Source organism: Kitasatospora sp. NPDC004615 (assembly GCF_042873545.1).
Taxonomy (GTDB): Bacteria; Actinomycetota; Actinomycetes; order Streptomycetales; family Streptomycetaceae; genus Kitasatospora.
The window spans coordinates 450,755-497,521 of the sequence record NZ_JBIALQ010000006.1; the positions used below are offsets into that span (position 1 = coordinate 450,755).

44 protein-coding genes, 1 pseudogene and 2 riboswitches (1 of these 47 running past the window's edge) are annotated in these 46,767 nt (G+C 71.5%); of the genes and pseudogenes, 22 read left to right on the forward strand and 23 right to left on the reverse strand.

Annotated elements, in window-relative coordinates; translation table 11 throughout:
• The 7 genes and pseudogenes from ACFYS8_RS23160 to cobU form a co-directional block, all read right to left on the reverse strand.
• On the reverse strand, positions 1-288 hold the 5' portion of the coding sequence (locus tag ACFYS8_RS23160; protein ID WP_387643584.1) for a DUF4240 domain-containing protein. 228 nt of this gene lie to the left of the window's left edge; 288 of the gene's 516 nt are visible here — the first part of the coding sequence; the start codon lies at positions 286-288; the stop codon falls past the left edge of the window.
• Between the two features lie 141 nt (positions 289-429).
• Complete coding sequence (gene sucB, locus ACFYS8_RS23165) at positions 430-2,256, reverse strand: 2-oxoglutarate dehydrogenase, E2 component, dihydrolipoamide succinyltransferase (RefSeq protein WP_387643586.1); 1,827 nt, start codon at positions 2,254-2,256, stop codon at positions 430-432.
• Positions 2,257-2,314: 58 nt separating this feature from the next.
• Positions 2,315-3,703, reverse strand: a complete 1,389-nt coding sequence (gene lpdA, locus ACFYS8_RS23170; protein WP_387643588.1) for a dihydrolipoyl dehydrogenase — start codon at positions 3,701-3,703, stop codon at positions 2,315-2,317.
• Between the two features lie 387 nt (positions 3,704-4,090).
• The gene (locus tag ACFYS8_RS23175; protein ID WP_387643590.1) at positions 4,091-5,587 is read right to left on the reverse strand and encodes a leucyl aminopeptidase; all 1,497 of its coding nucleotides are present in this window, start codon (positions 5,585-5,587) and stop codon (positions 4,091-4,093) included.
• Positions 5,588-5,799: 212 nt separating this feature from the next.
• Positions 5,800-6,555: an adenosylcobinamide-GDP ribazoletransferase gene (locus ACFYS8_RS23180; RefSeq protein WP_387643858.1), complete on the reverse strand. Its 756-nt coding sequence runs from the start codon at positions 6,553-6,555 to the stop codon at positions 5,800-5,802.
• Positions 6,556-6,695: 140 nt separating this feature from the next.
• Positions 6,696-7,814 carry a nicotinate-nucleotide--dimethylbenzimidazole phosphoribosyltransferase gene (locus ACFYS8_RS23185; RefSeq protein WP_387643592.1) on the reverse strand — a complete coding sequence of 373 codons (1,119 nt, stop codon included), beginning with the start codon at positions 7,812-7,814 and terminating at the stop codon, positions 6,696-6,698.
• A gap of 11 nt (positions 7,815-7,825) precedes the next feature.
• Positions 7,826-8,374: pseudogene (cobU, locus tag ACFYS8_RS23190) on the reverse strand (bifunctional adenosylcobinamide kinase/adenosylcobinamide-phosphate guanylyltransferase); the annotation flags it as partial.
• A gap of 107 nt (positions 8,375-8,481) precedes the next feature.
• Here cobU and ACFYS8_RS23195 point away from each other — a divergent pair.
• Positions 8,482-8,679 carry a hypothetical protein gene (locus tag ACFYS8_RS23195; RefSeq protein ID WP_387643594.1) on the forward strand — a complete coding sequence of 66 codons (198 nt, stop codon included), beginning with the start codon at positions 8,482-8,484 and terminating at the stop codon, positions 8,677-8,679.
• Positions 8,680-8,690: 11 nt separating this feature from the next.
• Here ACFYS8_RS23195 and ACFYS8_RS23200 read toward each other — a convergent pair whose 3' ends face one another.
• Together ACFYS8_RS23200 and ACFYS8_RS23205 are read right to left on the reverse strand one after the other, a co-directional pair.
• A complete protein-coding gene (locus ACFYS8_RS23200; RefSeq protein ID WP_387643597.1) occupies positions 8,691-9,383 on the reverse strand; it encodes a class I SAM-dependent methyltransferase in 693 nt (230 codons plus the stop codon).
• Between the two features lie 203 nt (positions 9,384-9,586).
• A complete protein-coding gene (locus ACFYS8_RS23205) occupies positions 9,587-10,186 on the reverse strand; it encodes a DUF3043 domain-containing protein (RefSeq protein ID WP_387643599.1) in 600 nt (199 codons plus the stop codon).
• 219 nt (positions 10,187-10,405) lie between these two features.
• On the opposite strand from ACFYS8_RS23205, the gene ACFYS8_RS23210 reads away from it, so the two are divergent.
• Both ACFYS8_RS23210 and ACFYS8_RS23215 read left to right on the forward strand, forming a co-directional pair.
• Entirely contained in the window at positions 10,406-11,182 is a 777-nt protein-coding gene (locus ACFYS8_RS23210; RefSeq protein ID WP_387643602.1) for a PspA/IM30 family protein, read from the forward strand.
• A gap of 27 nt (positions 11,183-11,209) precedes the next feature.
• Positions 11,210-11,503 (forward strand): hypothetical protein, encoded by a 294-nt coding sequence (locus ACFYS8_RS23215; RefSeq protein WP_387643605.1) that lies wholly within the window; start codon positions 11,210-11,212, stop codon positions 11,501-11,503.
• An 88-nt stretch (positions 11,504-11,591) separates the two neighbouring features.
• On the opposite strand, the gene nadA is transcribed toward ACFYS8_RS23215, so the two are convergent.
• Positions 11,592-12,773, reverse strand: coding sequence for a quinolinate synthase NadA (gene nadA / locus ACFYS8_RS23220; RefSeq protein WP_387643608.1), 1,182 nt, complete (start codon positions 12,771-12,773; stop codon positions 11,592-11,594).
• A 186-nt stretch (positions 12,774-12,959) separates the two neighbouring features.
• Between nadA and ACFYS8_RS23225 the strand changes: the two genes are divergently transcribed.
• From ACFYS8_RS23225 to ACFYS8_RS23235, 3 genes are all read left to right on the forward strand, one after another.
• Positions 12,960-13,886, forward strand: coding sequence for an NADP-dependent oxidoreductase (locus ACFYS8_RS23225; RefSeq protein ID WP_387643610.1), 927 nt, complete (start codon positions 12,960-12,962; stop codon positions 13,884-13,886).
• A gap of 100 nt (positions 13,887-13,986) precedes the next feature.
• Positions 13,987-14,448: an Lrp/AsnC family transcriptional regulator gene (locus tag ACFYS8_RS23230; protein ID WP_387643612.1), complete on the forward strand. Its 462-nt coding sequence runs from the start codon at positions 13,987-13,989 to the stop codon at positions 14,446-14,448.
• Between the two features lie 137 nt (positions 14,449-14,585).
• A complete protein-coding gene (locus ACFYS8_RS23235; protein ID WP_387643615.1) occupies positions 14,586-15,953 on the forward strand; it encodes a pyridoxal phosphate-dependent decarboxylase family protein in 1,368 nt (455 codons plus the stop codon).
• 23 nt (positions 15,954-15,976) lie between these two features.
• On the opposite strand, the gene ACFYS8_RS23240 is transcribed toward ACFYS8_RS23235, so the two are convergent.
• Complete coding sequence (locus ACFYS8_RS23240) at positions 15,977-16,858, reverse strand: GNAT family N-acetyltransferase (RefSeq protein WP_387643617.1); 882 nt, start codon at positions 16,856-16,858, stop codon at positions 15,977-15,979.
• Positions 16,859-17,063: 205 nt separating this feature from the next.
• On the opposite strand from ACFYS8_RS23240, the gene erpA reads away from it, so the two are divergent.
• Positions 17,064-17,417: an iron-sulfur cluster insertion protein ErpA gene (gene erpA, locus ACFYS8_RS23245; protein ID WP_387643620.1), complete on the forward strand. Its 354-nt coding sequence runs from the start codon at positions 17,064-17,066 to the stop codon at positions 17,415-17,417.
• 68 nt (positions 17,418-17,485) lie between these two features.
• Here the strand turns inward: erpA and ACFYS8_RS23250 are convergent, their stop codons facing one another.
• Both ACFYS8_RS23250 and ACFYS8_RS23255 read right to left on the reverse strand, forming a co-directional pair.
• Positions 17,486-18,079 (reverse strand): hypothetical protein, encoded by a 594-nt coding sequence (locus ACFYS8_RS23250; RefSeq protein ID WP_387643623.1) that lies wholly within the window; start codon positions 18,077-18,079, stop codon positions 17,486-17,488.
• Positions 18,080-18,164: 85 nt separating this feature from the next.
• Positions 18,165-18,380 carry a hypothetical protein gene (locus tag ACFYS8_RS23255; protein ID WP_387643625.1) on the reverse strand — a complete coding sequence of 72 codons (216 nt, stop codon included), beginning with the start codon at positions 18,378-18,380 and terminating at the stop codon, positions 18,165-18,167.
• Between the two features lie 203 nt (positions 18,381-18,583).
• Between ACFYS8_RS23255 and ACFYS8_RS23260 the strand changes: the two genes are divergently transcribed.
• Positions 18,584-19,555, forward strand: coding sequence for a carbohydrate kinase family protein (locus ACFYS8_RS23260; RefSeq protein WP_387643861.1), 972 nt, complete (start codon positions 18,584-18,586; stop codon positions 19,553-19,555).
• Between the two features lie 168 nt (positions 19,556-19,723).
• On the opposite strand, the gene ACFYS8_RS23265 is transcribed toward ACFYS8_RS23260, so the two are convergent.
• Positions 19,724-21,115, reverse strand: a complete 1,392-nt coding sequence (locus ACFYS8_RS23265; RefSeq protein WP_387643627.1) for a cysteine desulfurase/sulfurtransferase TusA family protein — start codon at positions 21,113-21,115, stop codon at positions 19,724-19,726.
• A gap of 352 nt (positions 21,116-21,467) precedes the next feature.
• On the opposite strand from ACFYS8_RS23265, the gene coxB reads away from it, so the two are divergent.
• From coxB to ACFYS8_RS23285, 4 genes are all read left to right on the forward strand, one after another.
• Positions 21,468-22,325 (forward strand): cytochrome c oxidase subunit II, encoded by an 858-nt coding sequence (coxB, locus tag ACFYS8_RS23270; protein WP_387643629.1) that lies wholly within the window; start codon positions 21,468-21,470, stop codon positions 22,323-22,325.
• Positions 22,322-24,097 (forward strand): cytochrome c oxidase subunit I, encoded by a 1,776-nt coding sequence (gene ctaD / locus ACFYS8_RS23275; RefSeq protein WP_387643632.1) that lies wholly within the window; start codon positions 22,322-22,324, stop codon positions 24,095-24,097. Before coxB ends, ctaD begins: the two co-directional genes overlap by 4 nt.
• Positions 24,094-24,510, forward strand: a complete 417-nt coding sequence (locus ACFYS8_RS23280) for a cytochrome c oxidase subunit 4 (protein WP_387643635.1) — start codon at positions 24,094-24,096, stop codon at positions 24,508-24,510. The genes ctaD and ACFYS8_RS23280 overlap by 4 nt, the downstream gene beginning before the upstream one ends.
• Positions 24,511-24,681: 171 nt before the next feature.
• On the forward strand, positions 24,682-25,956 hold the full coding sequence (locus ACFYS8_RS23285) for an Ig-like domain-containing protein (RefSeq protein ID WP_387643638.1): 1,275 nt from the start codon (positions 24,682-24,684) through the stop codon (positions 25,954-25,956).
• A 66-nt stretch (positions 25,957-26,022) separates the two neighbouring features.
• Here the strand turns inward: ACFYS8_RS23285 and ACFYS8_RS23290 are convergent, their stop codons facing one another.
• The 5 genes from ACFYS8_RS23290 to ACFYS8_RS23310 all read right to left on the reverse strand — a co-directional run bounded on the left by ACFYS8_RS23290 (position 26,023) and on the right by ACFYS8_RS23310 (position 30,746).
• Positions 26,023-26,388: a GntR family transcriptional regulator gene (locus ACFYS8_RS23290; protein ID WP_387643641.1), complete on the reverse strand. Its 366-nt coding sequence runs from the start codon at positions 26,386-26,388 to the stop codon at positions 26,023-26,025.
• Positions 26,389-26,490: 102 nt separating this feature from the next.
• Complete coding sequence (locus tag ACFYS8_RS23295; protein WP_387643643.1) at positions 26,491-28,152, reverse strand: cytochrome bc complex cytochrome b subunit; 1,662 nt, start codon at positions 28,150-28,152, stop codon at positions 26,491-26,493.
• Positions 28,149-29,204 carry a Rieske 2Fe-2S domain-containing protein gene (locus ACFYS8_RS23300; protein ID WP_387643646.1) on the reverse strand — a complete coding sequence of 352 codons (1,056 nt, stop codon included), beginning with the start codon at positions 29,202-29,204 and terminating at the stop codon, positions 28,149-28,151. Before ACFYS8_RS23300 ends, ACFYS8_RS23295 begins: the two co-directional genes overlap by 4 nt.
• Positions 29,205-29,212: 8 nt before the next feature.
• Positions 29,213-30,034 (reverse strand): c-type cytochrome, encoded by an 822-nt coding sequence (locus ACFYS8_RS23305; protein WP_387643649.1) that lies wholly within the window; start codon positions 30,032-30,034, stop codon positions 29,213-29,215.
• 91 nt (positions 30,035-30,125) lie between these two features.
• On the reverse strand, positions 30,126-30,746 hold the full coding sequence (locus ACFYS8_RS23310) for a heme-copper oxidase subunit III (RefSeq protein WP_380481106.1): 621 nt from the start codon (positions 30,744-30,746) through the stop codon (positions 30,126-30,128).
• Between the two features lie 325 nt (positions 30,747-31,071).
• On the opposite strand from ACFYS8_RS23310, the gene ACFYS8_RS23315 reads away from it, so the two are divergent.
• The 3 genes from ACFYS8_RS23315 to ACFYS8_RS23325 all read left to right on the forward strand — a co-directional run bounded on the left by ACFYS8_RS23315 (position 31,072) and on the right by ACFYS8_RS23325 (position 34,418).
• Positions 31,072-31,497: a hypothetical protein gene (locus tag ACFYS8_RS23315; RefSeq protein WP_387643652.1), complete on the forward strand. Its 426-nt coding sequence runs from the start codon at positions 31,072-31,074 to the stop codon at positions 31,495-31,497.
• A gap of 130 nt (positions 31,498-31,627) precedes the next feature.
• Complete coding sequence (trpD, locus tag ACFYS8_RS23320) at positions 31,628-32,698, forward strand: anthranilate phosphoribosyltransferase (RefSeq protein ID WP_387643654.1); 1,071 nt, start codon at positions 31,628-31,630, stop codon at positions 32,696-32,698.
• A 193-nt stretch (positions 32,699-32,891) separates the two neighbouring features.
• Positions 32,892-33,009, forward strand: a riboswitch (SAM riboswitch).
• 47 nt (positions 33,010-33,056) lie between these two features.
• Entirely contained in the window at positions 33,057-34,418 is a 1,362-nt protein-coding gene (locus ACFYS8_RS23325) for an aminotransferase class V-fold PLP-dependent enzyme (protein WP_387643656.1), read from the forward strand.
• 4 nt (positions 34,419-34,422) lie between these two features.
• On the opposite strand, the gene ACFYS8_RS23330 is transcribed toward ACFYS8_RS23325, so the two are convergent.
• Positions 34,423-34,704: an Lrp/AsnC ligand binding domain-containing protein gene (locus tag ACFYS8_RS23330; protein ID WP_387643658.1), complete on the reverse strand. Its 282-nt coding sequence runs from the start codon at positions 34,702-34,704 to the stop codon at positions 34,423-34,425.
• Positions 34,701-35,504, reverse strand: a complete 804-nt coding sequence (locus ACFYS8_RS23335) for a rhomboid family intramembrane serine protease (RefSeq protein ID WP_387643661.1) — start codon at positions 35,502-35,504, stop codon at positions 34,701-34,703. The genes ACFYS8_RS23330 and ACFYS8_RS23335 overlap by 4 nt, the downstream gene beginning before the upstream one ends.
• Before the next feature lie 150 nt (positions 35,505-35,654).
• Between ACFYS8_RS23335 and ACFYS8_RS23340 the strand changes: the two genes are divergently transcribed.
• From ACFYS8_RS23340 to ACFYS8_RS23365, 6 genes are all read left to right on the forward strand, one after another.
• Positions 35,655-35,921 (forward strand): hypothetical protein, encoded by a 267-nt coding sequence (locus ACFYS8_RS23340; protein WP_387643664.1) that lies wholly within the window; start codon positions 35,655-35,657, stop codon positions 35,919-35,921.
• 304 nt (positions 35,922-36,225) lie between these two features.
• Positions 36,226-37,530, forward strand: coding sequence for an NYN domain-containing protein (locus ACFYS8_RS23345; protein WP_387643863.1), 1,305 nt, complete (start codon positions 36,226-36,228; stop codon positions 37,528-37,530).
• Between the two features lie 183 nt (positions 37,531-37,713).
• Positions 37,714-38,748 (forward strand): NlpC/P60 family protein, encoded by a 1,035-nt coding sequence (locus ACFYS8_RS23350; protein ID WP_387643667.1) that lies wholly within the window; start codon positions 37,714-37,716, stop codon positions 38,746-38,748.
• A gap of 336 nt (positions 38,749-39,084) precedes the next feature.
• Positions 39,085-39,267: riboswitch (cyclic di-AMP (ydaO/yuaA leader) on the forward strand.
• Positions 39,268-39,277: 10 nt separating this feature from the next.
• The gene (locus tag ACFYS8_RS23355; protein WP_387643670.1) at positions 39,278-40,348 is read left to right on the forward strand and encodes an NlpC/P60 family protein; all 1,071 of its coding nucleotides are present in this window, start codon (positions 39,278-39,280) and stop codon (positions 40,346-40,348) included.
• A 212-nt stretch (positions 40,349-40,560) separates the two neighbouring features.
• Positions 40,561-41,601: an NlpC/P60 family protein gene (locus ACFYS8_RS23360; protein WP_387643671.1), complete on the forward strand. Its 1,041-nt coding sequence runs from the start codon at positions 40,561-40,563 to the stop codon at positions 41,599-41,601.
• A gap of 128 nt (positions 41,602-41,729) precedes the next feature.
• Positions 41,730-42,884 carry a hypothetical protein gene (locus ACFYS8_RS23365; protein WP_387643673.1) on the forward strand — a complete coding sequence of 385 codons (1,155 nt, stop codon included), beginning with the start codon at positions 41,730-41,732 and terminating at the stop codon, positions 42,882-42,884.
• 2 nt (positions 42,885-42,886) lie between these two features.
• Here ACFYS8_RS23365 and ACFYS8_RS23370 read toward each other — a convergent pair whose 3' ends face one another.
• Both ACFYS8_RS23370 and ACFYS8_RS23375 read right to left on the reverse strand, forming a co-directional pair.
• A complete protein-coding gene (locus tag ACFYS8_RS23370) occupies positions 42,887-43,789 on the reverse strand; it encodes a carbohydrate kinase family protein (protein ID WP_387643676.1) in 903 nt (300 codons plus the stop codon).
• Positions 43,790-43,860: 71 nt separating this feature from the next.
• Positions 43,861-45,225, reverse strand: a complete 1,365-nt coding sequence (locus tag ACFYS8_RS23375; protein WP_387643678.1) for a glycosyltransferase 87 family protein — start codon at positions 45,223-45,225, stop codon at positions 43,861-43,863.
• A gap of 255 nt (positions 45,226-45,480) precedes the next feature.
• Here ACFYS8_RS23375 and ACFYS8_RS23380 point away from each other — a divergent pair, with 255 nt between their 5' ends.
• Entirely contained in the window at positions 45,481-46,623 is a 1,143-nt protein-coding gene (locus tag ACFYS8_RS23380) for a glycosyltransferase family 4 protein (protein ID WP_387643680.1), read from the forward strand.
• Positions 46,624-46,767 lie beyond the last annotated feature (144 nt).

A 46,767-nucleotide genomic window follows, 5' to 3' on the forward strand; every position in this document is an offset into this window, starting at 1 on the left:
CTCGTGCACCCCGCCCTCGAACACCTCCCGGCCCTGGCCGATCAGCCAGCAGCGGAAGTAGTCGAAGCTGTCCTCGGAGGCCCCGCCCAGCAGCAGGTACGCGGCGCCCCACAGCTCAACCGTGTACGCCCGCTGGAACCGCGCCTCGAACTGCCGGGCGAAGTCCAGCACATCGTCCGGGGTCAGCCCCATCAGCCGCTCCACCAGGGACTGCGCCTGCTCGTCCGGGTCACCCCCGGCCGCGTCCCGGGAGTCGTCGATCAGCTGCCAGAATGCCGTCTCGTCCATCACCGCTCCAGCATCCACAATCCGCACCGCGCCCGCACCCGATCGCACCGCTGACGGCACAGCCCGACAAGTGCCCGGACACGCCGAAGCCCCGCACCGTCCGGGGACGGTGCGGGGCTTCCGGACGAAACCGGGGATGCCTTACAGGCCGAGCTCGACCTCGAACTCGCCGGCCTCCAGGATCTCCTTGACCGCGACCAGGTAGCGGGCGGCGTCCGCGCCGTCCACCAGGCGGTGGTCGTAGGAGAGCGACAGGTAGGTCATGTCGCGGATGCCGATGGCGGTGCCGCCGTCGGCCTCGATCACCACGGGGCGCTTCACGGTCGCGCCGATGCCCAGGATGGCGGCCTGGTTCGGCGGAACGATGACGGTGTCGAACAGCGCACCGCGCGAACCGGTGTTGGAGATGGTGAAGGTCGCACCGGACAGCTCGTCCGGGGTGATCTTGTTGCCGCGGACCTTCGACGCCAGCTCCGCGGTCTTCTTCGAGATACCGGCGATGTTCAGGTCGCCCGCACCCTTGATGACCGGGGTCATCAGACCCTTCTCGGAGTCCACCGCGATACCGATGTTCTCGGTGTCGAAGTAGGTGATGGTGCCCTCGGCCTCGTTGATCCGGGCGTTGATGCCCGCGTGGGCCTTCAGCGCCTGGGCGGCGGCCTTCACGAAGAACGGCATCGGGGACAGCTTCACGCCCTCGCGGGCCAGGAAGGAGTCCTTCGCCTTCGCGCGCAGCGACATGATCTTGGTGACGTCCACCTCGACCACGCTGGTCAGCTGCGCCTGCTCGTGCAGGGCCTTCATCATGTTGTCGCCGATGACCTTGCGCATGCGGGTCATCTTGACGGTCTGGCCACGCAGCGCGGACGGCGCGGCGGCGGCCTTCGCCGGGGCAGCGGCGGCAGCGGGGGCGGCGGCGACCGGAGCCGGCGCTGCCTTCGCGGCCTCGGCGGCGGCGATCACGTCCTGCTTGCGGATGCGGCCACCGACGCCGGTACCGGCGACCGAGGCCAGCGCGACACCGTGCTCGGCGGCGAGCTTGCGCACCAGCGGGGTGACGTAGGCGTCACCGGCGTCCGCGACCGGAGCGGCAGCGGCCGGGGCGGCGGCAACCGGAGCCGGAGCGGCGACCGGAGCGGCCGGAGCCGGGGCGACCGGGGCGGCGGGCGCGACCGGCGCGGGGGCCGGGGCAGCGACCGGAGCCGGAGCAGCAGCCACCGGAGCCGGAGCGGCCGGAGCCGGAGCCGGAGCGGCCGGAGCGGCCGGAGTGGCGGCCGGGGCCGGAGCAGCGGGAGCGGCCGGAGCGGCGGCCGGGGCAGCGGCGACCGCACCCGCGGCGCCGATCAGCGCCAGCTGGGCGCCGACCTCGGCGGTCTCATCCTCGCCGACCAGGATCTTCACCAGGGTGCCCGCCACGGGGGAGGGGATCTCGGTGTCGACCTTGTCGGTGGAGACCTCGAGCAGCGGCTCGTCGACCTCGACGGTGTCACCCTCGGCCTTCAGCCAGCGGGTGACGGTGCCCTCGGTGACCGACTCGCCCAGCGCGGGCAGCACCACCGGGGTGGCGTCGGCGGCCGGAGCGGCGGCAACCGGAGCGGCGGCCGGGGCCTCGGCGACCGGCGCGGGAGCCGCGGGGGCCTCCGCAACCGGAGCAACCGGAGCGGCCTCGGCAACCGGCGCGGCCGGGGCCTCGGCGGCGGCCGGGGCCGGAGCGGCAGCCGGGGCGCCGGAGCCGTCGTCGATGACCGCCAGCTCGGCGCCCACCTCGACGGTCTCGTCCTCGCCGACCTTGATCGCGGCCAGGATGCCGGAGGCCGGCGCCGGGATCTCGGTGTCGACCTTGTCGGTGGAGACCTCGAGCAGCGGCTCGTCCATCTCCACGCGCTCACCCTCGGCCTTCAGCCAGCGGGTGACGGTGCCTTCGGTCACGCTCTCGCCCAGCGCGGGCAGTGTTACTGAGACCGCCATGGTTCCAGCGACTCCTATCAAGTCTTGCGTTCAGGAATGAAGGGGGACGGGGGCGCGATCAGTCGTGCGCGTGCAGCGGCTTGCCGGCCAGCGCGAGGTGGGCCTCGCCCAGGGCCTCGGACTGGCTCGGGTGCGCGTGGATCAGCTGCGCGACCTCGGCGGGCAGGGCCTCCCAGTTGTAGATCAGCTGGGCTTCGCCGACCTGCTCGCCCATGCGGGCGCCGACCATGTGGACACCCACGACGGCGCCGTCCTTGACCTGGACCAGCTTGATCTCGCCGGCGGTCTTGAGGATCTTGCTCTTGCCGTTGCCCGCCAGGTTGTACTTGAGGGTGACGACCTTCTCCTTGCCGTACTGCTCGACGGCCTTGGCCTCGGTCAGGCCGACGGAGGCGACCTCCGGGTTGGAGTACGTCACCCGCGGGATGCCGTCGTAGTCGATCGGGACGACCTTGAGGCCGGCGATCCGCTCGGCCACCAGGATGCCCTCGGCGAAGCCGACGTGGGCCAGCTGCAGGGTCGGGACCAGGTCGCCGACGGCGGAGATGGTCGGCACGTTGGTGCGCAGGTACTCGTCGACCAGGACGTAGCCGCGGTCCATCGCGACGCCCTGCTCCTCGTAGCCCAGGCCGGTCGAGACCGGGCCGCGGCCGATGGCGACGAGCAGCACGTCGGCCTCGATGGTCTTGCCGTTCTCGGTGGAGACCTTGACGCCCTCGGCGGTGTACTCCACGCCGGAGAAGCGGGACTTCAGCTCGAACTTGATGCCGCGCTTACGGAACGCGCGCTCCAGCAGCTTGGAGGAGTTCTCGTCCTCCAGCGGCACCAGGTGCGGCAGGCCCTCGACGATGGTGACGTCGACGCCGAAGGACTTCCAGACCGAGGCGAACTCGCAGCCGATGACGCCGCCGCCGAGGATGATCGCCGACTTCGGGATGTAGTCCAGCTTCAGCGCGTGGTCGGACGAGATGATCCGGTCGCCGTCGATGTCCAGGCCCGGGATCGAGCGCGGCACGGAGCCGGTGGCGAGGACGATGTGGCGGCCCTCGATGCGCTGGCCGTTGACGTCCACCGAGGTCTGCGAGGACAGCCGGCCCTCGCCCTGGATGAAGGTGACCTTGCGGGAGGCGACCAGGCCCTGCAGGCCCTTGTACAGGCCGGCGACGACGTCGTCCTTGTACTTGTGGACGCCCTTGATGTCGATGCCCTGGAAGGTGGCCAGGACGCCGAAGTCGGCGGCCTCGCGGGTCTCGTCGGCGACCTCGGCGGCGTGCAGCAGCGCCTTGGTCGGGATGCAGCCGCGGTGCAGGCAGGTGCCGCCCAGCTCACCCTTCTCGATCAGCGCGACGCTCAGGCCCAGCTGAGCGCCGCGGAGGGCCGCGGCGTAGCCGCCGCTTCCGCCGCCGAGAATGACTACGTCGAAAACGGTGCTGGCGTCGTTCGCCACGTCACGTCCTCCATGCAAAAGGTGCGGATCGCCGGGCCGGTCGCGGTCCGGTGGGTGAGAGCCCTTGTAAGGGCGCCCAGTCGTGCCGGAAATACATCTTTGCACTTGTTGGCGGCGGGTGGCGTCGGAGGGTGCCCCGGCCCGGGCCCGGTGCGGCGCGCGGAGCGGTGGGGTGACCCGCTCCCGGAGGTATCGTCCCAGCTCACGGGCGTGAAATCGGCAATCGGAGGTAGTCCGTTCGGGGGGCTTCGCCGTAGCAGTTCCGCTCTGCGGAATCAAGTTTCGCCGGAGGCGAACAGTCGGCCGGGTTGGCGCGGCTGCTACTGGCTGGTAATGCACGTGGGGCCCGGCACCATCGGTGCCGGGCCCCACGCGTCGATCAACGGGTCACTTGCCCGCGGCGGTGTCCTCCGCGAAGCGGACCAGGGTGCGCACCGCGCTGGCGGTGCCGCCCTTCGGGGTGTAGCCGGACGCGGCACCCTCGTTGAACGCCGGGCCGGCGATGTCCAGGTGCGCCCAGTCGATGCCCTCGGCGACGAACTCCTTCAGGAACAGACCGGCCACCAGGCCGCCGCCCATCCGCTCGCCCATGTTCGCCAGGTCCGCGACGGTCGACTCGACCATGCCCTTGCGCAGGTCGGCCGGCAGCGGCATCGGCCAGGAGGCCTCGCCCACCGCGCCCGCGGTCTCGTGCAGCTTGGTGCGCAGCTCGTCGTCGTTGGCCATCACACCGAAGGTGCGGCTGCCCAGCGCCACCATCATGGCGCCGGTCAGGGTCGCCACGTCGATGATCACGTCGGGCTGCTCCTCGCCGGCCCGGACGATCGCGTCGGCCAGCACCAGGCGGCCCTCGGCGTCGGTGTTCAGCACCTCGACGGTCTTGCCGCCGTACATCCGCAGCACGTCGCCGGGGCGGGTCGCGGTGCCGGACGGCATGTTCTCCGCCAGCGCCAGCCACGCCGTCACGTTGACCTGCAGACCCAGGCGCTTGGCGGCGACCACGGCGGCGAACACCGCGGCGGCACCGGCCATGTCGCACTTCATGGTCTCGTTGTGACCGGCCGGCTTCAGCGAGATGCCGCCCGAGTCGTAGGTGATGCCCTTGCCGACGAACGCCAGCGAGGCCTGCGCCTTCGGGTGGGTGTAGGCCACCTTCACCAGCCGCGGCGGGTTGGCCGAGCCGGTGCCGACGCCGAGGATGCCGCCGAAGCCGCCCTTGGTCAGCGCCTTCTCGTCCAGCACCTCGACCTTCAGGCCGTGCTCCTTGCCGGCCGCCTGGGCGATCGCGGCGAAGGACTTCGGGTTCAGGTCGTTCGGGGCGGTGTTGACCAGGTCACGGGCCCGGTTCATCTCCTCGCCGAGCGCCGTGGCGCGCTCGACGGCGGCCTTGGCGTCCTTCGAGCCCTTGCGGTCGGCCAGCACGACCAGCTCGGCGACGGGGGCCTTCGCCACCTCGGCCTTGTAGGTGCCGAACGCGTACGAGCCGAGCAGGGCGCCCAGCGCGACCGCCTCGACGTCCTCGGCGGAGGCGGCCGGCAGCGCCAGCGCGACCTTCTTCGAACCGGCCAGGGTGCGGGCGGCCGTACCGGCGGCCTTGCGCAGCTCCTCGGCGCCGAACGCGCCGTCGGCGGCGTCGCCCAGGCCGACGGCCAGCACCAGCGGCGCCTTCAGCCCGGCCGGAGCGGCAAGCTTGACCGCCTCACCCTCGGCACCGGTGGCGCCCAGGGTGGTGAGGACCTCGGCCAGCTTGCCCTCGAACGCCTCGACGACCGCCTCGGCGCCGGCTGCCACGATCAGGCCCTTGGGGCCCTTCGCGACACCGATCACCAGGGCATCCGCGCGCAGGCTCGCGGCGGAGGAGGTGCTCACAGACAGTGCAGTCACGGCAAATGCGTCCTGTTCTTTCGCGGTCCACGGCCGGTGACGGCTCCATTGCCGACCGGCAAACCCAGGCAGACTCCGCGGCAAAACGGGGCATGGGGCCAGGGTGCTCACCGCATGGTAGTCCGCATATTGGGATCTCGCCGCCCCGCCTACCCCCGTGCACGAACCGCCGCAACTCGTGACGGTGAGTGAGTTCCCGCGCGGACGCGCCGTCATGTCAGCGCGAGTGCCACCAGCGCCGCCGTCGCCGAGGTCTCCACCAGCGCCCCCAGCACGTCACCCGTCACCCCGCCGAAGCGCCGCACACACCGCCGCAGCAGGCCCGCCGCGACCACCGACCCGAGCAGCACGGCCACCCCGCACTGCCACCGCAACGCCGCCGCCGCACCCGCCACCAGCAGCGTCACGACGACCGCCGACACCGGACGCACCGTGCCGGCCACCATCGCCCCCAGCCCCCCGGGCCGGGCGGCCGGAACCGACCGCAGACACCCCCACGCCAGCGCGACCCGCCCCGCCGTCGCCGCGACGGCCGCGGCGAGCGCCCCGCGCCACAGCGAGACCCCGAACTGGCCTGCCAGCACAGCGACTTGAGCGAACATCAGCAGCACCAGCGTCAGCACGCCGAACGGGCCGATGTCCGACTGCTTCATGATCCGCAACGCGTCCTCGGCAGGCTTGCCACTCCCCAGCCCGTCCGCGACATCCGCGACCCCGTCCAGATGGAGCCCCCGCGTCACCACCGCCCCGACAGCCACCACCGCGACCGCCCCCGACAACGCCCCGCCCCGCCACGCGACCAGCGCCCCCACCGCGCCCGCCAACACCCCGACCACAACCCCGACCACCGGCGCCACCACCATGGCCACCCCACCGGCCGCCCGGTCCCACCGGTGCACCCGCACCCGAAACACCGTCAACGTCCCGAACGCGAACCTGAGCCCGTCAACTGCCCCCACACGCTCCACCGAGAGACTCTCCGCGCGCTCGGCCCCCGGCTGCGCGTTCTCGTTGCTCACCAGCCAGGCCTCTCACGTGCAAGTTCTCATCGGCGAAGGGCTCTTCGACGGCTCTCTCCCGCTTCGCGCAGTTCTCGCGCCCGCCCGCGCTAGTACCGGCCCAACAGCTCCGCCGCCGTAGGCAGCTTCGCCGGTGCCCGCGGCGGCAGCGGCTTCGCGCTCGGGACGGCCGTCGGCTCGGCGAGGGTGTCGGTCGCGGCCTGCAGGAGCGGCAGTGCCAGCACCGCGGAGATGCCCTCGCCCATGGTGACGCCGGTGTCCTGGAGCGGGGTCAGGGTGAGGCGGTCGTACGCCTTGGCCTGGGCGGGCTCGCCCGTGAGCGCGGCGGCCTGCCACCACTCGGGGGCGCGGAAGGCGATCCGCTGCGCGACCAGCGCGCAGGCCGCGGTGACCACCCCGTCGAGGACGATGGGGAGCTTGCGGACGGCGGCCTGCAGCAGGAACCCGGTGATCGCCGCGAAGTCCGCGCCGCCGGTCGCGGCGAGCAGCGCGAGCTGGTCGCCGAGTACGGGGCGGGCCCGGCGCAGCGCGTCGCGGATGGTGGCGCACTTGACCATCCAGACCCGGTCGTCGATGCCGGAGCCGCGGCCGGTGACGGCGGCGGCGTCGGTGCCGCAGAGGGCGCCGATCAGGACGGCGGCGACGGTGGTGGAGCCGACGCCGAGGTCGCCGAGCAGGACCAGGTCGGTTCCGGCGTCGGCCTCTTCGTCGGCGACGGCCATGCCGGCTCGGAAGGCCCGGGTGGCTTCGTCGAGGCTGAGCGCGTTCTCGATGTCGATCCGGCCGGAGCCGCGCCGGACGCGGTGGCGGACGACCTCTTCGGGGAACTCGGCGGGGTCGGCGTCCACCGCGATGTCGACCACCCGGACGTCCGCGCCGTAGCGGCGGGCCAGTACGGAGACCGGCGCGGTGCCGTCGAGCACGGCGCGGACCCGGTCGGCGGTGCCGCCGCGGGCGTCGAGGGTGGAGATGCCGAGCGAGGCGACGCCGTGGTCGGCGGCGAACAGCAGGACCCGGCTGTTGCGCAGCGGGCGGGTCGGTGCCTCGCCCTGCGCGGACGCCAGCCAGGCCGCCAGCTCCTGGAGCCGGCCCAGGCCGCCGCGCGGCATGGCCAACTGCTGCCAGCGCTCCTCGGCGCCGCGCCGCGCACTCTCGTCAGGCCGTTCGACGAGCGAGGAGAAAGTGTCGAGATCCACGGTGGTGTCCATCGCTCGGCAATCTACACGGCCACCGCTTTGATGGTCAGCACCTGTCCGGCGACCACCAGCAGCACCTGCTCGGAGGCGTCGGCGACGGCCATGTTGAGTCGTCCGAGGGTGTCCCGGAAGCGCCGCCCGGAGGCGGTGGCGGGGACGACGCCCATGCCGACCTCGTTGGAGACCGCGACGACGGTTCGCCGGGTGGCGGCCCAGGCCGCGGCCAGTGCCGCGCAGCGCGTTTCGACGGCCTCCCGGCCGCCGGCCGTCCACCGTTCGTCGTCCCAGGCGTCGTGCTCGTCCATCACGGCGGTCAGCCACAGCGCCAGGCAGTCGATCAGTACCGGTGCGGGGTCGGTGTCGTCGGCGAGCACGGCTTCCAGCTCGCAGGTCTCCGCGGTGCGCCAGCCGTCGGGTCGGCGGGAGCGGTGCAGTGCGACGCGGTGTGCCCAGTCGGTGTCGCCGTCGCGGGTGCCGGAGGTGGCGACGTACAGGACGTCGGGATGCGGGGCGAGCAGCTGTTCGGCGTGGGTGGACTTGCCGGAGCGGGCGCCGCCGAGCAGCAGGGTGCGGGGGAGTGCCATGCGATCATCCTGCCGGACGGCGCATGCCCGTATCCCAGCTGGGCACGCTACTGTCGCAACCCTTCAGCAGCAGCGTTGACCCGGAGGAGCCCGGCATGGTGTGGACCTGGCGGTACGAGAAGAGCGACGGCGCCGTGGTGGCCCAGGACGGCGCCGAGGAGTTCTCCAGCCAGGGCGACGCGGAGACCTGGATCGGCGAGGAGTGGAAGACGCTGCTGGACGACGGCGTCGACCGGGTGGTGCTGGTCGAGGACGGCCGCGACATCTACCCGATGAGCCTGCACGAAGGCTGACGCCCGTCGCGCTACTTGGCGCCGACCACGTGCAGCAGCGCCGCGACGTGCCGGTACGGGTCCTGCTTGCCGGCCCGTTCCTCGGCGTCGAGCAGCTGGCCGAGCTGGCGGCCGTCCACCGGGGCGGCCTCGTCCGGCATGGTGTCGGTGAACACCCGCACCCCGTACCAGTGGCGGACGGGGACGGCGAACTCGGCGAGCGTGGTGGAGAGTTCGGCGAGCCGGTCGGCGCGGGCGGGCAGGCCGAGGCGGTTGGTGTAGCGGGTGCTGTCGAAGGCTTCCTGGCAGGCCCGCCAGTCGCCGGTCAGCCCGGCCCGCATGGCCAGCGCGTCGCCGTTGCGGACCAGCAGGGAGAGCAGCCCGCCGGGGGCCAGGATGCGGGCCACCGAGGCGAGCATCGGGTCCGGGTCGGGCAGGTACATCAGGGTGCCGTGGCAGAGCACCAGGTCGAAGCTGCGCGGTCCGAACCAGCGGCCGACCTGGTGGCCGTCGCCGGTGAGCAGCTGGACCCGGTCGCGGACCTCGGGCGGTTCGGCGGCCAGCGCCTCGTGGACGACGGCGAGCATCTCCGGGTCCGGGTCGATGCCGGTGACGAAGTGCCCGGCGCGGGCCAGGCGCAGCGCCTGGGTGCCCTCGGCGCAGCCGACGTCCAGCACTCGCAGCGCGGTGCCGCGGGTGAGCTGTTCGGCGAGCTGACGGGTCACCAGTTCCTGGCGGACCAGGTTGTGCAGTCCGCCGTGCCGCTCCAGCCATTCGCCGGCCCCGCTGTGGTACGGCCCGCCGCGGGCGGGCAGCCGGCCGTGCCGGCCGCGCGGCAGCCCGTGCTGGGCGGGGATGCCCGGCGTGCCGAAGGCCCCGACCGGCTGCTGCGCCGGCGGGGCCCAGTACGGCGGAACCGCTTCCGCGGTCAGGGCCGCTCGCCCCGCTTGACCATGGGCTTGGGCAGCCGCAGGCGGCGCATCTGCAGGGTGCGCATCAGGCCGTACATCACGGCGCCGCCGGTGTTGTCGTTCGGGAAGCGCTCGGCGAGGCCCTTGCGCAGCGTGAAGCCGAGCCGGACGAAGTCGAGGATGACCACCACGAAGAAGATCATGAACAGCAGCGTGGACATCAGCTGCAGGGACTGCACCTTGGTGATGCTGAGCACCAGCACCACGACGGCGTACGGCAGGAAGAACTCGGCCGCGGCCCAGCGGGAGTCCACGAAGTCGCGGACGTAGCGCCGTACCGGGCCCTTGTCGCGGGCCGGCAGGGCGCGCTCGTCACCCTCGAGCAGCGCGGTGCGCTGCTTCTCGCGCTCGGCGCGCATCCGCTCGCGGGCCTGCCTGGCGGCCTCCTTGCGGTCCTTGGGAACGGAGACCCGGGTCTTCCGGTGGGCCTCGGCCTCACTGCGCTTGGGCGTGGGCCGGCCCTTCGGGGCCTGCGGGTCGCGGGGCAGCCGCTCTTCCTCCTTCGTCAACGTGACGGACGAGGAGGCGGCGGAGTCATCGGAGCGGCGTCGAAACACACTCCCAGCGTACGGGTTGACCGGCCGCTTTCCGGCCCGGCCCCGGATGCGAACCGATATCGATCGTGAGGACGATGCCGAACGGCCGCTCGCTGTAGCAGCATTGTTGCTGGCTGGTGGACTGCGCCGGGGACCCCGTCGCGCATACACTCGACCTGTCACGAGACGCAAACCCAGGCCCGAAGAAGGGGGCTATCGAGGCCCATGAGCGACGGAATCATGAAGCGTATGGGGCTGATCTTCCGCTCCAAGGCGAACAAGGCCTTGGACCGGGCGGAGGACCCGCGCGAAACGCTCGACTACTCCTACCAGAAGCAGCTGGAACTGCTGCAGAAGGTGCGCAGGGGCGTCGCCGACGTGGCCACCTCCCGCAAGCGCCTGGAGCTCCAGCTGACGCAGCTGCAGCAGCAGTCCTCCAAGTACGAGGACCAGGGCCGCAAGGCGCTGTCCCTCGGCCGTGAGGACCTGGCGCGCGAGGCGCTCAGCCGCAAGGCCAACCTGCAGTCCCAGATCACCGACCTGGAGACGCAGTACCAGGCCCTGCAGGCCGAGGAGGAGAAGCTCACGCTCGCCTCCCAGCGCCTCCAGGCCAAGGTGGACGCCTTCCGTACCAAGAAGGAGACCATCAAGGCCACCTACACCGCCGCCCAGGCGCAGACCCGGATCGCCGAGTCCTTCTCCGGCATCTCGGAGGAGATGGGCGATGTCGGCCTGGCGATCCAGCGGGCCGAGGACAAGACCGCGCAGATGCAGGCCCGCGCGGGCGCGATCGACGAGCTGCTGGCCTCCGGCGCGCTCGACGACGCCAGCGGCCTCGGCCGCAAGGACGACATCGAGGCCGAGCTGGAGCGGGTGGCCGGCGGCAGCGACGTCGAGCTGGAGCTGGCCCGGATGAAGGCCGAGCTGACGGGCGGCACCCCCGCCTCGCAGCCGCAGGCGATCGAGCAGGGGAAGAACGACACCCCGCCGCCGCCCACCATCAACTACCGCAAGTAAGCCCGCGAGCAGGGGAGACGCACCAGCATGATCATGCGGGTCTTGGGTGAGGGGCAGTTCGAGGTCGCGGAGGGCGACCTGAACCGGCTGAACCAGCTGGACGACGATCTGCTTCAGGCCGTCGAGGCGGGCGACGAGGAGGCCTTCAAGGCCGCTCTCGGCAGCCTGCTGGCGGCCGTCCGGGAGGTCGGTACGCCGGTGCCGGCGGAGTCGTTGGAGCCGTCGGACCTGATCCTGCCGGACGCCGAGGCGTCCCTGGAGCAGGTTCGCGAGCTGCTGCGTGCCGAGGGTGACGGTCTGATCCCGGGCATCCCGGAGTAGTTCGGGCGCCGTTCGTGACGAGAGGGCGGGCACCCCCCCAGGGGGTGCCCGCCCTCTCGCGTGCCCGAAGCCGGCTTGCGGCGAACCGTTACGGCAGGGCCAGCATGCGGTCCAGCGCGGCCTTGGCGTACTTCTCGGTCTCCGCGTCCACCGTGATCACGTTCGGGACCCGGCCCTCGGCGAGCGACTCCAGCGCCCACACCAGGTGCGGCAGGTCGATCCGGTTCATGGTGGAGCAGAAGCACACGGTGCGGTCGAGGAAGACGACCTCCTTGTCCGGGTGCGCCTTGGCCAGGCGGCGGACCAGGTTCAGCTCGGTGCCGATGGCCCACTTGGAGCCGGGCTCGGCGGCGTCCAGCGCCTTGATGATGTACTCGGTCGAGCCGACCTGGTCGGCGGCGGTGACCACCTCGTGCCGGCACTCGGGGTGCACCAGGACGTTGACGCCGGGGATCCGCTCGCGAACCTCGTTGACCGAGTCCAGGTTGAACCGGCCGTGCACCGAGCAGTGGCCGCGCCACAGGATCATCTTCGCGTCCCGCAGCTGCTCGGCGGTCAGGCCGCCGTTCGGCTTGTGCGGGTTGTAGAGGACGCAGTCCTCCAGCGCGAAGCCCATCTCCAGCACCGCGGTGTTGCGGCCCAGGTGCTGGTCCGGCAGGAACAGCACCTTCTCTCCCTGCTCGAACGCCCACTCCAGCGCCCGCTTGGCGTTGGAGGAGGTGCAGATGGTGCCGCCGTGCTTGCCGGTGAAGGCCTTGATGTCGGCGGAGGAGTTCATGTACGAGACCGGGACGGTGACGTCGGCGATGCCCGCGTCGGTGAGCACGTCCCAGCACTCGGCGACCTGCTCGGCGGTGGCCATGTCGGCCATCGAGCAGCCCGCGGCGAGGTCCGGCAGCACGACCTGCTGGCGCTCGGAGGTGAGGATGTCGGCGGACTCGGCCATGAAGTGCACGCCGCAGAAGACGATGTACTCGGCCTCCGGGCGGGCCGCGGCGTCCCGGGCCAGCTTGAAGGAGTCGCCGGTGACGTCGGCGAACTCGATGACCTCGTCGCGCTGGTAGTGGTGGCCCAGGATGAAGACCCGGTCGCCCAGCTTCTCCTTGGCGGCGCGGGCGCGCGCCACCAGGTCCGGGTCGGAGGCGGCGGGCAGATCGCCGGGGCACTCCACGCCGCGCTCGCTGTTCGGGTCGGCCTCCCGGCCGAGCAGCAGCAGGGCGAGCGGCGAGGCGGTGGGGTCGACGCCGTAGGTCTCGGTGGTGGTGGTCACGGGCGGCTGCCCTCCTGATGCGGCCGGATCGTTTTCGAACACAGCCTTCTCGTCTATCTGACGCTATCTATGATAACCGGTTCTCGTCAGCCTGACGATGGCCATTCTGTCGATGTGACGAGAACCGCTCACCGGGATGGATGCTTCCCGCGCGAGAACCTGCCGTGCCCCCGGTTGGCTGGACCCATGAAGGCAATCGCGATCAACCGCTACGGCGGACCCGACGTGGTCGAGTACACCGAACTCCCGGACCCCAAGGTCGGCCCCGACTCCGTACTCGTCCGCACCCGCGCGGTCGGCGTCAACCCCGTCGACTGGAAGATCCGCGAAGGGCACCTCGACGGCATCCTCGACGTGTGCTTCCCGCTGATCATGGGCTTCGACCTGGCCGGCGTGGTGCAGGCGGTCGGCGGGGCCGTCACCGAGTTCCGGCCCGGGGACGAGGTGATCGGCTACGTCCGAAAGGACGTCATCGGCTACGGCACCTACGCCGAACTCGTCGCCGCCCCCGTCCGCACGCTGGCCCGCAAACCCGCCGCGCTCGGCTGGGCCGAGGCCGGCGGCCTGCCCACTGCCGGGCTCACCGCGCAACAGGCGCTGGTGAACGCACTGCGGCTGCGCCGCGGCGAGAGCGTGCTGATCCACGCCGCGGCGGGCGGCGTCGGCTCGCTCGCCGTCCAGATCGCCACCGCCCTCGGGGCCCGGGTGATCGGCACCGCCGGGCCGCACAACCACACCTACCTGCGCGGCCTCGGCGCCGAACCCGTCGAGTACGGCCAGGGCCTGGCCGAACGCGTCCGCGCCCTCGCCCCCGATGGGGTGGACGCGGTGCTCGACCTGGTCGGCGGCGACGCCCTCGACGTCTCCACCGCCCTGGTCAAGGACCCGGCCCGGATCGCCTCCTCCGTCGATTACCGGGTCACCGGGCTCGGCGGCCACTACATCTGGACCCGCCCCGACCCCGACGACCTCGCCGCCGTCGCCCGGCTCGCCGACGACGGGCTGCTCACCGTCCCGGTCGCCTCCACCTTCCCGCTCGGCCAGGCCGCCTCCGCCCAGGCCCTCAACGCGGAAGGGCGCACCCGCGGCAAGATCGTTCTGCTGGTGGACTGAACGGACACCCGGCGTCGGCGAGAATGGGCCCGCAGAGTCCGCCCCTGTGCGGGGGCCGCGGCTCGAACCCTCACACCCGTACCACCCGTGGAGCCCCGCCATGAGCACCCACCGGCCGCCCGACCTCGGCCAGGCGGGTTTCGACGACACCGACCGCCTGCTGCTCGAGCACCTCAGCCGCGACGGCCGCGCCTCCTACGCCGAGATCGGGCTGCTCACCAACCTGTCCGCCACCGCCGTCCGCCGCCGCATCGACCGGCTGCGGGCGCGCGGCGTGGTCCGCGGCTTCACCGTGGTGCTCGACCCCGCGCTGCTCGGCTGGGGCACCGAGGCGTTCGTCGAGGTCTACTGCCGGGCCCGCACCTCGCCCGAGGAACTGCTCGCCTCGCTGCGCCAGTTCCCCGAGGTCGCCGCCGCCTGGACGGTCACCGGCGACCCCGACGCCCTGGTCCACCTGCGGGCCGCCGACACCCGCCACCTGGAAGCCGTCATCGAACGCATCCGCAAGGAGCCCGGCGTCCAGCGCAGCCGTTCCTCGGTCGTGCTCTCTCAGTTGATCTGACGCAGGAATCCTGCGCGGCCCCCCTCGAACACGCACGAAACCGGCCCTGACCGGCCCCGTTCCGACGCGCGCCCGCCCGGCACCGCTGCCTACGCTGATCATGACCCCCACGCACCGCAGCAGCGAAGAGGACACCCGTGTACGCAGCCCCCGACCGCATGCACAAGCCGGACGCCGAACTGGTCGAGCTGGTCTTCGACTACATGCGCGAACGGCTGCAGTACGACCCCGTGCCGCTCGACCACCCCGGCGACGGCGCCCACCTGCGGGAAGTCCTTGCCGGACTGCTCAACGACCACGGCAACAACCCCGCCGACGTGCTCAAGCTGTACGACCACGAGCTGTCCCGCGCCGTCATCTCCGCCGACAGCCCGCGCTACCTGTCCTTCATCCCGTGCGCCCCCACCAAGGCCGCCCTGCTGTTCGACATGGTGGTCTCCTGCGCCTCCCTGCAGGGCATCTCCTGGCTGGAGGCGGCCGGCGCGATCGCCGCCGAGAACCAGGTGCTGCGGCTGATAGCCGACCGGGCCGGCCTGCCCGCCACCGCCGGTGGCGTCTTCGTCTCCGGCGGCTCGGCCGGCAACCTGTCCGCGCTGGTGGTCGCCCGCGACACCGCCCGCCGCCGCTTGGGCGTCGGTCCGGACGCCCGGCTGCGGATTGCCGTCGCCGACCAGGTGCACTCCTCGGTCAAGAACACCTTCAACATCATCGGCGTCGAGGCCTTCCCCGTCCCCGCCGTCGACCGCCGCCTCACCGGCGCCGCCCTGCGCGCCGCCCTCGACGCCGACCCGCACCCCGAGACCGTCATCGCCGTGGTCGGCACCGCCGGCACCACCAACGAAGGCATCATCGACGACCTCGAGGGCATCGCCGAGGTCGCCCGCGAACGCGAGCTCTGGTTCCACGTGGACGGCGCGTACGGCGGCGCCGGACTGTTCGCCCCCTCGGTGCGCGAGCGCTACAACGGCATCGAGCACGCCGACTCCTTCGTGGTCGACCCGCACAAGTGGCTGTTCGCCCCGTTCGACTGCGCCGCGCTGCTCTACCGCGACCCGCGCCTGGCCCGCGCCGTGCACACCCAGGACGCCGGCTACCTGGACGTCCTGCACACCGAGGGCGACGAGTGGAACCCCACCGACTACGCCTACCACCTCACCCGGCGCGCCCGCGGCCTCCCGCTCTGGTTCTCGCTCGCCGTCCACGGCGTCCAGGCATACACCGACGCCATCGAGACCGGCCTGCGGCTGGCCCAGGACACCGCGCAGCTGATCCGCGACACCGAGCACCTCGAACTGCTCCACGACCCGCAGCTGTCCGCGGTCTGCTTCCGCCGCACCGGCTGGACCCACGACGACTACTACCGCTGGTCCCGGCAGCTGCTCGCCGACCAGATCGGCTTCGTCACCCCCACCGGCTGGGACGGCGAGACGGTCGCCCGGTTCGCCTTCCTGCACCCCGGCACCACCATGGAGATGGTCCAGGAGATCCTCGACACCATGCGCTGACCGGTCGGCGGACCGAACGGCGGCTACAGGTAGCCGCCGTTCGGGATGTACGGGGCCGGTGGGCGCATCCCGCGGACCGCCAGGTAGCCGCGGGTGGTCAGCGACAGCCCCAGGTCCAGGCCCACGTCCACCGCCCACTCCTGCTCGGCGGTCAGGAACTCCACGTCCGCGTCGGTGCCCTCCGGCACCCGGGCCAGTGCCTCCCGCAGCAGCCGGGCGGCGATCCGCTTCGAGGTGGCGGCCACCAGCTGGACGGTGCCGCCGTCCCGGTAGCAGTAGCCGGTGCCGGCCAGGGTGTCCGCGATCAGCAGCTCCTCGAAGTGCGCCAGCATGAACGCGTGGTCCGGGCCGTGCGCCGCGCCCCGCAGCCGCCGGTCCACCGAGTCCAGCAGGTGCAGGTGCGAGGCGTTGCCCGCGTGCACCGGAATGTCCCCCGGGTCCAGCAGCCGCTCCCGGTCCACCCGGCCGGTCAGCCGCATCGTCGGGTGCAGCGTGAACCCGGCCGCCCGGTAGCGGCGCGCGGCCGCGGGCGACGGCGAGGCGCACAGCATCCCGCGCAGACAGCCCCGCCCGTACGCGGCGGCCCGTTCCAGCAGCAGCCGCCCCACGCCCTGCCCCTGCGCGGACGGCAGCACCACGAACAGCGCCAGCACCCACACGCCCTCACGGCGCAGCGACAGCGCCGCCCCCACCGGCTCACCGTCCTGCTCGGCGATCCAGCACCCCTGCGGGTCGGTGACGGCCAGGTGCCGCGAACGCGCGAGCCGGCGGATCCGGGACGGCGCGTCCGCCGGCTCCGGCTCGGCGTCCGCCGGCCGGCCGTCCAGGTCGCGGAACGCCGCCCGGGAGACCCGGTTCACTGCTTCGGCGTCCTCGGCGGTGTCTCTCAGCTGACGAATGATCACCGTCACATCCTGCTGTGCCCGCCGTGCGGGCGGTAGCGGTTTGGCCGAGCGACCGGTGACCGCCCCCGCCCGGTGTGCGAGCATGGGATACGTGGGGGAGTGGGCGACGAAAAATGTCCCCCGAACGCACCACCTTCCGGAAATGAATCCGGGAGGCCGCTGGTTGGCACTGGCGGATCACAGTCGTCACAGACCGGGAGTAAGCATGACCGTCCAGGACGAGACCACCGTCGAGAGTGGCATCCTCCTCACCGATGCCGCCGCGGCCAAGGTCAAGGGCCTGCTGGAGCAGGAGGGCCGCGAGGACCTCGCTCTGCGCGTCGCCGTGCAGCCCGGCGGCTGCTCGGGCCTGCGTTACCAGCTGTTCTTCGACGAGCGTTCGCTGGACGGCGACGTCGTCAAGGACTTCAACGGTGTCAAGGTCGTCACCGACCGGATGAGCGCCCCGTACCTGGGCGGCGCCACCGTCGACTTCGTCGACACCATCGAGAAGCAGGGCTTCACCATCGACAACCCGAACGCCACCGGCTCCTGCGCCTGCGGCGACTCGTTCAGCTAAGCCCTATTACGGCGCGAACGACGAGGGCGGCTCCCCACCAGGGGGGCCGCCCTCGGGGCTTTCCGGGGTCAGCGCGGGCCGCCGGCTCCCACCCCGCCGGTCTGCGGCGGCACCTGGTCGCCGGTCGCGGTGTCCACCACGCCGCCGCCGTTCATCGGCCGGGGCAGGGTGACCGTCGCCTCCTGCTCCTTCATCAGCTGCGGGCAGGCCTTGCCGGGCTCGGCGGTCTTGGTGACCACGATCCGCAGCTTCACGGTCGGCGGGGCGTCCTCCTCCAGACGCACCCCGTACTTGTCGCACACCCCGGCGGTGTAGAACACCGTCAACTGGGTGGGGCTGTCCTGCCGGTAACCCGTCACAGGGATCTTCACCGCGGTCGGCGGGTGCTCGCCGACGGCGATCCCCGGGCTGGTCGGCGAGGACTGCGGGCTGCTGCCGGTACCGGCGGACGGGGTGGCGGACGGCGAGTCCGGGGCCGCGGTGCCCGGGCCGGGAGTCGCGTCGGTGGCCGCGGCCGGGCCGGATCCGGTCGCGATCGCCGGGGTGCCGGAACTGCCGCACGCGGTCAGCAGCCCGGCGGCGAGGGACGCGGCGGCCAGCGCCAGGACGGTCCGGCGCGCGTGCGAGGGCTTGGCGGAGACGGCTGCGGTCCTGTCGTCCATGATCTGCGTTCCTCCCGGGGGTCACGCGGCGCCGCTGGAGCGGCACCGCGTCGCTTTGACGTGCCCGGGAGGAAACCGGTTCCCGCTACTCGCCGAACTCCGGCATCCCCGCCACCACCCGGCGGGCCTCCACCGGTACCTCGACGCCCAACACCGTCGGCACCGACCGCACCGGACCCGGACCGGTGGCCGGCCAGAACCGGCCCAGCCGGCGCGAGGAGTCCAGCAGATCGGCCAGCGACTCGGCATCGACGTCGTACGCGCCGGTGAACAGCTGGCGGGGGGAGTGATCGATCACCATGCGGAACCAGCTCCGATCGCCGCGCCGCGGCCACGGCACCGCGGACTGGACGGGGGCCGCGTCCGGCCCCCGTACTCGCGACCCTAGGACGCTCCGGCCACCCGCAACAGGCCTACCCATGGGTAGTACCGGATCGGGCGGGTACCTTAGGTGAGTTGATGTCCGCCGCTCCGGCCACCGCCGGGCAGCCCGAGGAGAACCCCGTGCGCATCGCCGTCGCCGGCTCGATCGCCACCGACCACCTGACGACCTTCCCCGGACGCTTCTCCGACCAGCTGGTCCCCGAACAGCTGCACACGGTGTCCCTGTCGTTCCTGGTCGACACCCTGGACATCCGGCGCGGCGGCGTCGGCCCGAACATCGCCTTCGGCATGGGCGTCCTCGGCCTGCACCCGATCCTGGTCGGCGCGGCCGGCGCGGACTTCACCGAGTACCGCAGCTGGCTCGACCGCCACGGCGTCGACACCGAGTCCGTGCACATCTCCGAGACCCGGCACACCGCCCGGTTCATGTGCACCACCGACCAGGACCACAACCAGATCGCGTCCTTCTACACCGGCGCGATGGCCGAGGCCCGCAACATCGAGCTCAAGCCGATCGCCGACCGGGTCGGCGGCCTCGACCTGGTCCTGATCGGCGCGGACGACCCCGCCGCGATGGTGCGGCACACCCAGGAGTGCCGCACCCGCGGCTACGCCTTCGCCGCCGACCCCTCCCAGCAGCTCGCCCGCCTCGAGGGCGACGACATCCGGGAGATCGTCAACGGCGCGGCCTACCTGTTCACGAACGAGTACGAAGCTGCGCTGATCGAGTCCAAGACCGGCTGGTCCTCGGACGAGATCCTGAGCCGCGTCGGCACCCGGGTCACCACCCTCGGCCCGAAGGGCGTCCGCATCCAGCGCGAGGGCGAGCCCGACATTGTGGTCGGCTGCGCCGCCGAGGAGCGCAAGGCCGACCCCACCGGCGTCGGCGACGGCTTCCGGGCCGGCTTCCTCGCGGGCCTCTCCTGGGGCCTCGGCCTCGAGCGCGCCGCGCAGGTCGGCTGCATGCTGGCGACCCTGGTCATCGAGACCGTCGGCACCCAGGAGTACGAGCTGCGCGGCGGCCACTTCTTGGAGCGCTTCGAGGCGGCCTACGGGGCGGACGCGGCGGCCGAGATCCGCGGCAACCTGTAAGTCTGTCTTTCAGGGGCCCGGGGAACGGCGGGGCCGAGACTGCTGGTGAGCAACGGGGCGTAGAGCGTCGGGTTGTTTCGGGTTCCTGTCTTTGACCCGACGCAGCACGACCTCCCGATGGGCTCCGACCGCCAGCAGTCATGGCCTCGCCGTTCCCCGAGCCCCTTTTTATGCCTCCGTCGCTTTGACCACCAGGTATGCGGTGCCGTGGTCGGCACCGTATTCGGTGGCCGGGGTTTCGCCCTCGTAGGTGTGGCCACACATGTCGCACCAGGCGGGGATGTCGTGGCGGGCCGCTTCGTCGTCGGAGAGGACGGCGATGCGGCCGCCGGGGGCGACGGCGGGGATGCGCTTGGCGAGTTCGATGATCGGCAGCGGGCAGCGCTTGCCGAGGGTGTCGAGGACCAGCGCGTCGCTGGTGGTGGCCGGGGCGGGGAGGTCCAGGCCGAGCGGGGCGCGGATGTCGGCGACGACGCGGGGGAGTACGTCGAGGAAGTGCTCCACGTCCGCGGTGGCGGTGCCGGGCGGGAGCGAGACGCGGACGTTGCCTTCGGTGAGGACGCCCATCGCGGCCAGGACGTGGCTGGGCGTCAGCGTGCTCGAGGTGCAGGAGGAGCCGGAGTTGACGGCGAAGCCGGCCCTGTCGAGTTCGCCGAGCAGCACCTCGCCGTCCACGTACAGGCAGGAGAAGGTGACCAGGTGGGGGAGGCGGAGTTCGGGGTGGCCGACCACCTCGACCTCGGGGATCAGCTGCGGGACCCGGTGCCGGATCAGTTCGACCAGGGCGCGCAGCCGGGCGTTCTCGGCCTCGGCCTCGGCCCGGACCGCCCGCAGCGACGCGGCGGCGGCCACGATCGCGGGGACGTTGACGTAGCCCGGCACCCGGCCGTTCTCCCGGTCGTCGGCGGGCAGCGGCGAGACGTACCGGACGCCCTTGCGGACGGCCAGCACCCCGACGCCGGCCGGGCCGCCCCACTTGTGGGCGCTGGCCGTCAGCACCGACCAGCCGGCGGGCACCGGCAGCCGGCCGGCGCTCTGCGCGGCGTCCACCAGCAGCGGGACGTCCCCGCTGAGTGCGGCGGTCTCGGCGACCGGCTGCAGGGTGCCGACCTCGTGGTTGGCGGACTGCAGGACGGCCAGCGCGGTGTCCGGCCGCAGCGCGGCGGCGAACTCGGCGGCGTCGACGCGGCCGTGACGGTCGACCGGGACGGCAGTGGCGCTGCCGCTGTCGGCCTCCCAGCGTTCGGCGGTGTGCAGCACGGCGGAGTGCTCGACCGCGGAGTGCACCAGGTGGGCGCCGCGACGGCGGTTGCCGCGCAGGGTCCCGAGGATGCCCAACTGGACGGCCTGGGTGCCGGATGCGGTGAAGACGATCTCGTCGGCCCGGGCGCCGAGGACCTCGGCGACGGTCTCCCGGGCGGCGTCGAGCAGCATGCGGGCCTGCCGGCCGGAGCGGTGCAGCCGGGCCGGGTCGGCCCAGCCTTCGTCGAGGGCGGCGAGCAGCGCCTGCCGGGCGACGGGGTGCGGCGGAGCGGTGGAAGCGGCGTCGAAGTAGGGCACGGGGCCACCGTAGACGACGCCCCTTACGGGGGGATTCCTCCCGGCTTCCGAGGGAGCCGACGGCCCGTCACCCGCGTGTCGCAGTGCGGTCGCCCGTTCGGTCGTGGGAGGCTCAGAAGTCCGCCATGACCTGCGACTCCGTCCGCCCTTCCGGGGCGCTTCACCCCTCGGGGGCTGATCGGGTAGCCGGGCGGCGCGTTAGCGGGGGCTGCCCGTGAGTGCCGCATAAGGATGGAGTAGCGTTTGGCCCGCATAAGCATTCAAACCGTGCCCGTGGCCGGACCGCCGGGGAGACCAGACAAGGACTCCTGAGGGTGGTGCGTTCGCGGGCGAGACTTCGGGAAGGCGCTACGTGAGTCCCAACGGCTCCGACCGCTCGCCGCGGCGCACGATGCGGCGGAAGCTGCCTCAGGCGCTGGCACTGGGCCTCGTCATCGCGACCGCCACCGGCTGCTCGGCCAACGACCTGCCCAGGCTTGGCCTCCCCAGTCCCGTCACCAAGGAAGGCCCGCTGGTCCTTCACATGTGGCAGGGCTCGTGGATCGCGGCTCTGGTTGTTGGTGCATTGATGTGGGGTCTGATCCTCTGGAGCGTGATCTTCCACCGGCGCAGCCGCACCAAGGTGGAGGTCCCTGCTCAGACCCGGTACAACGTGCCCATCGAGGCGCTGTACACCGCGGTCCCCCTCGTCATCGTCTCGGTGCTGTTCTACTTCGTCGCGCGCGACGAGTCCACCCTGACGAAGGTCTCCGAGAAGCCCCAGCACACCATCAACGTGGTGGGCTTCCAGTGGAGTTGGGCGTTCAACTACGAGAACAGCGAGATCCCTGACCCGTCGAGCACCACGGCGGCGTACGAGGTCGGCAGCACCAAGGAGGCTCCGACCCTCTACCTGCCGATCAACGAGTCGGTGAAGTTCAAGCTGACCTCCAACGACGTCATCCACGACTTCTGGCCCGTCAACTTCTTGATGAAGATGGACGTCGTCCCGGGTGTGGTCAACGAGTTCGAGGTGACCCCGACGGCGTACGGCACCTACCGCGGCAAGTGCGCCGAGCTCTGTGGTGTCGACCACTCGCGGATGCTCTTCAACGTGAAGGTCGTCTCGCACGACGCGTACGAGGCGCACCTGAAGGAACTCCGCGACAAGGGCCAGGCCGGCGCGGTTCCCGCAGGCATCCTCCCCACGGGAAGTAGTGAAGTGAAGTGACCATCCTCAACGAGCCCGCCGCGGCAGCTGGGGGAGCCGGGGCAGTCACCTCGGGGACTCCGCGTGTGCGCAAGCCGGGCAACACGATCATCAAGTGGCTCACCACCACTGACCACAAGACGATCGGCAGCCTGTACCTGCTGACCTCGTTCGCGTTCTTTCTGATCGGTGGCGTGCTCGCCCTGATCATGCGCGCCGAGCTCGCCCGGCCGGGTACCCAGATCCTGTCGAACGAGCAGTTCAATCAGGCGTTCACCATGCATGGCACGATCATGCTGCTGATGTTCGCCACCCCGCTGTTCTCGGGCTTCGCCAACTGGATCATGCCGCTCCAGATCGGCGCCCCCGACGTCGCGTTCCCGCGTCTGAACATGTTCGCCTACTGGCTGTACCTGTTCGGCTCGATCATCGCGGTGGCGGGCTTCCTGACCCCGCAGGGTGCCGCCGACTTCGGCTGGTTCGCCTACTCGCCGCTGTCGGACGCCGTCCGCTCGCCGGGCATCGGCGCCGACATGTGGATCATGGGCCTGGCCTTCTCCGGCTTCGGCACCATCCTCGGTGCGGTCAACTTCATCACCACCATCATCTGCATGCGCGCCCCCGGCATGACGATGTTCCGGATGTCGATCTTCGTCTGGAACACCCTGCTGACCGCCGTGCTGATCCTGCTGGCCTTCCCGGTGCTGGCCGCCGCGCTGTTCGCCCTGGAGGCGGACCGCAAGTTCGGGGCACATGTCTTCGACCCGACCAACGGTGGCGCCATGCTGTGGCAGCACCTGTTCTGGTTCTTCGGTCACCCCGAGGTCTACATCATCGCGCTGCCGTTCTTCGGCATCGTCTCGGAGATCATTCCGGTCTTCAGCCGCAAGCCGATGTTCGGCTACTCCGGCCTGATCGCCGCGACCATCGCCATCGCCGGCCTCTCGGTGACGGTGTGGGCGCACCACATGTACGTGACCGGCCAGGTTCTGTTGCCGTTCTTCTCGTTCATGACCTTCCTGATCGCGGTCCCGACCGGTGTGAAGTTCTTCAACTGGGTCGGCACCATGTGGAAGGGCTCGCTGAGCTTCGAGACCCCGATGCTCTGGACGGTCGGCTTCCTGGTCACCTTCCTGTTCGGTGGTCTGACGGGTGTGCTGCTCGCCTCCCCGCCGATCGACTTCCACGTCTCGGACTCGTACTTCGTCGTCGCGCACTTCCACTACGTGGTGTTCGGCACCGTCGTCTTCGCGATGTTCGCCGGCTTCCACTTCTGGTGGCCGAAGATGACCGGCAAGATGCTGGACGAGCGCCTCGGCAAGATCACCTTCTGGACGCTGTTCTTCGGCTTCCACACCACCTTCCTGGTCCAGCACTGGCTCGGCGCGGAGGGCATGCCCCGTCGCTACGCCGACTACCTGGCCTCGGACGGCTTCACCACGCTGAACACGGTGTCGACCGTCGGCTCGTTCCTGCTCGGCCTGTCGATGCTGCCGTTCCTCTACAACGTGTGGAAGACCGCCAAGTACGGCGAGAAGGTCACCACCGACGACCCGTGGGGCTACGGCCGTTCGCTGGAGTGGGCGACCTCCTGCCCGCCGCCGCGGCACAACTTCACCACGCTGCCGCGTGTCCGCTCGGAATCCCCGGCGTTCGACCTGCACCACCCGGAGATCGCCGCGCTGGACTACCTCGAGAACCACGGCGAGACGGCGAAGCACTTCGAGGGTGTCACGCCCGCGCAGTACGACCGCCCGTCCCTGGGCAAGGGCAAGGAGAGTGACGCCCGATGAAGGAACAGGGAAAGATCTTCGCGGGTCTGGCCGTCTTCACGCTGGCCATCGCCATCACGTACTTCGTGTGGACGACCAAGTCGGACCACGGCCTGGAGGCCGCCGGTACGACCGCGCTGTTCCTGGCCTTCGGCCTGTGCGCCTTCATCGGCTTCTACCTGGCGTTCACCGCCAAGCGGGTGGACACCGGTGCGGGTGACAACCCCGAGGCCGAGGTCTCGGACGACGCCGGCGAGCTGGGCTTCTTCGCCCCGCACAGCTGGCAGCCGCTCTCCCTGGCCCTCGGTGGCGCGCTGGCCTTCCTGGGCGTCATCTTCGGCTGGTGGCTGCTGTTCTGGTCGATCCCGGTCATCCTGATCGGCCTGTTCGGCTGGGTCTTCGAGTTCTACCGCGGCGAGAACCAGAACCAGTAAGGGTTCCGGATCGAGCAAGCCGTACGGCGGGCCGGGTACTCCCCTCGGGGAGTGCCCGGCCCGCCGGCGTTGGGGCGCCCTTCCTGAAATTCCCCCGCGCGGGTTACCCGGAGTGCCGCCGGGGTGACGCCTTCCTACGCTTCGAGGCAGGTTCCAACCTGGGAGGTTCCGTTGAAGGGCTCTCGGATAGTCAGTACCCGGACCACGCTGGTCGCCCTGCTGATGATCACACCGGCCGCGGCCTGTTCCACCAGCGGCTCGTCCGCGAAGCACTCGCCCCACCAGATCGACGTGGCACCGCTGATCCACACGTCGGCCGCCGGGGAGAAGGCCGACCCTGCGAAGGCGTTCAGCATCACCACGGAGGGCGCCGCCAAGCTCGGCGAGATCACCGTCACCGGCCCCGACGGAAAGCCCGTCGCCGGACAGCTCTCCGCCGACCAGCAGCACTGGGAGACCACCGATCCGCTCCGGGCCGGCGCCGGATACACCGTCAAGGTGACCGCCGAGGACGGCAAGGGTGGCCACGGCGAGGCGGACTCCACCTTCACCACCACGCCCGCGGAGCACGTCGTCAGCGCCGAACTCGGCCCCGACAGCTCCGGCAGCGGCGTCTACGGCGTCGGCCAGCCGCTCACCGTGACGCTGTCCGAGAAGGTCACCGACCCGGCGGCCCGGCAGCAGATAGAACGCGGTCTGACCGTCACCTCGCAGCCCGCCGTGACCGGCGCCTGGTACTGGGTGGACGACCAGAACCTGCACTTCCGCCCGGAGGACTACTGGCCGTCCAACACCACCGTCAAGCTCGCCTACGACCTGCCCGGCATCCGGATAGCCGACGGCATCTACGGCGGCGAGGAGAAGAGTCTGGCGCTGCGGACCGGCGACCGGATCGAGGCGGTCATCGACGCGGACAGCGACGAGCTGACGTACAAGCGCAACGGCGAGGTGGTCAGGACCATCCCGGTCACCACCGGCAAGCCGGGCTTCGACACCCGCAACGGCGTCAAGGTCGTGCTCGGACAGGAGGCCGACGTCCGGATGAGCGGCGAGACCATAGGCATACCGAACGGCAGCAGCGAGTCCTACGATCTGGACGTGAAGTGGGCGACCCGGGTCACCTGGAGCGGTGAGTACGTCCACGCGGCGCCCTGGTCGACCTGGGCGCAGGGCCGGGAGAACGTCAGCCACGGCTGCACCGGCATGAGCACCGACGACGCGAAGTGGTTCTTCGACAACACCCGGGTCGGCGACCTCGTACAGGTGGTCAACAGCATGGGCCACGAGATGGAGCCGTTCGGCAACGGCTTCGGCGACTGGAACGTGGACTGGGACGAGTGGGTCAAGCACAGCGCCCTCGGCAAGCCGGTGAACACGGCGGAGCCGGCGGGCGGGACGAACACCGCACCCGTCCCCGACCTCAGCGCCCCGGCCGCGGGGCGGTAGCGGCACCGCAGCGAGGTCCGCCCGGCAGGAGCACAGGCTCCTGCCGGGCGGACCTCGTTGTGCCCGTCAGCGGTGGACGGCGTCCAGCGCGGTCAGGACGGCGGCCAGCGCCTCGTCGCGGGTGAGGCCGAGGCGGGCGGTGCGGGCGGCGTACTCGGCGGCGGCGTCGGCCGCCAGGCGGTGCGAGGTGTCGCCGGTGGGGGCGATGGTGGTGCCGGCCCGGCCGCGGGTCTCGACCACGCCGTCCGCCTCGAGTTCGCGGTAGGCGCGGGCCACCGTGTTGGCGGCCAGGCCGAGTTGCTCGGCCAGCGCGCGGACGGTGGGGAGCTTCAGACCGGTCGGGAGTTCACCCGTACGGGCCTGGGCCGCGATCTGCGAGCGCACCTGCTCGTAGGGCGGCGTGGAGGAGAGAGGGTCGATCGCCACGTGCACCCGGTCAACATAACAGGGCGCCGGGCCGGTGCCGGAGAAATATGCCAGAACCCCCACCGGCCGAAGCCGATGGGGGTTCTGACGTGGCGTGACAGCTAGGGATCAGTGGTGGCCGTGGCCGCTGGTGATCTCCAGGTACTCCTCGGAGGTGGGCTTGGCGATCTGGTTGCCCTCGCCGTAGTAGCCCTCGGAGAGCTTCGTCCGGGTCTTGGCGACCAGGCCGGCCTTGCGGGCCACACCGTTCTCGTCGGTCTCGGCGGGCAGCTCCAGCGGCTGGGGCTGCTCGTGCGAGGTGAGGGTGTGCAGGTCCTTCTGCGACAGCGGCGTGTGGACCTCGACGAACTCACCGTGCGGCAGGCGCTTGATGATGCCCGACTCGCGGCCGTGCAGCACCTTCTCCTTGTCGCGGCGCTGCAGGCCGAGGCACCAGCGCTTGGTGACGAAGAAGGTGATGACCGGCACCACGAAGAAGCCGACACGGACCATGTAGGTGATCGTGTTGATCGACATGTGCAGGTGCGTGGCGAACAGGTCGTTGCCACCGCCGACCAGCAGGACCAGGTACAGCGAGATCCAGGCCGCGCCGAGCCCGGTACGGACCGGAGCGTTGCGCGGGCGGTCCAGGATGTGGTGCTCGCGCTTGTCGCCGGTGATCCAGGACTCGATGAACGGGTAGACCGCGATCGCGACCAGGACCAGCGGGAAGATCATCAGCGGGATGAACACACCCAGGTTCAGGGTGTGGCCGCCCCAGACGGAGATCTCCCAGCCCGGCATGAAGCGGATCAGGCCTTCGGCGAAGCCCATGTACCAGTCGGGCTGGGCGTCGGTCGACACCTGGTCCGGACGGTACGGGCCGTACGCCCACACCGGGTTGATGGTGGCGACCGCCGACATCACCGCGATGATGCCGAACACCAGGAAGAAGAAGCCACCGGCCTTGGCCATGTAGACCGGCATCAGCGGCATGCCGACGACGTTCTTCTCGGTCTTGCCCGGGCCCGCCCACTGGGTGTGCTTGTGGTAGAAGACCAGGATCAGGTGCGCGACCAGCAGGCCCAGCATGATGCCCGGGATGAGCAGCACGTGGATGGTGAAGAAGCGCGGGATGATGTCGGTGCCCGGGAACTCGCCGCCGAACAGGAACATCTGGATGTAGGTGCCGACGATCGGCACCGCCAGGATCGCGCCTTCCATGAAGCGGATACCGGTACCCGACAGCAGGTCGTCCGGCAGCGAGTAGCCGAAGAAGCCGTCGAAGAAGCCCAGGCACAGCAGCAGGAAGCCGAACAACCAGTTGATCTCACGGGGCTTGCGGAACGCGCCGGTGAAGAAGACGCGCATCATGTGCACGAACATCGCGGCGACGAAGACCAGCGCGGCCCAGTGGTGGATCTGGCGGATCAGCAGACCGCCGCGGATCTCGAAGCTGATGTCGACCGTGGAGGCGTAGGCCTCCGACATCCGGATGCCGTTCAGCGGCAGGTAGGAACCGTGGTAGACGGTCTCCGCCATGCTCGGCTTGAAGAACAGCGTCAGGTACACACCCGTGAGGATGATGATGATGAAGCTGTAGAGGCAGATCTCACCGAGCATGAAGGACCAGTGGTCCGGGAAGATCTTGCGCAGGTTGGCCTTGGCCAGGGAGTAGATCCCCAGCCGGCCGTCGACCCAGTCCGCAGTCGCCTCGGCCTTGTTGGCGGGCTTGGCGCGCGTGCTGGCCGGCTTGGAGGCACCAGTGGTGGTGCCGCTCGCGGTGCTCATCGCTTGCGCTCCCAGTAACTCGGGCCGACGGGCTCGTCGAAGTCGCCGGTGGCGATCAGGAAGCCCTGCTCATCGGTGGTGATCTTCAGCTGGGGCAGCGGGTGGCCGGCCGGGCCGAAGATGACGCGAGCGCCGTCCGCCAGGTCGAAGGTCGACTGGTGGCAGGGGCAGAGCGCGTGGTGGGTCTGCTGCTCGTACAGCGAGATCGGGCAGCCGACGTGGGTGCAGATCTTCGAGTAGGCGAGGATGCCCTCGAAGCCCAGGCCGGCGGACTTGGCGTCCTTGATGTCCTCCGGAGCGATCCGGACGAGCATCAGGGCGTCCTTGGCGATCTGCTGCTGGAAGGCCTCGTCCGACTCCTCCAGGCCGTGCGGCTTGGCGAAGGTCAGCGAGCCCTGAATGATGTCCTCGGGCTTCATCGGCTGGTCGGTGTTCATGTTGACCAGGCGGATCGGCTTGGCCGGGGTCGCCTCGACCCAGCCGGTGTCGAGGAGCTTCTTCTCCGGCAGCGGGCCGAGGTCGCGCAGCAGCACCACACCGGACAGCGGCACCAGGGCCATCGAGCCGATCAGGGTGTTGCGGATCATCTTGCGGCGGCCGAAGCCGGACTCCGCGGCACCGGTCTTGAACTGCTCGATGACGTCGTTGCGGACCTCGTCGGAGGCCTCGATCGGGTGACGCTCGGCCGGCAGCTCGTGGTCCGACATCAGGGTGCGGGCCCAGTGGACCGCGCCCGCGCCGATGCAGAACAGCGCCACGCCGAGGGTCATGCCCAGGGCGAAGTTGAGGGCGCTGACGTGACCCAGCGGGAAGATGTAGACGAGCTTGTCGGCGTCGATCGCGGCGTAGGACGCGATGAAGCCGATGGTCGCCAGCATCGACACCACGAACATCAGCGACACCTGGCGCTCGGCCCGCTTGGCGGCCCGCTCGTCGATGTCGGTCCGACGCGGCTCGTGGGCCGGCAGGCCCGGGTCGGCGAACGGGTCGTCGTGGGAGACGACCTCAGCGCCGTGGGAGGCGTCGTGCGCCTCCGGCAGGTTCTCTGACATGTCGTGGCTCATGACTTCTTGGCCTTGGTGGTGTGGGCGGCGACCCAGATCGCGATCGCGATCAGCACGCCGATACCGAAGATCCAGGCGAACAGGCCCTCGGTGAAGGGGCCGAGGCTACCCAGGGCCAGACCACCGGGGTTCGGCGCGTTGTTGGTGTTCTGGACGTACGCGATGATCTCGCGCTTCTGCTCCTCCGGCATGGTGGTGTCGGGGAACGAAGGCATGTTCTGCGGGCCGGTCTGCATGGCCTCGTAGATGTGCTTGGAGTCCACGCCCTCAAGGGACGGGGCGTACTTGCCCTCGCTCAGCGCGCCGCCCTTGCCGGCGAAGTTGTGGCACTGGGCGCAGTTGGTGCGGAACAGCTCGCCACCCTTGGCGACCTGCTCGGCGTTGGTGACCTTGTCCTCGGACGGCTGGTACTGCTCCGTGGTCGGAGTGACCGGGCCCGGGCCCAGCGACGCCACGTAGGCGGCCAGCTGGTCGATCTCGGACTGGGCGTAGACGGTCTTCTTGCGCGGGACCTGCGCGCCCGGCTGCTGGGCCGGCATGCGGCCGGTGCCGACCTGGAAGTCGACAGCAGCAGAGCCGACGCCGACCAGCGACGGACCGTCAGAAGTGCCCTGGCCGTTCAGGCCGTGGCAGGAGGAGCAGCCGACGGCGAAGAGCTTCTTGCCCTCGTCGATGGCGAGCGACTGCGAGGAGCTGTCGGCCTGCGCCTTCTCGGCGGGCGCGAAAGCGGCGTACAGCCCCCCGGTGGCCGCCAGGGCGAGAAGTAGAACGACGACCGCCGCCAGTGGGTGGCGCCGTCGTGCGGAGAGCTTTTTCACGGAATAACCCCGGTGTCAGGATCTGGTCGGCAGCAGCCTGCCCCCGACTCCCATGCGTCGGAACGACGCCGGGTCAGGGGCGGGGCGGCTGTTACTTGATCAGGTAGATGGTCGCGAACAGGCCGATCCACACAACGTCGACGAAGTGCCAGTAGTACGACACCACGATCGCCGCAGTGGCCTGCTCGTGGGTGAAGCGCCGCGCCGCGTAGGTCCGGCCGAGGACCAGCAGGAAGGCGATCAGACCACCCGTCACGTGGAGTCCGTGGAAGCCGGTGGTCAGGTAGAACACCGTGCCGTACGGGTCGGAGGACAGCGAAAGGCCGTCCTTCTTGACCAGCTCGGTGTACTCGAAGATCTGGCCGCCGATGAAGATGGCGCCCATCACGAAGGTGACCACGAACCAGGAACGCAGCTTCTTCACGTCACCGCGCTCGGCGGCGAACACGCCGAGCTGGCAGGTGAGCGAGGAGAGCACCAGGATCGTGGTGTTGACCGAGGAGAAGGGCACGTTGAGGGCATGGGCCTTCTCGTGCCAGAACTCGGCGCCCTTGACCGAGCGGAGGGTGAAGTACATCGCGAACAGGGCCGCGAAGAACATCAGCTCCGAGCTCAGCCAGACAATGGTTCCCACGCTGACCAGGTTCGGCCTGTTGACCGCTCCGTGCGCGTGTCCGGTTTCTGTTGCTGTTGCTGTCGCCACGACGGACATTATGTCGGTCCCTTATTCCGTCTTCACGCCGGGGGGTCTCCCTCGGAGTGTCCGGTGCGTGCGGTATGCCCGCCTCGACCCCGGTCCGTTTTCTGATGGTTGTTCGGGCCGGGTGAGCGAACTGGGCTGCCGGGGTGAGCCGGTGGCGCGGCGGCTTGAGCGAGATCGCGTCGGGGTCTCTTCAGGACGGGCCCGCCGGAGTAGCATCCGTCCCAGGACGTGGTCCGGGTCACACTGGGCCGTTCGGCCGGGGGCCGCGCGCAGTCGCGGTCCGCGCGAACACAGTGGACACATATAAGAGGACGAGCACCAGGAAGCAGGGGACATGGCGCAGCACTCCGACGAGACGCTCACCGTTCTCGTCTACAGCGACGACCGCAACACCCGTGAGCAGGTGACCCTCGCTCTCGGCCCCCGCCCCGCCGGGGACGTCCCCGCCCTGGAGTACGTGGAGTGCGCCACCGCCCCCGCGGTGCTCCGGGCCCTGGAGAAGGGCGGCGTCGACCTGTGCGTGCTGGACGGCGAGGCGGTGCCCGCGGGCGGACTCGGCCTCACCCGGCAGCTGAAGGACGAGATCTACGGCTGCCCGCCGGTGCTGGTGCTGATCGGCCGCCCGCAGGACTCCTGGCTGGCCGCCTGGTCCCGGGCCGACGCGGCGATCTCGCACCCCGTCGACCCGGTGGCGCTGGCCGACGCCGCGACCACGCTGCTGCGGGCCCGGGTGGCCCGGCGGGCACCGGCCGCGCGCTGACGCTTTCCGGCAGCTGTCTCAGCCGGCGTCTCAACTGGAGAGAAGGGGACGGCAAGTAAGGGCGGCCGTCCCCGCGCGCTCGATAGGCTGACTCCATTCCTCTGCGACAAGACGAGAGCTGGAGACGGCCATGGTGAACGTGCACTCTGCGAACGGCGGTAGCGACCCCGCGCAGGTGGTTCGCTCCTGGCCCGACCTCCTGATGGCCCTGGTGCGCGGCGAGGACCTCGCCCAGGCCGACACCGCCTGGGCGATGGACCGGATCATGAGCGGCGAGGCCAGCCCCGTGCAGGTGGCCGGCTTCCTGATCGCGCTGCGCGGCAAGGGCGAGACGGTCGAGGAGATCTCCGGCCTGGTCGAGGCGATGTACGCGCACGCCGTGCCGCTGGACATCCCCGGGCCGGCCGTCGACATCGTCGGCACCGGCGGCGACCGCGCCAAGACCGTCAACATCTCCACCATGTCGGCGGTGGTCGCCGCAGCGGCCGGCGCGAAGGTGGTCAAGCACGGCAACCGGGCCTCCTCCTCGGCGTCCGGCTCCTCGGACGTGCTCGGGCGGCTCGGCATCAACCTGGACCTGTCGGCCCCGCGGGTCGCGGCAGTGGCCGAGGAGGTCGGGCTGACCTTCTGCTTCGCCGCCAAGTTCCACCCCTCGATGCGGCACACCGCGCAGGCCCGCGCCGAACTCGCCGTCCCCACGGTGTTCAACATCCTCGGCCCGCTCACCAACCCCGCCAAGGTCGGCGCCCACGCGGTCGGCTGCTTCGACACCCGGCTGGCCGGACTGATCGCCGGCGTGCTGGCCCGGCGCGGCGGGCAGGGACTGGTGTTCCGGGGTGACGACGGGCTCGACGAGCTGACGATCACCACCACGTCGCACGTCTGGGTGATCCGGGACGGGCAGGTGACGGAGACCCAGTTCGACCCGCGCGAGGTCGGGATCGAGCTGGTCGGGATCGAGGCGCTGCGAGGCGCCGACGCGGAGTTCAACGCGGCGGTCGCGCGGCGGGTGCTGAACGGGGAGCGCGGGCCGGTGCGGGACGCGGTGCTGCTCAACAGCGCGGCCGCGCTGGTGGCGCTGGAGCTGACGGACGCGCCGCTGAGTGAGCAGCTCGCGGCGGGGATGGTGCGGACGGCTGCGGCGATTGATTCCGGGGCGGCGGGGGAGTTGCTGAAGCGGTGGGCGGAGGCTACGCAGTAGCGGGGCCTTGAGCCAACGGTCCGTCCGGGGAGGGGAGTTGCTCCTGCCCGGGCGGATCTTTCCGCTTGTGGGGGGCTGGTCGCGCAGTTCCCCGCGCCCCTGATGGGGCCAATGTGACTGGGTGTCAGGGGTGGGGCGTCCACGTTCTGGACGGGGGTTGAGGTCGTGGGCTGCTCGTGTATGGTCTTGCGCAGGTCATGAGTGGCAGCGCCAAGCCCCAGCTTGCTGTCCGGCAACCCTCCGTCCGTGGCGGGGTGCCCTGGGTGAGGACCGGGCTGCGTGGCGATCCGTCTGCGCGGCAAGCGCGGACTTCCGGTTGATGCACCCCGGGGTCCTTACCCTGTGGAGGAGTGCATCCATGTCTGTGACCGCCGAGATCTGTGAGCCGCTGGCCGTGCTGGGCCAGGACGTCGAGGTGCCGTTGGCGTCGGGCGAGAAGGTCGGGTACGCGGCGCTGGACTACGCGGCGAGCGCGCCGGCGCTGGCCCGGGTGTGGGAGGACGTGGCGGCGTACGCGCCGTACTACGGGTCGGTGCACCGGGGGGCCGGATACCTGTCGCAGCTGTCGACGGACCTGTTCGAGCAGAGCCGCCGGACCGTCGAGGAGTTCCTGGACCTGCGGGACGGCGACCAGGTGGTGTTCACCCGGGCGACCACCGACTCGTTGAACCTGCTGGCCGGTGCGGTGCCCGTCGGGACCGAGGTGTTCGCGTTCGAGACCGAGCACCACGCTTCGCTGCTGCCGTGGCGGCGTGAGGGATTGACGGTGCGTTACCTGCGGGCGCCGCGTTCGCACGGCGAGGCGGTGGCCGCGCTGGAGGAGGCGCTGCTGGGGGCGGCCGGGGGGCCGAAGCTGTTCTGCGTGACCGGGGCGTCGAACGTCACCGGCGAGCTGTGGCCGGTCAAGGAGCTGACCGAGGTCGCGCACCGGTACGGCGCCCGGGTGGTGCTGGACGCGGCCCAGCTGGCGCCGCACCACCGGGTCTCGGTACGGGAGCTGGACGTCGACTGGATCGCGTTCTCCGGCCACAAGCTGTACGCGCCGTTCGGTGCCGGCGTGCTGGCCGGGCGGTCGGACTGGCTGGACGCGGCGGAGCCGTACCTGGCCGGTGGCGGGGCGAGCCGGACGGTGGCCCGGGAGCTGGACGGTTCGGTGGCGGTGGAGTGGCACACCGGCCCGGCCCGGCACGAGGCCGGTTCGCCGAACGTGATCGGCGCGTACGCGATCGCCTCGGCCTGCCGGGCGCTCACCGAGGCGGGCTTCGAGGAGCTGGAGGCCCGGGAGCGGGCGCTGGTGGCGAAGCTGACCGAGGGCCTGGCGGCGATCCCCGAGGTGCGGGTGCTCAGCCTGTTCGGTGAGGGCTCCGACCGGGTCGGCGTGGTGTCCTTCGTGGTGCGCGGCTGGAACAGCTCGCACTTCTCGGCCGCGCTGTCCGCCGAGTACGGCATCGGCGTGCGGGACGGGCTGTTCTGCGCGCACCCGCTGGTGCGGACGCTGCTGGGCGGGGAGGACGCCGCGCCCAGCCAGTGCGGGGCGCCCGAGCCGTCGCTGCCCGGGGAGCGCAGCCTGAACGCGATCCGGGTCAGCTTCGGCGCCGGCACCCCCGTCGAGCACCTGGACCGGTTCCTGACGGCCGTTCGGGACCTGGTGACCGACGGCGCGCGGTGGAGCTACCGCAACGAGGGCGGGCGCTGCGTCGCGGACACGCGGCAGCGCTGAGCGGCTACTCGCCCAGGCCGAGCGAGAACGCGGCCTCCAGGTCGTGCTGCGAGTAGGTGCGGAAGGCGATGTGGGTCTCGGTGTTGGAGACGCCCGGGACCTTGTTGAGACGGCCGGGGATCACGTCGGCCAGATCCTCGTGGCCCCGGACCCGCACCATCGCGACCAGGTCGTAGGTGCCGGTGACGGAGTAGACCTCGCTGACGCCCTCGATGGCCGCGATCGCCTCGGCGATCTCGGGGATCCGGTCGACGCTGGTGTTGATGAGGACGATCGCGGTGATCACTGAGCAACTCCTGTTCGAGAAGGTGCGCCAAGGGTATCGCCCGCCGGACGGGCGGCCCAGGCGAACAGCCAGCCCGTCACGAAGCCGATCACATGCACCAGATAGGCCACCCCGCTGCCGCCCGAACTGACGGACCAGCCCTGCAGCGCGAACCACAGGCCGAGCACCAGCCAGGCCGGGAAACGCAGTGGCAGGAACAGCAGGACCGGCACCAGCACCGTCACGCGGGCTCTCGGCCACAGCCGCAGGTACGCGCCCAGCACCCCCGCGATCGCGCCGGACGCGCCGACCAGGGCGCGCATGCCGTCCGCGGTGTGCGCCTCGGCCACCGCGTAGCCGTAGGTGGCCAGGTAGCCGATCGCCAGGTAGCCGACCAGGAAGCGCACCCGGCCCAGCCGGGCCTCCACGGCCGGGCCGAAGACGAACAGGAACAGCAGGTTGCCCAGCAGGTGCAGCCACCCCGCGTGGACGAACAGTGAAGTGAGGACGGAGAGTTCGGGGATCTTGGAGGGGGTCGGCGGCAGCGTGCAGCCCGGGGTCGCCGGGGCGAGTGAGGACAGCTGGGAGGCCGTCAGGGGGTGGCTGCTCAGCAGCTCGGCGGGCACCGCGCCCCAGCGGTGCTCGTAGCGCTGCTCGGCGCAGATCCGGGCGTCGCCGCTGCCGTACACCGGGTTCAGACCGGCCGGGCCGGCCACCAGGACCAGCGCGGACAGCGCGATCAGGAGGTGGGCGACGACCGGGGTGCGGGCGGTTCCCCCGGCCGTCGGCGAACCGGCCCGGGCGGGGGCGGAGAGCACCATGCCGGTGAGCATTCCTCGGGGGCGCACTCGCGACACCGGGCGCTGCTCCGGACGGGTGAGCGTCCGGGCTGTGGACCGGTGATCCGGCCGCCGCGGCACAGGCAATAGGGTGGAGGCCCGTAAACGGGGACCAGCCGAGAGGGACCACTGATGACCATTGCCGCGCCGACCGCCGAGACCCGCTGGCGCTGCACCCTGTGCGGCAACCTCACCCGCTTCGACGTCACCCGGTCCTCCCGCGTGATCGACTTCGTGCACTTCGACCTGTCCGGCGACTCCAAGGTGGAGGAGACCCAGGTGCTCTCCGAGACCATCGAGTCGGTGCGCTGCCGCTGGTGCAACGCCGTGGACCAGGTCGAGCTGGTCGCCCGCCCGGGCGCCGAGGAGCCCGAGGACGGCGGCCCCGCGCAGGGCTGACACGCTTCCACCGCCCCGCGTCCCCGTCCGCGCCCCGGACCGGGGCGCGGGGCGGACTCGTCGGCGGGGTGCTGTCGGTGCGGCACGGTAGACGGGACAATTGCAAGCAGCGGCGGACACCAACGCCCCCGGCACCCGCCGGGGCCCGCCCGGATCAGGATCGGAGCCGAGAACAGTGGCGGAGGCAGCGAACGCGCCCGCGGGCACGGACGGGACCGCGCACGCTCCGGTCCATGAGGAAATCGGCCCGGTCGAGGCAGGGTCGGTCACCGAGGCCGGTTCGGTCACCGAGGCCGGCGGCGACATGGCCGGCCGGGCGCTGCCCGAGGGAGTGCGCCGCCGGGTGGTGGGCATCGCCTCCGACGCGCTCGGCGGCATCGCCGCCGGCGAACTGCCCGCCGCGCTGCGCCCGTACGCCAAGTTCACCGCCGCCCGGCGGGCCAAGTACGCGGCCACCGCGCTGGCCGCCGCGCTGGAGTCCGACCCCGCGTTCCGGGTGCGGATAGCCGAGCGGCTGCGGCTCGGCCAGCCGGACCTGGTGCGTGCCCTGGAGGCGGGCACCGTGCCGGCCGCCGCCGACCCGATGGACGTGGCCGCCGCCGCCTACCTGGTGCGGCCCACCGGCTGGGCCCGGCTGGTCGAGGAGGCCGGCGAACAGGCCGAACGGGTCGACGCCGAGGGCGTCGCCGCCGAGGCCGCCCGGCTGGCCGAGAAGCTCCACGAGGAGCTGGCCGAGGCCCGCACCACCGCCCGCGCCGAACTGGAGCGCCACCGCGCCGAGTCCGAAGGGGTACGCCGGGAGGCGGACTCGCTGCGCAAGAAGGTCCGCTCGCTGGAGGCCGACACCCGCCGCGCGCAGGCCGAGAGCCGCCGACTGGCCGCCGAACTGGAGGCCGCCCGGGCCGCCGCCGCCGCCGAGCGCGGCGCCGCCGAGATCGAGGCCCGCCGGCTGCGGCACCGGGTCGCCGAACTGGAGGCGGCCGTGGAGACCGGCCGGCGCACCGCCCGGGAGGGCCGCAGCGTCGAGGACATGCGGCTGCGGCTGCTGCTGGACACCGTGCTGCAGTCCGCGCAGGGCCTGCAGCGGGAGCTGGCGCTGCCGGTGACGGCGCTGCGCCCGGCCGACCTGGTGGAGGCGGTGGAGCCCGGTTCGGCCTCGCCGCACGACGTGGCCCGACGCGGGCTGGCCGAGGACGACCCGGCGCTGCTGGACCAGCTGCTGGCCATCCCGCAGGTCCACCTGGTGGTGGACGGCTACAACGTGACCAAGACCGGCTACCCGCAACTGCCGCTGGAGCAGCAGCGGTTGAGGCTGCTGGGCGGTCTGGCGATGCTGGCCCAGCGGACCCAGGCCGAGGTGACCTGCGTGTTCGACGGCCAGGACCTGGACGTGCCGGTGATCATGGCCCCGCCGCGTGGCGTCCGGGTCCGGTTCAGCCGGACCGGGGAGACCGCGGACGAGCTGATCCGCCGCCTGGTGCGGGCCGAGCCGCAGGGCCGGCCGGTGGTGGTGGTGTCCGCCGACAAGGAGGTCGCGGACGGGGTGCGCAAGGCCGGCGCCCGCCCGGTGGCCTCGGTTCTGCTGCTGAACCGCCTGTCGCGCAGTTGACGGGCGCTCAGCGGTGTTGGGGCGTCCGGAGTGTGTCGGTGTGGTGAAGAGGGGCGGAGAAGTGAATCCGGGAGCCCCCCGGGAGTGGACGCGGAGGCAGGGACTTCACTAGGGTCTGGCGTCAAACCTATATTCCGGACTATCGCTCTAACGGGTGAGTCCAGAGGAAGAAGGAGCACCGCCTTGGCCTCCCACCGCCGTCCCAAGCAGCCGAGTCGCGCCCGGGTGACCGTGCTCACCGCTGCCGCCGCGACCGCGGTCGCCCTGTCGGCCCAGGTGAGTGCGCACGCCGCGCCGGCTCAGCCGAACAAGGACGAAGTCAAGGCGCAGGTCGACAAGCTCATGGAGGAGCAGGAGCAGGCGGCCGAGAAGTACAACGGCGCCAAGGAGCAGGCCGACCAGCTCCGCAAGCAGGCCGACCAGCTGCAGGACCAGCTGGCCCGCAGCCAGGACCAGCTGAACGAGCTGTCCTCCGGGCTCGCGGCGGTGGCCGGCGACCAGTACCGGCACGCGGGCGTCGACCCGTCGATGCAGCTGATGCTCTCCGCCGACCCGGACAAGTACCTGGACAAGGCGTCCTCCTTCGACCAGGCGGCCAGCACCCAGGCCGAGACCCTGAAGTCACTGCAGGACCAGCAGCGCCGGCTGAACCAGCAGAAGCAGGAAGCGGCGGACGTCCTGAAGGAGCTGGACAACTCCACCCAGGCGCTCAACGACGCCAAGAACGAGGTCAGGACCAAGCTGGAGCAGGCGCAGAACCTGCTCAACCAGCTCTCCGCCGCCGACCGTGCCTCGATCGTGCGCGGCGACGGCGCCGCCTCGCGCAGTGCCGACCGGGTCGACCCGGCCACCCTGCCGAAGGCCGCCGGCTACGCCGGGGTCGCGGTGCAGCGGGCGCTCGACAAGCGCGGTGCGCCGTACGTGTGGGGTGCGACCGGCCCGAGCACCTTCGACTGCTCCGGCCTGATGGTGTGGGCGTACGCGCAGGCCGGCGTGTCGCTGCCGCGCACCTCGCAGGCGCAGGGCAGCTACGGCGCCAGCGTCGGCACCGACTGGCACAACGCCCAGCCCGGTGACCTGGTGGTCTACTACGGCGACCGGCACCACGTCGGCATGTACATCGGCAACGGCATGGTGGTGCACGCGCCGCACACCGGTGACGTGGTGAAGACCATGAAGGTCGACGCGATGCCGATCTCGACCATCCGTCGGGTCTGACAGTCCGGCAAACCGGACATACGCCCGCCAGGGCGACAATTGACACGCCGTGACACGCCCGGGCGGGTCGAGATCCTGCTGTGATCTCGAACACGTCCGGGCGTCGCGTTTCCCTGGCGAACGGCGGGAAATGCTACGCACTGCGCAACGGATCCCTTACGTTCGGTCAGTTTCGTAATCGAAATTGACTCAGATTCAGATTTTTTTCCGACAAGGATTTGAACGGATCACGGATCGGTTACTAGGGTCATAGTTCGACCACCGCAGAGTCGATCGCCCAAGGGGGGCGACGGCGGAGGTCGCCGCCGAGTCCGTGACGCAGCGGGTGGATCGTCAGAACGAGATCCGCCGACGGGGATACCCCTGTGGGGGTTGCTGTCGAACGGAGCCGGGGAACCACGTTCCCCCGGGGTGAATCGGCGCCAGGTCGGCCGCGAGAGCGGCCGGTGAGGCGCTGTAGGGCGTCTCTTCCGGCCCGAACCCGTCAGCTCACCCGGTAGGCGGTGTGAGGAAGAAGGAGTCCGCCTTCGTGGCGTCCCATCGCCGTCCCAAGCCCGTCGGCCGTGCCCGGGTCTCGATTCTCACTGCCGCTGCCGCCACCGCCGTCGCGCTGTCCGCCCAGACCGGCGCGCACGCCGACCCGGCGCCCACCAAGGACCAGGTCAAGGCGCAGGTCGACCAGCTCAACGAGCAGGCCGAGGTGAAGACCGAGGCGCTCAACGCCTCCGTCGAGAAGCAGCAGAACCTGCAGAAGCAGGTCACCCAACTGCAGGACCAGCTGGCCCGCCAGCAGGAGCAGGTCACCACCGTTCAGGACAGCCTGGCGACGATCGCCGCCGAGCAGTACCGCAACGGCGGCATGCCGCAGACCATGCAGCTGATGCTCTCCAGCAACCCGGACAGCTTCCTCGGGCAGGCCGGAACGCTGAACACGGTCGGCGCCACCCAGGCCGACCTGCTCAAGAGCTTCAAGGCCGAGCAGGCCAAGCTCGACGGGCAGCGCGAGGAGGCCGCGCAGAAGCTCGCCGAACTGGACACCACCACGAAGGCCCTCAAGGCCGACAAGGAAGACGTCCAGTCCAAGCTGGCCAAGGCGCAGGAGCTGCTCAACACGCTCACCCAGAAGGAGCGCGACGATCTCGCGGCGGCCGAGGCCAAGGCCGCCAGCGACTCCCGCACCCAGGCCGAGCGCGCCTCCCGCGACAACACCCGCACCGACCTCGGCGCCCCGCCGGCGCAGGCACCGGCCGGCTACGCGGGTGCCGCGATGAACGCCGCGCTGTCCAAGCTGGGCAGCTGGTACTCCTACGGCGCGGCCGGCCCGAGCACCTTCGACTGCTCCGGTCTGATGCAGTGGGCGTACGCCCAGGCGGGTGTCTCCATCCCGCGCACCTCGCAGGCCCAGGCGGGCGCCGGCACCAGCATCGGCACCAACATCGCCAACGCCCGTCCGGGTGACCTGATCATCTACTACGGCGACCAGCACCACGTCGGCATGTACGTCGGAAACGGGCAGATCGTGCACGCCCCGCACACCGGCGCGCAGGTCCGCTACGAGTCGGCGACCGTCATGCCGATCACCAAGATCGTCCGGATCTGACGGCCGCGCGGAGCCTTCGGCCCGGCACCCCGCACAGGGGGTGCCGGGCCGCTCTCGTTCCGGTGTCCGATTCGCGGTCGAATATTCGAAGTTGTCAGGGTTTGGACTGGATCCGTCCGACTCGCTAACCTCTGCCCCGGCCCCCCGTGCGGACGGCCGTCCGATCCGCGGGCGGCGGCGGAGGCCGGAGCGCAGGAACGGAGTCGTCGCACGTGCCAGTGCACCGTCGCCCCCCACTGCCCGGCGTCCAACGCCTCGCCCGAGCCCTGGCGCTCACCGCCGCCGCGACGGGCGTGATCCATCTCGGCGTCGCCCCGGCCGCCGCCACTCCGGCCGACCCGCCGGACCGCGCCGACGTCAAGGCGCAGGTCGACCAGCTGTACGACGAGGCCGAGCAGGCCTCCGAGAAGTACAACGCCGCCCAGGAACAGCAGAAACGGCTGCAGCGCGAGGCCGGCGTCCTGCTGACCCAGGTCGCCGCCGGGCAGGACGACCTCAACCGGCTGCGCGCCGACCTCGGGGCGGTGGTCGCCGCCCAGTACCGCGCCCAGGGCCTCGACCCCACGCTGCGGCTGATGCTCGACAACGACCCGGCGTCCTACCTGGCCGGCGCCCGCTCGCTCGGCCAGGCCACCGCCCGGCAGAACGAGACCCTGCGCGACCTGCGCGAACGACAACGCCGGCTGGACCAGCGCCGTCAGGAGACCGCGGCCAAACTCGACGAACTGGAACAGGCCCGGCACCGCCTGGCCGCCGCCAAGGACGAAGTCCGCACCCGCCTCGCCCGGGCCCGGCAGCTGCTCGGCGACCTCACCGCCGCCGAGCGCGACCGGCTCGCCTACGACGACGACGCCCGGGCCGCCCGCGGCGCCGACCGCTTCGACCTCGGCAACGAGCCCGCCGCGTCCGACCGCGCCGCCGCCGCGCTGAACGCGGCCGTCTCGAAGATCGGCTCCTCGTACGTGTACGGATCCACCGGGCCCAGCACGTTCGACTGCTCCGGTCTGATGTACTGGGCGTGGCGGCAGGCCGGAGTGACCCTGCCGCGGACCTCGCAGGGGCAGGCCTCGGCCGGCCGGCGGGTGAGCCTCGCCGAAGCCCGGCCCGGAGACCTGGTGATCTTCTTCAAGGACAGGCACCACGTCGGCATGTACGCCGGCGGCGGTGTCGTCGTGCACGCGCCGCACCCCGGCGCCCGGGTCCGCTACGAGAGCGTCAGCGCGATGCCGGTCAACTCGGTGGTGCGGGTCTGAGCCAGCACGAGCCCCTGGTCACCGACCTGCCGCAGGCGCCGGCGCCGCGGCAGGCCGGTGCTTCGCCGTCCCGGCGGGCCGCACTGCTGGTCGCCGCCGGGTGCGCGGCCCAGCTCTCGCTGCCCCGGGTGCTCCCCGCCGGGCCCGCCGGACCGGCCGCCGCCCCGCCCGGGCCGGGCGCGCCGTCCGGGGCCCGGGACGCCGTCGCGCAGGTGCTGTCGCGGCGGGCGGGCGCGATCCTGCGGCGCGACCCCGCCGGGCTGCCGACGGCGGCGGGCGCCGAGGAGGCCGACCGGGACCTGCTCACCCGCACCGCCGCGATCCGGTTCACCGAGTACACGCTGCGGCTGACCACCTTCACCGAACCCGCGCCCGGCGCCGAACGGTTGACCGTCGGCGCCGAACTCGGCTACCGGATCTCCGGCGTGGACGACTACCCGGCGCTGCTGGAACGGCAGATCGACCTGCAGCGCGAGCCGGCCGGCTGGCGGGTGCTCCGGGAGGTGCCCACCGGCGCGGTGGCGCCCTGGGACCTGGGCACCGTCCGGACCGCGACCGGGCGGCACAGCCTGGCGCTGGGCCTCGGCGAGGACGGCGAACTCGCCGACCTGGCCGCCCTCGCCGACCGTGCGGTGCCCACCGTCGAAGGCGTCTGGGGTCCCTGGAAGCCCGGCCGGCTGCTGCTCGAACTGCCGCTCACCGTCCAGCAGTTCGCCCGCCGGATGGACGTATCCGCGGACGCGTACCAGGGGATAGCCGCAGTCACCCTGGCGGTCGGCGGCGCGCCGACGCACACCCCCGCGGACCGGATCGTGGTCAACCCCGACGCGTACCGGCAGCTCAGCGAGCTCGGCCGCCGGGTGGTGGTGACCCACGAGGCCACCCACGTCGCCACCCGGGCCGACACCAAAGCGTGCACCCCGCTGTGGCTGTCCGAGGGCGTCGCCGACTACACCGGCTACCAGGGCACCGGGCGGACCACCCGGCAGATCGTCCCCGAACTCGCCAAGGACGTCCGGGCCGGGCGGATGCCCACCGGGCTGCCCACCGACGACGCGTTCACCGCCGGCTCGGCCGGCATCTCGCAGGCCTACGAACTGTCCTGGCTGGCCTGCGACTTGATCGCCCACCGGTACGGGCCGGACCGGCTGGTGGCGCTCTACCGGGCCGTCGGGCAGAACGGCGCCGGCGGCCTGGAACGCGCCTTCCGGGCGGAACTCGGCCTCGGCGTCGCCGAGTTCACCAAGGACTGGACGGCCGCGGTGGCCACCCTGCGGGACTGACCTCAGCCGGCCAGTGCCCGCTCCAGGCCGGCCGCGTCCAGGAACGCGGTGTGGGTGCCCGCCGTGGTGCAGGCGAACGCGCCGGCCGCCGCACCGGCCCGCATGCACTCCTCGACCGGGCGGCCCGCCAGCCGCCGCTGCAGGAAGCCGGAGACGAACGCGTCGCCCGCGCCGTTGCTGTCCACGATCGGCGCGCCCGGGTCCACCGCCGGGAAGTGCCGGGGCGCCTCGTCCTCGCGGGTGAGCAGGAACGTGCCGTGCGCGCCCGCGGTGGCCACCACCAGCTCGGCCCGGCCCTGCGCCAGGATCGAACGCATCGCCGCCTCCGGGCGGTTGCCGAGGCCGGCCGCGGACAGGAACACCACGTCCGAGCGGAGTGCGTAGAACCGGTGGTGCTCGTTCTCGCCGTCCCAGGCGTGCAGGTCGGTGGAGCTGGGGCAGCCCAGCCGTTCGACGTCCGGGTACATGTCGCGGTTGACGCCCGTGATCGACAGGTGGACGTGCTGCGAGCGCTCCAGCAGCGGCAGCCAGAACTCGCGCGGCAGCCGGGCGTCCGCCGGGTGGCGGCCGTCGTAGAAGGAGAACCGCAGGCCGTCCGCGTCCACCAGGTTGACGCTGCGCGGGGTGCCGGCGGGGGCGGGCAGGTGGCTGAAGTCCAGGCCGCGGCGGGCGTATTCGGCCAGCACCAGGGCGCCCTGCGGGTCCTCGCCGAGGAAGTCGGCGAGCTTGGTGCGCAGGCCCAGCGCGTGGCAGGCCAGCGCGACGCCGTTCCCGGTGTGCGCCGGGTAGTCGCGCACCGGGGGGACGTGCACCGAGTCGACGCCGGGCGGGATCTCCAGGCGGTCCACCCGGACGATGGTGTCCACGCCGACGCCGCCGACGATCAGGATGTCGTAGTCGATCATTCGGCGATGGTGGCAGCGAAAAGCCTTGCCCTGCAAGCGCTTTCAGAAACTTGCAGGGCGGCGACGGGGTGTCAGGCGCGGTCCGCCGGAGTGAGGTCGTCCAGCAGATCCTGCTCGTAGGCGATACCCGGCCGCACCGGGTACTGCGGGCCCAGCTGACCGGCCGGCAGCACCAGCGTGGTCAGCACCTCGCGCCGCCGGGTGGAGCGCCAGAGCCGGTACGCCGACAGCACGGTGGCCGCCAGCAGCACCAGGTTGCGGGCCGTCAGCACCAGCACGCCGGACAGCTCGCTGCGGTTCACGGTGCCGAACATCACCGGGAACTCGATCGTGGTCAGCACCGTGGCCACCAGCACCACCACCGCCACCGGACGCTGGCTGCTGCCTCGCACCGTCAGGCACACCGCCGCCAGGCCGACCACCCAGATCATGTACTGCGGGCTGATCACCCGACTGGTCGCGGTGAAGATCAGCAGCGCGCACAGCGCCGCGTCGAAGGTGGTCGCCGAAGTCCAACGGGTCGCCCGCAGACGCCAGATGAGCAGCCAGCCGAAACCGGCCACCGTCATGCCCACCATCACCTTGGAGATCACCGGCACCCACGGGCCGAGGAACTCCACCGAGCCGTAGTTCATCGTCACGGTGCCGTGCCACGACCCCGCCAGCTTCGCGAAGTGCAGCGGCAGCGCACCCAGCGACTCGATCTCGATGCCCCGCTCCGACTGGAACTTCAGGAACTCGAACGCCCCGTTCATGCCCGCCGTCAGCAGGAAACCCAGCGCCCCCGCGAACGTCGCCGCCGAGGTCCAGGCCCGCCGGGTGCGCCGGCCGCGCGGCGTGCCGATCAGCGCCAGCAGCGGCCAGATCTTCAACAGCCCGCCCAGCCCCAGCAGCACCCCGCCCAGCGCCGGGCGGCGCAGCACCACCAGCAGACCCGCCACCGCCAGCGCCGTCACGATGATGTCGTACCGGCAGTACACCGTCGGCCCGAGCAGCGGAACGCCCACCACCCAGTACCAGGCACCCAGATAGCTGCGGCCCTTGCGGACACCCGCGCGCATCAGCAGCGCCATCGCCGCCGCGTCCACCACGACGCAGATCACGAAGAACGACACCAGGTACGACCACGGCAACAGGCCCGGCAGCAGGATCACCAGCGCCGCGCCCGGCGGGTACTGCCAGGTCACGTCGTCCAGCGGGAAGGTGCCGGTGCGCAGCACCTCGTACCAGCTGTGGTAGATCACCGAGACGTCCGCTGTCACGTCCGTGTTGGCGATCCGCAGCACCCCCGCGACCACCAGGACCAGCAGGGTCCGGGAGACCGTCCAGCCGGCCGCCAGGGCCCACAGCGGACGACGACTCGGTGCGGAACCGGACGGGGCAGGCAGCGCCGGGGCCTCCGAGCTGCCGGGCCGTTCGGCCTGGGCTGACTCCACTACGCTCCTTCGGGTCGTCGCGTACGCACCGGGACCGGGCTTGCGCGCCGGGGTACCGGTAAGGACCACCAGCACACAGCATCAGTTGCGGCGGTGTCCTCCAACTTCTCCGAACCGTGTCCGAACCGTCCGGGCCCGCGCGCACCGCCACCGCGGGCGGCACGGGCCGCGTTCCCGGCGGACTGGTGCGGTGACCTATCGTACGGACCACTCACGGGTACTCCGAGCACCCCCTGACCGAGCGAGCCGCGGCACATGAACAGAACCCTCATCGTCACCAACGACTTTCCGCCCAGGCCAGGCGGCATCCAGGCGTTCGTCCACAACATGGCGGTGCGCCAGCCGGCCGGGTCGATCGTCGTGTACGCCTCCACCTGGCGGGACGGCCGGGAAGTCGCCAAGTTCGACGCGGAACAGCCCTTTCCGGTGATCCGCGACCGCACCAAAATGATGATCCCCACCACCCGGGTCACCAGGCGGGCCGCGGAGATCATGCGCGCCGAGAGCTGCACCTCCGTCTGGTTCGGTGCCGCCGCGCCGCTCGGCCTGATGGCCCCGCACCTGCGCCGGGCCGGCGCCGAGCGGATGATCGGCATGACCCACGGCCACGAGGCCGCGTGGGCCCAACTGCCCGGCTCCGCGCAGCTGCTGCGCCGGATCGGCGGCAACACCGACGTGCTGACGTACCTCGGCGAGTACACGCGTTCGCGGATCGCCCGTGCCGTCGGGCCTCGGGTCGCCTCGCGGATGGTCCAACTGCCGCCCGGCGTCGACGAGTCCACCTTCCGGCCGGACTCCGGCGGCGACGCGGTCCGGGCGCGGCTCGGGCTCACCGAACGGCCGGTCGTGGTGTGCGTGTCGCGGCTGGTGCCGCGGAAGGGGCAGGACACGCTGATCCGCTCCTTCCCGCGGGTCCTCGCCGCGCATCCTGATGCCGTGCTGCTGATCGTCGGGGGCGGGCCGTACCGGGCGGACCTGGAGAAGCTCGTGGACCAGGTCGGGGTGCGCTCGTCGGTGGTGTTCACCGGCGCCGTGCCGTGGGAGGAACTCCCCGCCCACTACGGGGCCGGGGACGTCTTCGCGATGCCGTGCCGGACGCGGCGCGGGGGGCTGGACGTGGAGGGGCTCGGGATCGTCTACCTGGAGGCTTCGGCGACCGGGCTGCCCGTCGTCGCCGGGGACTCCGGGGGTGCGCCGGACGCGGTCCGCGAGGGGGAGACCGGGTTCGTGGTGCCCGGGAAGAACGGGGAGACGGTGCTCGCGGAGCGGCTGGTGCGGCTCCTCGGGGACGCGGAGCTGCGACGCGAGATGGGTGAGGCCGGCCGCAAGTGGGTCTACGACGCTTGGCGTTGGGACATGCTGGCGGAGCGGCTCACCGGGTTGCTCGAGGCTCGCTGAGAGGGCGCGAAGCGCGGGAGAGTGCGAAACCTGGGGCGGGGGGGGGGGGGGCCCCCCCACCCACCCCCCCCCCCCCCCCGGGAGCCCCCCCCGCCGGCCCCCCCCCCCACACCCCCCCCCCAACACAACAACGACCAGTGGCGG

Coding starts and splice junctions, on each gene's coding strand:
- sucB (WP_387643586.1), bottom strand. CDS start 2,256: ATGGCGGTCTCAGTAACACTGCCCGCGCTGGGCGAGAGCGTGACCGAA.
- ACFYS8_RS23185 (WP_387643592.1), bottom strand. CDS start 7,814: ATGGACACCACCGTGGATCTCGACACTTTCTCCTCGCTCGTCGAACGG.
- ACFYS8_RS23195 (WP_387643594.1), top strand. CDS start 8,482: ATGGTGTGGACCTGGCGGTACGAGAAGAGCGACGGCGCCGTGGTGGCC.
- ACFYS8_RS23210 (WP_387643602.1), top strand. CDS start 10,406: ATGAAGCGTATGGGGCTGATCTTCCGCTCCAAGGCGAACAAGGCCTTG.
- ACFYS8_RS23215 (WP_387643605.1), top strand. CDS start 11,210: ATGATCATGCGGGTCTTGGGTGAGGGGCAGTTCGAGGTCGCGGAGGGC.
- ACFYS8_RS23225 (WP_387643610.1), top strand. CDS start 12,960: ATGAAGGCAATCGCGATCAACCGCTACGGCGGACCCGACGTGGTCGAG.
- ACFYS8_RS23230 (WP_387643612.1), top strand. CDS start 13,987: ATGAGCACCCACCGGCCGCCCGACCTCGGCCAGGCGGGTTTCGACGAC.
- erpA (WP_387643620.1), top strand. CDS start 17,064: ATGACCGTCCAGGACGAGACCACCGTCGAGAGTGGCATCCTCCTCACC.
- ACFYS8_RS23250 (WP_387643623.1), bottom strand. CDS start 18,079: ATGGACGACAGGACCGCAGCCGTCTCCGCCAAGCCCTCGCACGCGCGC.
- ACFYS8_RS23255 (WP_387643625.1), bottom strand. CDS start 18,380: ATGGTGATCGATCACTCCCCCCGCCAGCTGTTCACCGGCGCGTACGAC.
- ACFYS8_RS23280 (WP_387643635.1), top strand. CDS start 24,094: ATGAAGGAACAGGGAAAGATCTTCGCGGGTCTGGCCGTCTTCACGCTG.
- ACFYS8_RS23295 (WP_387643643.1), bottom strand. CDS start 28,152: ATGAGCACCGCGAGCGGCACCACCACTGGTGCCTCCAAGCCGGCCAGC.
- ACFYS8_RS23300 (WP_387643646.1), bottom strand. CDS start 29,204: ATGTCAGAGAACCTGCCGGAGGCGCACGACGCCTCCCACGGCGCTGAG.
- ACFYS8_RS23310 (WP_380481106.1), bottom strand. CDS start 30,746: ATGTCCGTCGTGGCGACAGCAACAGCAACAGAAACCGGACACGCGCAC.
- ACFYS8_RS23315 (WP_387643652.1), top strand. CDS start 31,072: ATGGCGCAGCACTCCGACGAGACGCTCACCGTTCTCGTCTACAGCGAC.
- trpD (WP_387643654.1), top strand. CDS start 31,628: ATGGTGAACGTGCACTCTGCGAACGGCGGTAGCGACCCCGCGCAGGTG.
- ACFYS8_RS23325 (WP_387643656.1), top strand. CDS start 33,057: ATGTCTGTGACCGCCGAGATCTGTGAGCCGCTGGCCGTGCTGGGCCAG.
- ACFYS8_RS23335 (WP_387643661.1), bottom strand. CDS start 35,504: ATGGTGCTCTCCGCCCCCGCCCGGGCCGGTTCGCCGACGGCCGGGGGA.
- ACFYS8_RS23340 (WP_387643664.1), top strand. CDS start 35,655: ATGACCATTGCCGCGCCGACCGCCGAGACCCGCTGGCGCTGCACCCTG.
- ACFYS8_RS23345 (WP_387643863.1), top strand. CDS start 36,226: ATGGCCGGCCGGGCGCTGCCCGAGGGAGTGCGCCGCCGGGTGGTGGGC.
- ACFYS8_RS23370 (WP_387643676.1), bottom strand. CDS start 43,789: ATGATCGACTACGACATCCTGATCGTCGGCGGCGTCGGCGTGGACACC.
- ACFYS8_RS23380 (WP_387643680.1), top strand. CDS start 45,481: ATGAACAGAACCCTCATCGTCACCAACGACTTTCCGCCCAGGCCAGGC.